Raw genomic sequence first — 56257 nt, forward strand, 5'->3', positions numbered from 1 at the left:
AGCAGACTGTGTGAAAACCTAGCAATCTGCTCTCCGGTTAAAGAAAATGCCCGCATCGCAAGATGCGGGCATTTTTCTTATGCGCTATATCCAAGGTGAAGATCGCTGTCAGGGGGCACTGTTTCCAGTGTCACTTGACGAACTTATTCCCGAAGACCATCTGGTTCGGGTGATTGAGGCTTACATTTCCCGCCTCGATCTGGCACTGCTGGGTTTCGACAAAGCCAAACCCAAGGCCACCGGGCGGCCCTCGTACGACCCCGCCGATCTGCTCAAACTCTACCTGTACGGCTATTTCCAGCGCATCCGGTCTTCACGGCGACTTGAGGCTGAGTGTCAGCGCAATGTCGAGGTCATGTGGCTGCTCGCTCGCTTGGCGCCTGACTTCAAGACCATTGCCGATTTTCGGCGCGACAACAGTGCCGCCTTTACTACTACTTGCCGCGCCTTTGTTCAATTTTGCCGGCGAGTCGGCCTGATTGCCGGTGATCTGGTCGCTATTGATGGCAGCAAGTTTCAGGCGGTGGCGTCGAATCGCAAGCACATGACGCCGAAAAAGCTCAAACACCAGGAAGCTGCTCTCGACAAGCGGATCGCTCGTTATTTGGCGCAGCTGGAGGAGTCGGACCGTAGCGAAGAGGGTGAGCCCATTGACCGCTCAGCTGTGCAAACAGCGCTTCATGAGTTGCAGGTAAAAAAGGCAAATAACCAGACCTGTCAGGTGCTGATGGAAGCTCAAGGTCTGGTTCAACACATCGTTGGTGAGTCCGAAGCCCAGAAAATGCGGACGCCTTCTGGCAAGTTCGTGGCTTACAACATCCAAAGCGCCGTGGATGCTGAGCATTGTCTGATTTTGCACCATGAGGTGACTCAGGATGGCGCAGACCGGCAGCAGCTTGAGCCGATGGCAAAAGCCGCCAAAGATGAGTTACAGCAACCGCAATTAAACGTTACTGCCGATGCCGGTTACTCTAATGGCGAACAGTTTCAGGCCTGTGAAGACGCAGGTATCACCGCTTTTGTGCCCCCTAATCGGTCGGTTAACAATCAAGGTGGTGCCACTGAGTTTTTCGGTCGTAAGAACTTCAAATACGAGGAGGAAAGCGATGCTTATCAATGCCCTGCCGGCAAGTGGCTAACGCTCAAGCAGTTGAATAAAGGTGACCGGATCTATCAGGCGACTGTCGCCGATTGCAGCGTTTGCCCATTAAAAAGCCGCTGTACCAAAGCAAGTCGCCGCTACTTAACCCGCCATACTCACGAAGCCGCCTTCGAGCGAATGGAGCAACGAATGCGGGCCCATCCCGAGATGATGGTCAGCCGGCGATCCATCGTCGAACACCCTTTCGGTAATCTCAAGCAATGGCTATTTGGAAATGGCCGGTTCTTGCTGCGTCAGTTGAAAGGCGCCAGAGCTGAAATGGCACTGGCGGTGCAGGCCTATAACTTGAAAAGAGCAATCAAGGTACTGGGAGCGCGTCAATTGATGGCATTGATGGACTGAAAAGTCCTTTTTTCCTGAGCTCCTCAGAAAAACAAATGCCCCGACAAGTCGGGGCATTTGTTTTTGCCTTGGCAGGCTGCGTTTTCACACAGTCTGCTTGAGGCGCCGCTTTTGTATCTGTTCACCACAGGTTTGCGGTTATTCAAACCTGAGTACTGATCCACGACACCAGCAGCGCCATCCCCATGCAGGCAAAACCGAAGATGTAGAAAAACCGGTTCATGCGTAAGGTCGCCCAGTCCAGCGTGGGCTCTACGTTGGGGCTGCTCTGGCGCTGCGCCTGCAAACTGGCCATCGCGCGCAGTTCGCGACGACGGGTGGCGTGCAGCAACCAGCCGCCCGGGAAGGCAAAGAGCAAGGCCAGCAGATTGATCAATTTGGCGGGATGGGCAGTAAACAGCGTCATCAAGTGCAGCGACATCACAAACCTCAAGTAAAACAGGTGGCAGGTGCCGGGCCGGCGACCGCGGCGCGGATTCTACCGAAAGCCTGCGCACCTGCCCTCTGTTTCCGACAAATAACGAAGCTTTTGATCAATGGCTGTCCTGAGTCACGGCTTCGTCATCTGTATCGGCGATCATGCGCGCCTCGAAACCGACAGGGACCACGTCATGCTCCACGCCGAAAACCAGGATCGTCTTTACCTCATCACCCCCAGCGAAGAACAACAAGCCCTCGTCGGCAGCCTCGCCTTCAACGTTCAGGATCGCCATTGGCTGGTGTATTGCGCCTTGGGCGGGCATCAGCATGCGGATTTGCCGGAGGCGGATTTGCTGACGGGTGTGAGCGTGCTGGACTTTTACTCCGAGGCCGCCTGACACCACCATTCCCACATTTGATCATGTGTGAATCTGACTCAATGCTCACAAAAAAGCCCGGGACCATCACCGGCACCGGGCTTTTTCACATCCAGCGAAGATTACTCGCCGAGAATCTGACCCACGGTCGGGTCCTTGAACAGGCGGGTCAACGCATCGCTCAGCACATCGCTGACCAGCTTGGTGTTGGTTTCCTGGTTCGGCGCCATACCGAAGCGCTGGTCCAGGGACGAACCATAACGGCCGCTGTAGCGACGGTTGGCGTTCTGTACATCGGAGCGGAACGTCGCGCCGATGGTGGCTTCGGTCACGTACATGCCTTCCTTGGGCGACTGGTACTTCAACTCCGTCAGGGTCACGGTCAGTTGCGGTGCGTTCATGGCGTTGTTCGTCGGGGTAAAGCCCAACAGCCGCACGGCGGCTTCAGCCTGGGCCTGCAGCTTCGGCAGGATCTGCGCGCTCTGCACGGTGATTGCGCTGGTTTCCGGATACAGGCCACCACGGGTGCCCAGCGTCGGCGACGGGCGACCGTCCACTACACGCACCACGACGGGCTGACCATGGCCGACCGGGGCCAGTTGAGTGGTCAGCTTGGGTTCCGGGCTCAGTTGTTGCGGGCTGTTGGCGCAGCCAACCAGAGTCAAACTGGTCACAGTGATCAAACCGAACAACAGGCGTTGCAACATGCTCTTCTCTCCAGAATCAGGCACAAACAGGCCGGCAGTATAGCGGTGCTCCGCTGCCGGGAACCAGCACCTGACAGTGATAACTGAAATGTCTGACCATCCTATTTGAGAGCGGTTTCCTGTCACCAAGATGTCACTACTCAGACACTTGCGCGTCATCACCCGTGCGCTATGTTGGCGTTAGTCACCTAATACGGTAATCATCATGCGCCATTTGATTTCGCTGTTCGCGCCACGCCCTCTGCATCGCTGCTTCGCCCTGCTCGACCGCAACGGCCACTGCCAGGCCTTCAAGCAGTGCAGTCTCCAGCCCATGGGCGATGGCTGGGTTGAAATCGAAGAGATCCGCCTGAACTGGCTGAATCAGCCGCTGCCTGCCGGCGCCCGGGTCGTTTCGCAGCAGCTACAGCCACGCTCGCGTGCACAGCAACTGATGACGACCTGACCAAACACCTAATAAAAGTCATTAAACACGACCATTTCCCTGCGTTTCTTAGATACAATCTCCCCCCGATTATAAGGACGTCTCCTGATCGGGCCTCGCAGCATCGTCAATGCGCTTGCATTGACACCCCGCACCGCCCACAGAGAGCCGCCCACACAGATCGAGTGAAGCTGGCGCGCTTGCTGTTTTGTTGAGCAAGACCTCCACTTTTCGCGAATCTGCAGAGCTGTCATTACGCTCGGTCACTGAGCTGTTTGCCCGTTTTGCCTGCCCTGTATCCCATGGCGGCAATCCATCCGGGCACGGTGCCAGGCTGGGACAGCCCTTTTTGAGGTTCACGTCTTCAAAAGAGCGTGAAAAAAACGGGTTTTCACAACTTCACAAGAGTGTGGCGAGCAAATGAATAGTTTTGCGTCTGAACATGCACCATTAGCGTCTACAACAGCCCAACGACACAGGACCGAGTATTCCTCGAACACCGGAGCCTGAAGCCTGTCCGCTACGGATTTGGTTGCACAAACGGATGTATCGACCATAAGTCGAATTGCCTCCCGCGCGCTGAAATGAGTTCATATGGCTCATAGGCCCGGCAGGTAGCGTCCGTCGAAGTTGCGATAAATTGCGAAGATTCGGACATGGCGATCCTGCCATGGGTACCTGGGGCAACACTGACACGCCCCGTCACTCCTGGCAGCCATGCCGACAATTTGGTGCTGCAGATTTTGGAGACGCGTTAAATGGCGCATAACGAAGCAGTCGACGTAGTACTGGTTGGGGCCGGCATCATGAGTGCCACCCTTGCAGTACTGCTCAAAGAGCTCGACCCCGCGATCAAGCTGGAAGTCGTCGAGCTGATGGATTCCGGTGCCGCGGAGAGTTCCAACCCGTGGAACAACGCCGGTACCGGTCACGCCGGGCTGTGTGAGCTCAACTACACGCCGCAGGCCGTCAATGGCGCCGTCGACATCAAGAAAGCCGTGCACATCAACACCCAGTTCGAGGTGTCGAAGCAGTTCTGGTCGTACCTGACCAAAAAAGGCACGTTCGGCTCGTGCAAATCGTTTATCAGCCCGGTGCCACACCTGAGTTTCGTGCAGGGCGACAGCGGCGTGTCCTTCCTCAAGGAACGCTTCAAGGTGCTGAGCAAGCACCACGCCTTCGCCGACATGGAATACACCGAAGACAAGGCCAAAATGGCCGAGTGGATGCCGCTGATGATGCCTGGCCGCGATCCTGGCGAAACCCTCGCCGCGACCCGCGTGATCAATGGCACCGACGTCAACTTCGGCGCCCTGACCAACCAGTTGCTCAAGCACCTGACCAGCGCACCCGATGCCCATGTCAAGTACTGCAAGCGCGTGACCGGCCTCAAGCGCAGCAACGGCGGCTGGACCGTCAGCATCAAGGACGTCAACAGCGGCAACACCCGTGAAGTCGATGCGAAGTTCGTCTTCCTCGGCGCGGGCGGTGCGGCACTCCCGCTGCTGCAGGCCTCGGGCATCGAAGAAAGCAAAGGCTTCGGCGGCTTCCCGATCAGCGGCCAGTGGCTGCGTTGCGACAACCCGGAAGTGGTCAAGCACCACCAGGCCAAGGTCTACAGCCAGGCTGCCGTGGGCTCGCCGCCAATGTCCGTGCCGCACCTGGACACCCGCGTGGTCGAAGGCAAGAAGTCCCTGCTGTTCGGACCATACGCCGGCTTCACCACCAAGTTCCTCAAGCACGGTTCTTTCATGGACCTGCCGATGTCGGTTCGTGCCGGCAATATCGGGCCGATGCTGTCTGTGGCAAAAAACAACATGGACCTGACCAAGTACCTGGTCAGCGAAGTGATGCAGTCGATGGAGCAGCGCCTGGAATCCCTGCGTCGCTTCTACCCTGAGGCGAAAGCCGAAGACTGGCGCCTGGAAGTGGCCGGCCAACGGGTACAGATCATCAAGAAAGACCCGAAAAAAGGCGGCATCCTGCAATTCGGTACCGAACTGGTCGCGGCCAAGGACGGTTCCCTGGCGGCACTGCTCGGCGCTTCGCCAGGTGCCTCGGTGACCGTTTCGATCATGCTTGAGCTGATCGAAAAATGCTTCCCGAGCAAAGCCAAGGGCGAATGGGCTACCAAACTGGCAGAGATCTTCCCGGCCCGGGAAAAGGTCCTGGAAACCGACGCTGCGCTGTATCGCAAGATAAACACGCAGAACAACGTTGCCCTGGAACTGGTTGAAGCCAGCAGCGAGACCGAAAGCTACGCTTGATTCGGCTCCATGAAAAACGCCCCACTCTCATCGAGAGCGGGGCGTTTTTTTATGGCCGGCGAAACCATGTTTGTGGCGAGGGATCAGCCGCGAGCCTTTTCGATCAGCTCGATGTAATCCGCCGCATTGCGCTGATCCTTGATCAGGGCAATGAAGTTATTGCCGTGCTCATCCTTGCCATTCACGTCGTAACCCGCTTCGACGAAGAACGTCAGAAAGCGCGCGAAATCGTCGATGCGCAGGCCACGGTAGGCCTTGACCAGTTTGTGCAGGGACGGAGAAGTCGCGTCGACCGGTTCAAAATCGAGGAACAACTTGATCTGCTCATCGCCGATCTCGTCACCAATCACTTGTTTTTTATCTTTACGCATTGCCGACTCCAGCTCGCAGACATTTCACGGGGCGGGCAGTTTACCCCCGCGCAGGCACAGGGCTCAACGCGGACGAGTGCTGCCGGTGTGCAGATCGGCCCAAACATGACCATTGGCGTAGCTGAGAAACTGGCAATACACCGTGTCATTGCGCAACAAGTCGATCACCACCCGGTATTGCGCCAGCGGGTAATAGAGGGTCAGGGTCTTGCTCGGCACATCGTAAACCGGCTTTTTCAGGCTTTTGCTTTCACCATCGAAGTTGACCAGTACCTGATTGATGGTGGCGCCCTTGTTCAGGGATTTACCCTTGAGACGAATCATTAATGGGGACGTGACCGGAATCGGCTGTTGATTGGATTGACGCTGAGCACCGACCACCACCGAATAATCGGTGACCTGCATCAGTTGCTGCTGTTCGGGGTCGGCATCGCGCAGAGCGAGATCGTCCGGCGGCAGGAATTGACTGTGCATGGGCGCCGGCGCGGCGGCCAGGGGCAGGCTGAGGGTCAGCAACAGGGCGGCGCAGCAGCGGATAAAAGGGCTCATGGCTGGCTCCGGAGGGCGGGTGTAGGAGCAAGCTCGCTCCTACAGGTTACAGATGGTGAAAATCAATCGAACTGCGCGCGCATCCAGGCCTGATACTCGGCAACACCGGGCTCGCCTTCGCGCGGCGCCCAATGCGCAAGCTCACCTTCACCAACCGGACGGTAAGGACCGGCCTTGCATTCGAACATCAGGCTGTCGGCCTCCAGCACCACCACACCGTGGAACACACCGGTTGGCAGGTCCACGCCAACACAGTCGCCACCGGCCTGCAGCACGGTCTTGCTCAGCACCGCACCGGTCTCGTCAAAGATCAACACGCCCAGCCGACCCTTGAGGACCAACAGGGTTTCGGCCTTGTTGTCGCCCAAATGCCGGTGAGGCGGGATATACGTGGACGGCTGCAACCCCACTGCCATGCGATGGCAAGCGTCTTCCATCTGATGGAAGTTGTGATGCTGGCGCCCGCGAGGATTGGCCGCGGCTTTCCCGGCCAGCTCGGCGAACAAGGTCTGATCCAGAAAGCGAGGCGTATCCATGTCTTACATTCCTTTAACGGCGAAAATCCCGTTGGCATTACGCCAGTAGCCTTTGTAGTCCATACCGTAACCGAAGATGTAGCGGTCGATGCACGGCAGGCCGACGAAATCGGCCTTGAGGTCCGGACGGGCCTTGCGGTCGTGGTCTTTGTCGATCAGCACGGCGGTGTGCACTTTGCGGGCACCGGCGTGTTTGCAGAAGTCGATGATCGCGCCCAGGGTGTGACCTTCATCGAGGATGTCGTCGATGATCAGCACGTCACGGTCGATGAAGGAAACTTCCGGCTTGGCTTTCCAGAACAGGTCGCCACCGCTGGTTTCGTTGCGATAGCGGGTGGCGTGCAGGTAGGACGCTTCCAGCGGGAAGTCCAGGTAGGTCAGCAGCTTGCCGGAGAAAATCAGCCCGCCGTTCATCACGCAGAACACCACCGGGTTGCTGTCGGCCATTTGTTCGTTGATTTGTGCACCGACGCGGGCGATGGCCGCCTCGACTTCAGCTTCGGTGTACAGGCAGTCAGCCTCTCGCATGATTTGACGGATATGCTCGAGATCAGCGGACATGGCGCTCTCCAGGGGGTTTGAGGGGGAGGGACGGATTCGGAAAAGCGGGCAAAGGTACGCATCAAGCGAGGCCAGATCAAGCGTTTGTGGACTAACGTACTGTATGTCTATAGGACAACACCCTCGGATAGATTAATCTAGGCCGGTTTTTTTGCCCGCCGCCGGAGCCTTTCCCCATGCCCATCCATGAGATCCGCCACCCGCTGATCCGTCATAAACTTGGCCTTATGCGCCGCGCAGACATCAGCACGAAGAATTTCCGTGAGCTCGCTCAGGAAGTCGGCGCCCTGCTGACCTATGAAGCCACCAAAGACCTGCCGCTGGAATCCTACGATATCGAAGGCTGGTGCGGCACTGTGTCGGTCGAGAAAATCGCCGGCAAGAAAATCACTGTAGTGCCGATCCTGCGTGCCGGTATCGGCATGCTCGAAGGCGTACTGAGCCTGATCCCGGGCGCCAAAGTCAGCGCCGTCGGCGTGGCTCGCAACGAGGAAACCCTCGAGGCCCACACCTACCTCGAGAAGCTGGTGCCGGAAATCGACGAACGCCTGGCCATGATCATCGACCCGATGCTCGCCACCGGCGGCTCGATGGTTGCCACCATCGACCTGCTGAAAAAGGCCGGCTGCCGCGACATCCGAGCCATGGTGCTGGTTGCCGCGCCGGAAGGCATCGCCGCCGTAGAGAAAGCTCACCCGGACGTGATCATCTACACCGCTTCCATTGATCAAAAACTGAACGAACACGGTTACATCATCCCAGGGCTGGGCGATGCCGGTGACAAGATCTTCGGCACCAAGCAGAAGGACGCGTGACCATGCAGCAAGAGTTCAACGATCCGCTCTGGCGCACGGTGCTGTCGGGTGCACAGATGCTGTTCGTGGCCTTCGGCGCCCTGGTGTTGATGCCGCTGATTACCGGTCTCGACCCGAACGTGGCGCTGTTCACGGCCGGCCTGGGGACGATCCTGTTCCAGATCGTCACCGGGCGTCAGGTGCCAGTGTTCCTGGCATCGAGCTTTGCCTTCATCACCCCGATCATTCTCGCCAAGGGCCAGTTCGGCCTGGCCGCGACCATGGGCGGCGTGATGGCGGCGGGTTTCGTCTACACCTTCCTCGGCCTCGCGGTGAAGATCAAAGGCACCGGGTTCATCGACCGCCTGCTGCCGCCTGTGGTGATCGGGCCGGTGATCATTTCGATCGGCCTGGCCATGGCGCCGATTGCCGCCAACATGGCCATGGGCAAGGCCGGCGACGGCAGCGAATTGATCCATTACCAGACGGCGATGCTGATTTCGATGCCCGCGTTGCTGACCACCCTGATCGTCGCGGTATTCGGCAAGGGCATCTTCCGCCTGGTGCCGATCATCTCCGGCGTGCTGGTGGGCTTTGGCATGGCATTCTACTTCGGCGTGGTCGATACCGCGAAGATTGCGGCGGCACCGTGGTTCGCCATCCCGCACTTCACCGCGCCGGAATTCAACTGGCAGGCGATTCTGTTCATCGTTCCGGTGGCCCTGGCCCCGGCCATCGAACACATCGGCGGCGTGATTGCCGTGGGTAGCGTGACCGGTCGCGATTACCTGAAGAAACCCGGCCTGCACCGCACTCTGCTCGGCGACGGCATTGCCACCACGGCGGCCGGTCTGTTCGGCGGCCCGCCCAACACCACCTACGCCGAAGTGACCGGCGCGGTGATGCTGACCAAGAACTACAACCCGAAAATCATGACCTGGGCGGCGATCTTCGCCATCAGCCTGGCGTTCATCGGCAAGTTCGGCGCACTGCTGCAAAGCATTCCGGTGCCGGTGATGGGCGGGATTCTGTGCCTGTTGTTCGGTTCGATTGCCGCGGTGGGGATGAACACGCTGATCCGCCACAAGATCGATCTGGGCGAGGCGCGCAATCTGGTGATTGTTTCGGTGACCCTGGTGTTCGGGATCGGCGGCGTGCTGATCGGCACCGGCACCGGGCCGGACGATTTCGGCCTCAAGGGCATCGCGCTGTGCGCGGTGGTGGCGATTGGCTTGAACCTGATCCTGCCGGGCAATGACAGCTGGAAGCACAAGAAGGCGAATGAGCCGCTGATCTAAGCAGGTTCGGATTCTTCGCTGACTGAAAGACCCTCTTCGCGAGCAAGCCCGCTCCCACATTTGGAATGCATTCCACCTGTGGGAGCGGGCTTGCTCGCGAAGCTTTTAAAGCGTCAACGGCGCTCGCTCGCACAACGCACTCAACGCCCGCGCCCAATGCGGATCATCGTTGAGGCACGGCACCAGCACCAACTCCTCTCCCCCCGCTGCGCGGAATTGTTCTTTGCCGCGATCACCGATCTCTTCCAGTGTCTCGATGCAATCGGCAACGAATGCCGGGCACATCACCAGAATCTTTTTCACCCCGCTTTTGGCCAATTCATCGAGGCGCACTTCGGTGTAGGGTTCGATCCATTTGGCGCGCCCCAGACGCGACTGGAACGACACCGACCACTTGCCCTCCGGCAACCCCATGCGCTTGGCAAACTCTGCCGCCGTGCGCAGGCATTGGCCGCGATAACAGGTAGCGACCACCTCCGGCGGCGCCCCGGCACAGCAATCACCGCCGCCCTCGAAGCTGTGTCCGGGGTTGAGTTTCTTCAGATGCCGTTCCGGCAAGCCGTGAAAGCTCATCAGCAAGTGATCGAAATCCTGCTCCAGATAGGGCTTGGTCGTGGCCATCAGCGCATCGAGGTATTCCGGTTGATCGTAGAACGGTTGCAGCACCGACAGCTGCACGTCGAGGTTTTTCTCGCGCACCACACGTTTGGCCTCTTCGATGACTGTGGTCGTGGTGCTGTCGGCGAACTGTGGATAAAGCGGTGCCAGCGTGATTCGCTTGTGCCCCGCGGCGGCCATGCGCATCAGTGTCGATTCAATCGACGGCTCGCCGTAGCGCATCGCCAGTTCGACCGGGCCGTGCTGCCATTGACGGGTCATGGCTTGTTGCAGGCGGCGGCTGAGCACCACCAGCGGCGAGCCCTCGTCCCACCAGATCGAGGCATAAGCATGGGCCGACTGCTCGGGACGCTTGATCAGGATCAGCGACACCAGCAGACGTCGAACCGGCCATGGCAGATCGATCACGTACGGGTCCATCAGAAATTGATTGAGGTAGCTGCGCACATCCGCCACCGAGGTGGAGGCAGGTGAGCCCAGGTTGACCAGAAGCAACGCGTGATCGGTCATGCAACGTCCTATTTCAAAGGCGACCGGACAGATCGTCCAGAGCCGCGCGCAAATCCGTGAACTTAAAAGTGAAACCAGCCTGTAACAAACGCACCGGAGTGGCGCGCTGGCCGCCCAGCAACAGCAAGGACAACTCACCCAGTCCCACCTTCAATGCGAAGGCCGGCATCGGCATGAAGGTCGGGCGACGCAGCACGCTGCCCAACGCCTTGGCAAACTCGAGGTTACGCACCGGTTTGGGCGCGCACGCATTATAGGGACCGCTGGCCTCGTTGCGATGCAGAAGAAAATCAATCAGGGCGATTTGATCGTCGATATGAATCCACGGCATCCACTGCCGGCCGTTGCCGATCGGCCCTCCCAGGCCCAGTTTGAACGGCAGTAACAGCCGCGACAAAAAGCCGCCTTCCGCCGACAGCACCAACCCGGTACGGATGAGGATGACGCGAATGCCCAGCGCTTCAGCCCGCTGTGCAGTCTCTTCCCAGGCGATGCATAACTGGCTGGCGAAATCTTCGCTGACCGGCCCCGAGTCCTCGGTCAGTTCGCGCTCGCCACCGTCGCCATACCAGCCGACAGCCGAACCGGAAATCAAGGCCCGTGGTTTCTGCTCGCGACTTTCGAGCCACGCCAGCAAGGTTTCGGTGAGGGTGATGCGGCTGCTCCACAACAAGGTTTTACGCTTGTGTGTCCAGGGCCGGTCGGCAATCGGCGCTCCGGCCAGATTCACGATCGCATCGATCTGCTCCTGCCCCAGATCCTCCAGCCGGGCAACTCCACGCACTTGGGCACCACATATTTTCGCGACTTTTTCAGGCTTGCGACTCCAGACTGTCAGGCGATGTCCCTGGCCCAACCAGTGCCGGCAGAGCTGACGTCCTATCAAACCAGTACCGCCGGTCAGCAATATGTGCATGACTTCTCCCTCGTGTGGCGTTTTACCTTGTCCATTAGTCTATTTTTATAAGCAGGGATCTTTGGTATCGAACAGGCGCTATGTTTAACAATAGGCCAAGCTGTCAGATCGAGAGCGCTAAAAGTTATACCAAAAAACAATATTGTACAGGTTTGAACCCCGGCGTAGTCTGTACAGAAAGGTAAACGAGGCCCCTATGACTGTACCTATCGCAATCATCGGCACCGGCATTGCCGGACTCTCCGCCGCCCAGGCCCTGACTGACCTCGGGCATGTGGTTCAACTGTTCGATAAAAGTCGCGGCAGCGGCGGGCGCATGTCGAGCAAGCGCAGCGATGCGGGTGCTCTGGACATGGGCACGCAGTATTTCACCGCGCGTGACCGGCGTTTTGTCAACGAAGTCCAGCGCTGGCAAGCCAAAGGTTGGGTCGCCGAGTGGACGCCGCAGCTGTACACCTACCATGGCGGCCAGCTCAACCTGTCGCCGGACGAGCAGACCCGCTGGGTCGGCACGCCGCGCATGAGCGCCATCACCCGCGCCCTGCTCGGTGACCTCGAAGTGCATTTCGCCTGCCGGATCACCGAGGTCTATCGCGGTGAAGAACACTGGCACCTGCAGGACGCCGAGGGCTTCACCCACGGACCGTTCAGCCACGTGGTCATCGCCACGCCGGCCCCACAGGCCACGGCTCTGCTGGCATCAGCGCCGAAACTCGCCGGGGCCGCCGCCGGGGTGAAAATGGACCCGACCTGGGCCATCGCCCTGGCCTTCGAAACGCCGCTGGAAACGCCCATGGAAGGCTGCTTCGTACAGGACAGCCCCCTCGACTGGCTGGCCCGCAACCGCAGCAAACCCGGGCGCGATAACACCCTCGACACCTGGGTGCTGCACGCCACCAGCGCCTGGAGCCGACAACACATCGACTTGTCCAAGGAAGCCGTGATCGAACAACTGCATGGCGCCTTCGCCGAACTGCTGCACGATTCCATGCCCGCGCCGAGCTTCAGCCTCGCCCACCGCTGGCTCTACGCCCGCCCCGCCAGCAGTCACGAATGGGGTACCCTGGCCGACGCCGACCTGGGGCTGTACGCCTGTGGCGACTGGTGCCTGTCCGGACGCGTCGAAGGGGCCTGGCTCAGCGGTCAGGAAGCCGCCCGCCGCTTGCATGAGCACCTGCAGTAAAGAGCATCGATCCGAGCAAATCGCTGCTGTCGCCATGGACAGCAGCCCGCCACAAAACTTATACACAACATTTGACTTGTACAACTTCGAACCTATGATGAAGTTATCTTGTACAGACTCGACCGCCTGCACAGGTTCAGATTCGAGGTGCTCCGATGTCCCATGCCCCCGCCAAACAGAAAATCGCCATCGACGCCTGCCTGCTGCACCCGGACTTGCCAGCGGAAGAAGACAGCCGGCTCAATGATCCGGTGCTACGGGAAAACTTCCTCACCCGCGCGTTCGCTTACAGCGCCTGGCAGCAGCTACGCCAGGAAGGCCTGACCCGGCGCGGTCTTACGGACTTTCACTCGCGCTACAAATACCTGCTGATGGCCCACAACCCGGTGCAATACAAAACCCTGGGCCACCTGCTGGGCAACATGGGCCATACCGATCCGCAGGAACTTGGTCCCCGCTATTTCAGTGAACTGATGGCGGCGCTGAAAAAGTGCGCCACCCGCCGGACCCATACCAACGTCCTGCAACACCTCAGTGGCTACTTGAAACAGGCCATCAGCCACGAAGACAAGCAGGAAGTGCAGCACGTGATCAACCAGTACCGCCTGGGCATCGTGCCGCTGGTGGTGCCGCTGACGCTGCTCAAGCATCACTTTCGCCAACACCCCGATCCGTACATCGCACAGCAGGTTTACCTGCAACCGCACCCGGAAAACCTCAGCCTGCGAAACGCCATCTGATGAAAAAAGCACTCGACACCAGCGCCCGCGAAGACCTCGGCGATGACTTTAAAAAGGCGTTGAACGAAGGCTGGTTGCCGATCCGTGAGGTGGCGCGGCAAACCGGGGTCAATGCCGTGACCTTGCGCGCCTGGGAGCGGCGCTACGGCCTGATCGTGCCGCTCCGCACGCCCAAGGGCCATCGGTTGTTCTCGGCCGACCATGTACAACGCATCCGGACCATCCTCACCTGGCTCAACCGTGGCGTTGCCGTCAGCCAGGTCAAGCCATTGCTCGACACGCCGCAAGCCTTCAGCGAGTCCGTCGACAACGATTGGCACGCCTTGCAGCAAACGTTGCTGCAGGCGGTCAGCGGATTGCAGGAACGCGCCCTGGATGACAGCGTCAATCAGGCGATGGCGTTGTATCCGCCGCGAACCCTGTGCGAGCACTTGCTGATGCCCTTGCTCGCCGCTCTGGAGCAACGCTGGCAAGGCCAGTTCGGGGCGCAGATGGAGCGGGGCTTTTTTTGTGCCTGGCTGCGCAGCAAGTTCGGCGCGCGCATCTACCATAACAATCGTCAGTTGCGCACCGCGCCGCTGCTGCTGGTCAACCACTCGGACCTGCCCGTGGAACCGCACCTGTGGCTCACGGCCTGGCTGATCAGCAGCGCGGACTGCCCGGTGGAGGTCTTCGACTGGCCGCTGCCTGTCGGCGAACTGGCATTGGCGTTCGAACTGCTGCAACCCCGTGGGGTTCTGCTGTACTCAAGCAAAGCCCTGAATCTGGCGCAGCTGCCGAAACTTTTCAAAGGCGTCAGTTGCCCAAAAATGATTGCCGGACCAACGGTATGCATCCACCACACCGAGTTGTCCGCAAGTACTGCCGAGATCGCTGATCTGTACCTGGCCGAAGATCCGTTGTCGGCACATCAGGCACTCGTTCAGCACGGGCTGATTTAAATGAATAGCGCGGATACCAAAATGCAATTGATCTGGCTGCGCAGTGACTTGCGCCTACATGACAACACCGCCCTCTCGGCCGCAGCGGCTCGCGGCCCCTGCGTGGCGGTGTATCTGCTGAGTCCGGAACAATGGCTGGAACACGACGATGCGCCCTGCAAAGTGGACTTCTGGTTGCGTAACCTGCGCGAGTTGAGCCGCGAACTGGGTCAACTGAACATTCCCCTGCTGATCCGCCAGGCATCGCGCTGGGATGACGCACCCAGCGTATTGCTGAACCTGTGCCGACAGTGGCAGGTCGACGCGCTGTATCTCAACGAAGAGTACGGCATCCACGAATCCCGTCGCGATGCAGCGGTCGCCCGGACGCTACAGGCCGAAGGCATCGAAGTTCGCCGCTACCTCGATCAATTGTTGTTCAAGCCAGGGAGCGTACTGACCCGCACCGGCACTTACTTTCAGGTCTTCAGCCAATTCCGCAAAGTCTGCTACGAACGACTGCACCACTCGCTGCCCAGCCTGGTCCGCGCGCCGCACAAACAAGCGCCGCTGAACATTGCCAGCGATCCGATCCCCTTGAGCGTCGACGGCTTCGCAACACCTGCTGACAACCTGCGCAACCTGTGGCCGGCGGGCGAAGCGGAAGCCCGGCATCGCCTCGACAGCTTTAGCGTTGCGCAGATCGAGCACTATCAAAGCGAACGGGATTTCCCGGCGAAGCCCGGCACCAGTCAGCTCTCGGCCTATCTCGCCGCCGGGGTGATTTCTCCACGCCAATGCCTGCACGCGGCCCTGCAAAGCAATCAGGGTGAGTTCGAAAGCGGCAAGACCGGCGCCGTCACCTGGATCAACGAACTGCTTTGGCGCGAGTTCTACAAACACATCCTGGTGGGCTACCCACGGGTTTCCCGGCACCGCGCGTTTCGCCCGGAAACCGAAGCGCTGGCCTGGCGCAACGCCCCCGAAGAACTGGCCGCCTGGCAACAGGCGCGCACCGGCTTGCCGATCATCGATGCCGCCATGCGCCAACTGCTGGCAACCGGCTGGATGCACAACCGCCTGCGCATGGTGGTGGCGATGTTCCTGAGCAAAAACCTGCTGATCGACTGGCGCGAAGGCGAACGCTTTTTCATGCGTCACCTGATCGATGGCGACCTGGCGGCGAACAATGGTGGCTGGCAGTGGAGTTCGTCCTCCGGCACCGACTCGGCGCCCTACTTCCGGATTTTCAACCCGCTGAGCCAGTCGGAAAAATTCGACCCCGAAGGCGTGTTCATCAAACAATGGCTGCCGGAACTGGCCGGGCTGAATAAAAAAGACGTGCACAACCCCGCCAATCTCGGCGGCCTTTTCGGTGTTGTGGATTACCCCTCACCGATCGTCGACTTGAGCACATCCCGTACGCGCGCGTTGACGGCATTCAAAAACCTGCCCTCGCTGCAATACGCCGCCGCTGGGTCATGAGTTACCGCCACCGGGATAACCTCGATGCCGGGGCTCTGTTTTATGAACATTTACCCGTATTGGGCCGGGCAATTGCCTGGCTGAAAAGGAGATTGGGATGAGTCGCACACCCGCACGACGTTACTGGCTGACCGGCGCCAGCAGCGGCATCGGTGCCGCCCTGGCCGAAGAAATCCTGAAAACCGGTGCGCACCTGGCCGTCAGTTCGCGCACCGTGGAACCACTGAAAGACTTGTCGCTACGTTATCCGGGACAGGTACTGGTGGTCGCCGGGGACCTGACCAACAGCCAGACCGTGCGCGAGATCGGCGAGCAGATTGCCGAGGACTGGGGCTCGCTGGACACCGTGATACTCAACGCAGGCACCAGCGAGTACGTGGATGCCAAGCAGTTCGATGCGTCGATTGTCGAGCATGTGGTGCGCACCAACCTGTTGGCCAGCAGCTATTGCATCGAAGCCGCCTTGCCCTTGCTGCGGGCCGGCACCGCACCGCATATGGTGGCCATGGCCAGTACGGTGACTTACCTGCCGCTGCCCAAGGCAGAAGCGTACGGCACCTCGAAGGCCGGGCTGCGTTATCTGCTCGAATCCCTGCGCATCGACCTGGCCCCGGAAGGCATAGAACTCACGGTGATCAGCCCCGGCTTTGTCGAAACGCCGCTGACGGAGAAAAACGACTTCTCCATGCCATTGAGCTGGCCGGTGGAAAAAGCCGCACGGCACATCTTCGAAAAACTCAGGGAACGCCCGCTGGAAATCGTTTTCCCGGCAGCGTTCATGGCTGCCCTCTGGCCGCTCTCCAAACGGCCGAATCGCGTGAAACTTGAGATCGGCAAACGCGTGTCGCGCAGCCAGCCACCGATCAAGGATCAATCCTGAAAGTCGCCAGCATCGGCGGCGGTATCCCGGACGTTCCGATACTTGAGCGTCCGTCAGACCTTTCACACAGCACACGGTGACTGCCTTACACTGCGCGCCATGAAAACCATCCCCCATACGCAAATCGCGGAACCCGCGGTCACATGCTCGACCTGCGCAGCCTGCTGCTGTCAGCTCGAAGTCATGCTGATCACCGATACGGGTGTGCCTGAACGATTCATCGATACCGATGACTGGGGCGGGGAAGTCATGTTGCGTCTGGACGACGGCTGGTGTGCCGCACTGGATCGCAACACGATGATGTGCACTATCTACGAAAAACGCCCGCTGATCTGCCGAGAGTTCGAGATGGGCGCACCGGAGTGCATTGACGAACGCCAGGGAATTTCGACAGCGTATCGCTGATTTCAGAATCACCTAGGAACAAATGTGGGAGCGGGCTTGCTCGCGAAGGCGGCGTGTCAGTCAACAGGGATGTTGAATGTTCCACCGCTTTCGCGAGCAAGCCCGCCCCCACATTGGTGTGTATTCAGCAGTTACAACGGCAACGTGTAATGCAGCGAGTAGCTTTCTACACCGTCGTTGGAACTGGCGAGGCCGGCGTTGGAATAGTGCGTCGCGCGGATCCCGACCTCATGACCGCCATTGAAGCGCAGGCCAAAACCGAACCGGTCTTCAAACTGGAAGGCACTGCCGATGTTGTTGTCTTCGAGTCGGGTATTGGAGAACACCGCCACGCCAATGCCTGCTTCAACGTACGGTTTGACGTTCTGACCGGCAAATTCGTAAACGAACACCGGAGAGAACGACAGGCTGTTATTGCTCGAGGTCTTGTCGCCTTCCCAATAGGTGTAGGCGCCGCTCCAGTAACCGGTCACGCGACCGACGTCACTCTGCCACCAACTCTGGTCCCAATCGAATTGCATGCCCAGTCGATACGTCATGGTCGAATCGCTGGTCTGACCAACCGCGAACTCCACACCTGCCGCCTGAGCGGTAAAAGTGTGCCCCATTAATGCGGCCGCAATCGCGGCCAAACAGAATAGTCGCTTCACGAGAAACTTCCTTTTCCGAACGATTTCGTATGATTTTTTTGTTGCCCAGCCCTGCAAAGCTATAGAAGTCAGCGATTAATCAGAAATTCACCCGACTTTTCGTATTCCCCCAGTCAATCTTCTACCTGTTGAAGCTTCGCACAACGCCACAGGTATTCCACAGTATCGGCAAGATATTTCTGAAATGAACCGGATCGGCGCTGGTCCAGAACTGTGCCTCACGAGCAGGCCCCTCGGCCAGCAGCTCGCCTTCGGCCAGCAGACGCTGAAGTTGCCGCGCGACGGCGGCGCCGGTGTCGATCAGGCTGATGTCCTCGGGGATCATCTGCCGCAGCATCGGCTTGAGAAAGGGGTAATGGGTGCAGCCGAGAATCAGGGTGTCGGCGCCGGCGGCCAGCAGTGGCTCGACATACCCGGCCAACAGCTGGCGCAACTCGGGGCTGCGCAGGTCGCCGTTTTCAATCAGCTCCACCAGCCCGGGACAGGGCTGGGTAATGACTTTCACGTCCGTGGCGAAGCGGTCGAGCAATGCGGCGAACTTGGCGCTCTGCAAGGTACCGGTGGTGGCCAGCACCCCCACCACGCCGGAACGGGTTGCGGCGGCGGCCGGTTTGACTGCCGGCTCCATGCCGACAATGGGCCATTCTGGATAGTCGCGACGCAAGTCGGCGACGCCGGCCACCGTCGCCGTGTTGCACGCCAGCACCAAGGCCTTGGCGCCCTGCTGTCGAAAGAATTCAGCCATCACGCTGCAACGCTGTTGGATAAACTGCGAGGTTTTCTCACCATAGGGAACATTCCCGCAGTCGGCGACGTACAGGAGAGACTCATTGGGCAGCAAACGCTGGATCTCGGCCAGTACCGAGAGCCCGCCGACACCGGAGTCGAACACGCCAATCGGCGCTTCACGCATGTTTCGACCCACAGACGCTGCAACCCGGATCGCGCTTGACCCGCAACTCACGGAAGCGTGTGCTCAAGGCATCGATCAGCAGCAGGCGCCCCACCAGCGGCTCACCGAATCCGGCCAGCAACTTCAACGCCTCCAGCGCTTGCAAACTGCCAACCAGCCCCACCAGCGGACCGACTACGCCAGCCTCGCTACAGGTCAATTCGGCTTCGCTGCCGTGCCCGTATAAACAGTGGTAGCACGGACTCTCCGGCCGACGCGGATCGAACACCGACAGTTGCCCTTCGAGGCGAATCGCCGCGCCGCTGACCAGCGGTTTGCCGGCGGTTACGCAAGCGGCGTTGACCGCTTCACGGGTGGAAAAATTGTCAGAACAATCGAGGACCAGATCCACCCCGGCCACCACGGCGGCCAGCGAATCCTCATCCAGCGCCGCACGATGAGCGATCAACTGGATCTCGGGATTGATCGCGCTCAGGCGCTTGATTGCCGAATCGACCTTGGACATGCCGACGCTGTCGGTGTCGTGAATGATCTGGCGTTGCAGGTTGGTCAGGTCGACCGTATCGAAGTCCGCCAAGTGCAATTCGCCAACACCAGCGGCCGCCAGATACAGCGCCACTGGCGCGCCAAGGCCGCCAAGACCGACGATCAATACGCGGCTTTCCTTGAGCCGCAATTGGCCGTCGATATCGATGTGTTGCAGCAGAATCTGCCGGCTGTAACGCAGCAATTCCTGATCATTCAGCACGGCAGGCGCCCCAGACTGATGCGTTGGTGACCGCCCAAATCGGTGCGGCTGTGGACTTCTTCAAAACCCCGGGTCAGCAGCAAATCGCGAACCGCCTCGGCCTGATCGTAGCCATGTTCGAGCATCAGCCAACCACCGGCATCCAGATGGTCCGGTGCCTGGGCGACGATCAGGCGCAGATCGTCGAGCCCATCCACACCGGCCACCAGGGCGCTGGCCGGTTCGAAGCGCACATCGCCCTCGACCAGATGCGGATCGGTCGCTGCGATGTAGGGCGGATTGCTGATGATCAGTTGAAAACGCTGACCTTCCAGGGCGCTAAACCAATGACTGCTCAGCACTCTGGCGTTGCCCAGGTGCAGGCGCTGGCGATTGCGTTCGGCCAAGGCCACGGCTTCCAGAACACGATCCACGGCGGTGACATTCCACGCCGGACGCTCACTGGCCAGGGCCAGGGCAATTGCGCCGCTGCCGGTGCCAAGGTCGAGTACCTTGGCCGGTGTGGCCGGCAACAACTCCAGCGCGGCTTCCACCAGCAGTTCGGTGTCGGGGCGCGGGATCAGCGTGTGCGGCGCCACTTCCAGGTCCAGCTTCCAGAAACCCTGCTGGCCGAGGATATAGGCCACCGGCTCACCACTGCGGCGGCGCTGCAAATATTCGGCAAACGTCAGCGCCGCTTCGCTCGGCACGATGCGCTCCGGCCAGGTGTGCAGGAAACTGCGGGACTTGCCCAAGGCCGCCGCCAGCAGCAATTCGGCATCCAGACGCGCCGTCGGCGAGTCGGGCAAATCAGCGGCGCGCAACAAACTGGCAATGATCGTCATTTACTCACCTATCGCTGCCAGTTGATCGGCCTGGTACTCGGCCAGCAACGGCTCGATCACCGCCTCGACGCCGCCGGCGAGGATCTCGTCGAGGGAATACAAGGTCAGGTTGACCCGGTGGTCGGTGACCCGGCCCTGGGCAAAATTGTAGGTGCGAATGCGCTCTGAGCGGTCGCCGGAGCCGACCAGCAACTTGCGCTCACTGGCGATGGCATTGGCCGCAGCGGAGGTCTGCTGATCGTTCAGCTTGGCCGACAACCAGGACATCGCCCGGGCGCGGTTCTTGTGCTGTGAACGTTCTTCCTGGCACTCGACCACGATGCCGGACGGCAAGTGCGTAATGCGGATCGCCGAGTCGGTCTTGTTGACGTGCTGGCCACCGGCACCGGAGGAGCGATAGGTATCGATGCGCAGGTCGGCCGGGTTGATCTCGATGGCTTCCTGTTCGTCCGGCTCGGGCAACACCGCCACGGTGCAGGCCGACGTGTGGATGCGGCCCTGGGATTCGGTCGCCGGCACCCGCTGCACGCGGTGCGCACCGGATTCGAATTTCAGCTTGCCGTAGACGTTGTCGCCCTCGACCCGGGCAATCACCTCTTTATAGCCACCGTGTTCACCCTCGTTTTCCGAGAGGATCTCCACCCGCCAGCCACGACGCTCGGCGTAACGCGAATACATGCGGAACAGGTCGCCGGAGAAAATCGCCGCCTCGTCGCCGCCGGTACCGGCACGGATCTCGAGGAACACGTTGCGCCCGTCGTTCGGGTCCTTGGGCAGCAGCATGCGCTGCAGGTCGGCTTCGAGCGTGACCAGGCGCTCCTTGGCCTCGCGGACTTCTTCCACGGCCATTTCACGCATGTCCGGGTCGCTGTCCTTGAGCAGTGCCTGGGCGCCTTCGAGGTCGTCCTGCACTTTCAGCAGTTCTTTATAGACGCCCACGATCGGTTCGACTTCCGCATACTCCTTGGAATAGGTGCGGAACTTGTTCTGATCGGAAATGACCTCGCCGTCGCCCAGCAGGGCGGTCAACTCTTCGAAACGGTCCTGGAGGATATCCAGCTTATTGAGCAGTGACGCTTTCATTGCGGTTTTTTATCCGAAAAGCTATCCGATGAGCCCTCACCGAGGGCAAAGAGTTCCTGGGCCATCGCCAGCGCATCCAGGCGACCTTCGGCAGAGAGCTTTTTCAACTGCACGCTCGGTGCATGCAACAGTTTGTTGGTCAGCCCGCGGGCCAGTTGCACCAGCACCTCTTCGGCACTGCTGCCATTGGCCAGCAGGCGCTGGGCCTTTTGCAATTCTTCGTCGCGTATGCGTTCGCTCTGTTGACGATAGGCCTTGAGCACGTCCACCGCCGCCAACTCGCGCAGGCGGACCATGAAATCTTCGGCACCGATCGAAACCATCTCTTCGGCGGCCTGGGCTGCGCCCTGGCGGCTCTTGAGGTTCTCGGCGACCACTTCGTGGAGATCATCGACGCTATAGAGGTAAACGTCGTCCAACTCGCCGACTTCTGGCTCGATGTCACGCGGAACGGCGATATCCACCATGAAGATCGGTTTGTGCTTGCGCAGTTTCAAGGCGCTTTCCACTGCACCCTTGCCGAGAATCGGCAATTGACTGGCGGTGGAACTGATGACGATATCGCTGCGCACCAGCTCTGCCGGAATATCCGACAGCAACACCGCATGGGCGCCGAACTGCTCGGCCAGAATGCTCGCGCGCTCCAGGGTACGGTTGGCGACCACAATGCGTTTCACACCCAGGTCATGCAGATGGCGGGCGACCAGGGTGATGGTCTCGCCGGCGCCGATCAACAAGGCCTGGCTGCGTTGCAGGTCGCTGAAAATCTGCTTGGCCAGGCTCACCGCGGCAAACGCCACCGACACCGGGTTCTCGCCGATGGCCGTGTCGGTGCGCACCTGCTTGGCCGCATTGAACGTGGCCTGGAACAAGCGCCCGAGCAATGGCCCGATGGTCCCGGCCTCGCGGGCCACGGCATAGGCCGACTTCATCTGGCCGAGAATCTGCGGTTCGCCCAACACCAGCGAGTCGAGCCCGGAAGCCACCCGCATCATGTGACGAACTGCCGCATCATCTTCATGCACATAGGCGCTTTCGCGCAGCTCGTCGTAGCTCAAATGATGATATTCGGCCAGCCAGTGCAGCACGATGTCCGCCGACAGGTGATCCTGTTCTATATAGAGTTCACTGCGATTGCAGGTGGAGAGGATCGCAGCTTCGCGGCTGTCGGTGAGTCGGCAGAGCTGCTGCAAGGCCTCAACCAGCTGCTCAGGGGTAAAAGCCACGCGCTCGCGGACGTCTACTGAAGCAGTCTTGTGGTTAATACCGAGTGCAAGGAAGGCCATTCAAAGTCGCTGATTGTGACGTGAAGCCGACAATTGTCCTACTTCGACGGAATCAGAACAACTACTCGATATCTATCGCGCCGGAAGGTGACGCCAACGTTGCGAGCAGTTCTCGTTTACACATAATTCCTGTAGGAGCTGGCTTGCCAGCGATGAGCTGACTGGCGCCGCTTCTTTCCTGTAAAAACGCGTCATCGTTAGCGACCATCGCAGGCAAGCCAGCTCCTACAGGGGCGGTGTTCATGCGAAAATGCCGGGCCGGTTATGTTTGGCCGAAAGCTTGTGTCATGATGATCCGACCGCAGGTTAGTCGTCCTCTTCCTATATGAATAGATCTTCCGCGTTGCTCCTCGCTTTTGTCTTCCTCAGCGGCTGCCAGGCCTTGGCACCCGTTTCACCGGACGGCACGTCACCGGTTGGAGACAGCACCCCGGCCCCTGAAAAGCCCAAGGTCTACAGCTCATTCAGCGAGGAAACCATCTTCAGCCTGTTGAGCGCCGAACTGGCTGGCCAGCGCAATCGTTTCGACATTGCCCTGGACAACTATGTGACCCAGGCCATCAATACCCAGGATCCGGGCATTTCCGAGCGGGCATTCCGTATCGCCGAATATCTGGGCGCCGATCAGGCAGCCCTGGACACCGCGCTGATCTGGGCCAAAAACGCCCCCAACGACCTCGAAGCGCAACGCGCCGCCGCCGTGCAACTGGCACGCGCCGGGCGTTATGACGACTCCATGGTCTATATGGAGAAAGTCCTGCAAGGCAAGGGCGACACCCATTTCGATTTCCTTGCGCTGTCCGCGGCCGACACCGACCAGGACACCCGCAACGGCTTGATGAAAAGCTTCGACCGTTTGTTGCAACGCCATCCGGACAACGGCCAGCTGATTTTCGGCAAGGCCTTGCTGATGCAACAGGATGGCGATGCCAAAGGCGCGTTGAAGCTGCTGGAAGACAATCCGCCTGAAAACGGCGAAATCGCGCCGATCCTGCTGCGCGCGCGGCTGTTGCAAACCCTGAATCGCGGTGACGAAGCCTTGCCGCTGCTGCAAAAAAGCATCAAGAAATACCCGGACGACAAGCGCCTGCGCCTGACTTACGCACGCATGCTGGTTGAACAGGACCGCATGGACGACGCCAAGGCCGAGTTCTCGAGCCTGGTTCAGCAATACCCGGAAGACGACGAACTGCGTTACTCGCTGGCACTGGTCTGCCTGGAAGCCAAGGCCTGGAACGAGGCCAAGGGTTATCTTGAAGACCTGATCGCCCGGGAAAGCCACGTCGACTCGGCACACCTGAACCTCGGCCGCATCGCCGAAGAACAAAACGACCCGCAAGGCGCATTGATCGAGTACGCCAAGGTTGGCCCGGGCAACGACTTCCTGCCGGCGCAATTGCGACAGGCCGACATCCTGATAGACAACGGCCGGACCGCCGAAGCGCAAAGAAAGCTGGCGGCAGAGCGCGACGAGCAGCCGGATTACGCGATCCAGTTGTACCTGATCGAAGCCGAAACCCTGTCCGCCAACAATCAGGGCGACAAGGCCTGGAATGTTCTGCAACAAGCCTTGCAGCAATATCCGGACGATTTGAACCTGCTCTACACCCGCGCCATGCAGGCGGAAAAACGCAATGACCTGGCGCAGATGGAAAAAGACCTGCGCACGATCATCAAGCGCGACCCGGACAATGCCATGGCGTTGAACGCCCTCGGCTACACCCTGTCCGACCGCACCACGCGCTACGCCGAAGCCAAGGCCCTGATCGAACAGGCGCACCAGATCAGTCCGGAAGACCCGGCGGTACTCGACAGCCTTGGCTGGGTGAATTACCGCATGGGCAATCTCGACGAAGCCGAGCGCCTGCTGCGCCAGGCCCTGGAACGCTTCCCCGATCAGGAAGTCGCCGCTCACCTGGGCGAAGTCCTGTGGGCCAATGGCAAGCAGCGTGAAGCCAAACAAGTCTGGGGCAAGTTCCTCAAGGAACAACCCGACAGCCCGGCCCTGCGGGGCACCATCAAACGCCTGACCGGATCAGAGACTCTTTAAGATTATGTTTTTGCGCCATTTCATCGTTTTCAGTTTCATCGCCCTGCTCGCCGGTTGTGCGGGCCTGGGTCCCCGCGAATCGGTCGAGGGGCACGGCAACCCTGCCCAATGGCGCGAGCACAAAGAACAACTGACCAGCCTCGATGGCTGGCAGATCGACGGCAAGATCGGCATCCGTGCCCCGAAAGACTCGGGCAGCGGCACGCTGTTCTGGTTGCAGCGCCAGGATTACTACGACATTCGCCTGTCCGGACCTCTGGGCCGCGGCGCGGCTCGCCTGACCGGACGTCCGGGCAAGGTGTCGCTGGAAGTCGCCAACCAGGGACGTTACGACGCACCGAATCCGGAAGTGCTGCTCGAAGAACAGCTGGGCTGGAAGCTGCCGGTGTCCAACCTGGCCTGGTGGGTGCGCGGGCTCCCGGCTCCGGACAGTAAAAGTCGCCTGACGCTGGATGGCGACAGTCGTTTGGCCAGTCTCGAACAGGACGGTTGGCAGGTCGAATACACCGAATACACCCAACTGAACGGTTACTGGCTGCCCGAACGGATCAAACTGCATGGCACCGACCTGGATGTCACGCTGGTGATCAAGACTTGGCAACCGCGCAAATTGGGGCAGTGAAATGCCAGCCAATCGCCTGACTTTACCCTCGCCGGCCAAACTCAATTTGATGCTGCACATTCTGGGTCGCCGCGAAGACGGCTACCACGAACTGCAAACGATGTTTCAGTTTCTCGATTACGGCGACGAAATCACCTATGCCCTGCGCGATGATGGTGTCATTCAACTGCACACCGAATTCCCAGGCGTCCCCCACGACAGCAACCTGATCGTCAAGGCCGCCAGAAAACTTCAGGAGCAATCCGCTTGCTCGCTGGGCGTCGACATCTGGATCGAAAAAATCCTGCCCATGGGCGGCGGCATTGGTGGCGGCAGCTCGAATGCCGCAACGACTTTGCTCGGTCTTAATCATCTGTGGCAATTGGGCTGGGATGAAGATCGCCTGGCTGGGCTGGGGTTGACGCTGGGCGCCGACGTCCCGGTTTTCGTACGTGGCCACGCGGCTTTTGCCGAGGGCGTGGGGGAGAAACTGACCCCTGTAGACCCGGAAGAACCGTGGTATCTGGTGCTGGTGCCGCAAGTCTCTGTAAGTACGGCAGAAATTTTTTCAGATCCGTTGTTGACACGTAACACTCCTCCCATTAAAGTGCGCCCCGTTCCCAAGGGAAACAGTCGAAATGACTGCTTGCCGGTGGTAACAAGGCGTTATCCAGAGGTACGTAACGCTTTGAATTTGTTAGGTAAATTTACCGAAGCAAAACTCACCGGAACTGGAAGTTGTGTGTTTGGGGGCTTCCCAAGCAAAGCTGAAGCTGATAAAGTCTCGGCCCTTCTTACAGAGACCCTTACAGGGTTTGTAGCAAAAGGAAGCAACGTTTCGATGTTGCATCGCAAGCTGCAAAGTCTGCTCTAAAGGAACCGATTACCGGGTAATCGTTGCAACAAATACAGGGGCGTCGCCAAGCGGTAAGGCAGCAGGTTTTGATCCTGCCATGCGTTGGTTCGAATCCAGCCGCCCCTGCCATTTTCCTATACTCATCCAGGTTACCCTCAGCCTTCAGGTACTGCGCGTGTCCAAGATGATGGTCTTTACGGGGAACGCTAACCCCGATCTGGCTCGGCGTGTCGTACGTCAGCTGCATATCCCTCTCGGTGACATCTCTGTCGGTAAATTTTCCGACGGCGAAATTACAGCCGAGATCAATGAAAACGTCCGCGGTAAAGACGTCTTCATTATTCAGCCGACTTGCGCTCCGACCAACGATAACCTGATGGAACTGGTAGTGATGGCTGATGCCTTCCGCCGCTCCTCGGCTACTCGTATCACTGCTGTTATTCCTTACTTTGGTTATGCCCGTCAGGATCGCCGTCCGCGTTCCGCACGTGTGGCTATCAGCGCGAAAGTCGTGGCTGACATGCTTACCGTAGTCGGCATCGACCGTGTTCTCACGGTTGATCTGCATGCTGACCAAATCCAGGGTTTCTTCGATATTCCGGTAGATAACATCTACGGCTCCCCGGTTCTGGTGGATGACATCGAAGATCAGCGCTTCGAAAACCTGATGATCGTGTCCCCGGACATTGGCGGCGTCGTGCGTGCACGTGCCGTTGCCAAATCCCTGGGCGTGGATCTCGGGATCATCGACAAACGCCGTGAGAAAGCCAATCACTCTGAAGTGATGCATATCATCGGTGATGTCGAAGGGCGTACCTGTATTCTGGTCGATGACATGGTCGATACCGCCGGCACCCTGTGCCACGCGGCCAAGGCCCTGAAAGAGCATGGCGCTGCCAAGGTTTTCGCCTACTGCACACACCCTGTGCTGTCCGGTCGGGCGATCGAAAACATCGAAAATTCCATGCTGGACGAACTGGTGGTGACTAACACCATCCCGTTGTCCGCTGCTGCACAAGCCTGCTCGCGTATCCGTCAACTGGATATCGCGCCGGTAGTTGCCGAGGCGGTTCGCCGCATCAGCAATGAAGAATCGATCAGCGCGATGTTCCGCTAAGGGCCCTGCCCTTCTCGAAATGTCTCGTTGACGAAAAGCGCCCCGCCCCGGCATTCCTGTCGGGGCGGGGCTTTTTTGCCCATATCGCCTTTAGCGCTGGTCGCAAACGCTGGGGCGAATGTGGTTATTTTGGAGATACAACATGAACGATTTTACCCTGAATGCTGAAGTGCGTTCCGACCTGGGGAAAGGTGCGAGCCGCCGCCTGCGTCGTCTCGCAAGCCTGGTTCCAGCTGTAGTTTACGGTGGCGAAAAAGCCCCTGAATCCATCAGCATGCTGGCCAAAGAAGTTGCCAAACTGCTCGAAAACGAAGCGGCTTACAGCCACATCATCGAGCTGAACGTTGGTGGCACCAAGCAGAACGTCGTGATCAAAGCCCTGCAGCGTCACCCGGCCAAAGGCCACGTGATGCACGCTGACTTCGTACGCGTAGTAGCTGGCCAGAAACTGACCGCTATCGTTCCAGTGCACTTCATCAACGAAGAAGCACCGACCAAGAAAGGCGGCGAAATCTCGCACGTTGTTGCCGAGATCGAAGTTACCTGCCTGCCGAAAGATCTGCCTGAGTTCATCGAAGTCGACCTGACTAACGCTGAAATCGGTTCGATCATTCACCTGTCGGACCTCAAGGCTCCTAAAGGCGTTGAGTTCGTGGCCCTGGCACACGGCGATGACAAGGCTGTTGCCAACGTCCACGCTCCACGTGTTGCTCCAGAAGCTGCAGAAGGCGCTGCAGAGTAATTTTACTCTGTACGCCGGAGTGACCGGAAACATCGCGGACTAGAGCATAGCGAGAAAGCGGGCGAGAACGCGGAGTTTACATCATGGTAAATGAGCAATTTTCGTCCACTTTCGCCGCTCTCCCTGATTGCAGCGATGTTATCCACCACTCCAAGGAAGGGCCCCTATCGTGACTGCCATCAAACTGATCGTTGGCCTGGGAAATCCAGGCGCTGAATACGAACAGACCCGGCATAACGCAGGGGCCCTTTTTGTTGAGCGCATCGCGAACGCACAAGGCGTGAACCTTGTGGCGGACCGCAAATATTTCGGCCTGACCGGGCGCTATTCGCATCAGGGTCAGGATGTTCGTCTGCTGATTCCCACCACGTACATGAACCGCAGCGGCCAGGCCGTGGCGGCACTCGCCGGTTTCTTCCGCATCAAGCCTGAAGAAATCCTCGTGGCGCACGACGAACTCGACCTGCCTCCGGGCGTTGCCAAGCTCAAGCAAGGCGGCGGCCATGGCGGTCACAACGGGTTGCGCGACATCATTGCGCAACTGGGCAATCAGAATACCTTTCATCGCTTGCGGCTTGGCATTGGCCACCCGGGCGTTGCCAGTATGGTTTCAAATTTCGTCCTGGGTCGTGCGCCACGCGCCGAACAGGAAAAACTCGATGCCAGCATCGACTTTGCCCTCGGCGTGCTGCCGGATATCCTCGCCGGGGAATGGAACCGCGCGATGAAAAACCTGCACAGCCAGAAGGCCTGACTCTTATCCGAGGGGAAACACCATGGGATTCAATTGCGGCATCGTCGGCCTGCCTAACGTCGGCAAGTCCACCCTGTTCAACGCCCTGACCAAATCCGGGATCGCGGCCGAAAACTTCCCCTTCTGCACCATCGAGCCCAACAGCGGTATCGTGCCGATGCCGGATCCGCGCCTGGATGCCCTGGCGGCCATCGTCAATCCAAAGCGCATCCTGCCGACCACCATGGAATTCGTCGACATCGCAGGCTTGGTCGCTGGCGCGTCGAAAGGTGAAGGCCTGGGCAACAAGTTTTTGGCCAACATCCGTGAAACCGATGCCATCGCCCACGTGGTCCGCTGCTTCGAAGACGAGAACGTGATTCACGTCTCCAACAGCGTCGACCCGAAACGCGACATCGAAATCATCGAACTGGAACTGATCTTCGCCGACCTCGACAGCTGCGAGAAGCAACTGCAGAAAGTCGCGCGCAACGCCAAGGGCGGTGACAAGGACGCAGTGGTCCAGAAAGGCCTGCTGGAGCAACTGATCGCCCACTTCACCGAAGGCAAGCCAGCGCGCAGCCTGATGAAGAACATGGGTGCCGACGAGAAAGCGGTGATCAAGGGCTTCCACCTGCTGACCACCAAACCGGTCATGTACATCGCCAACGTCGCTGAAGACGGTTTCGAGAACAACCCGCACCTGGACGTGGTACGCGCCATTGCAGAAGAAGAAGGCGCCGTGGTTGTTCCGGTGTGCAACAAGATCGAAGCGGAAATCGCCGAGCTCGATGACGGCGAAGAGAAAGACATGTTCCTCGAAGCCCTGGGCCTCGAAGAGCCTGGCCTGAACCGCGTGATCCGCGCCGGCTACGAAATGCTGCACCTGCAGACCTACTTCACCGCCGGTGTCGAAGAAGTCCGCGCCTGGACCGTCCGCGTCGGTGCCACCGCACCACAAGCCGCCGGCGTGATCCACACCGACTTCGAAAAGGGCTTCATCCGCGCCGAAGTGATCGCCTACAACGACTTCATCCAGTACAAGGGCGAAGCCGGTACCAAGGAAGCCGGTAAATGGCGCCTGGAAGGCAAGGACTACATCGTCAAAGACGGCGACGTGATGCACTTCCGCTTCAACGTGTAAGCCTCACGCCCAAGAAAAAGCCGCGTTTGATACGCGGCTTTTTTGTGCCTGAAACATTCATCCGCCCCACCACCGAACAACTGTGGGAGCGGGCTTGCTCGCGAAAGCGGTGTTTCAGGCGAAATAGATGTCGACTGACACGCCCTCTTCGCGAGCAAGCCCGCTCCCACAGGGGGATTTGTGTCGGCTCAGGCCTTTTTGGTACGCGGCAGGAAGATCGCCAACACCCCGAACAGCGGCAGGAACGAACACAGGTAGTACACGTACTCGATTCCGTGAATGTCCGCCAGATGGCCCAGCAACGCCGCGCCAATCCCGCCGAAGCCGAACATCAAGCCGAAGAACACCCCGGCGATCATCCCGACATTGCCCGGCACCAATTCCTGGGCGTACACCACGATGGCCGAGAACGCCGAGGCGAGGATGAAGCCGATGACCACGCTGAGGATGCTGGTCCAGAACAGGTCGACATGGGGCAGCAGCAATGTGAACGGTGCAACGCCGAGGATCGAGAACCAGATCACCGCCTTGCGCCCGATCTTGTCGCCGATCGGCCCGCCGAAGAATGTCCCCGCCGCGACCGCGCCCAGAAACAGGAACAGGTGCAACTGCGAACTGGCCACCGACAGGTCGAACTTCTCGATCAGGTAGAAGGTGAAGTAGCTGGTGAGGCTCGACATGTAGAAATACTTGGAGAACACCAGCAACCCGAGTACCACCAGCGCGCTGGTCACTCGGCCCTTGGACAGGCCGTGAGTCGCCGCCTGACCTTGCTTGAGCTTGAACAGGTTCAAGTGGTTGGCGTACCAGCGGCTGATCCGGTAGAGCACGAACAACGCAAACACCGCGAACAGGCCGAACCAGGCCACATGCCCTTGACCGTAGGGAATGATGATCGCCGCCGCCAGCAACGGGCCGAACGCCGAGCCTGCGTTACCGCCGACCTGGAAGGTCGATTGCGCCAGCCCGAAGCGCCCGCCCGAAGCCAGGCGCGCCACGCGGGACGCTTCCGGGTGGAAGGTCGATGAACCGATGCCGATCAGCCCCGCCGCCAACAGGATTAGCGGGAAACTGGCGACCACCGACATCATCAGAATGCCGACCAGGGTGCAGACCGTACCCGCCGGCAACAACCACGGCTTGGGATGGCGGTCGGTGTAGTAACCGACCCACGGTTGCAGCAGCGAGGCCGTCAACTGGAACGTCAGGGTGATCAGGCCGACCTGAGTGAAGGTCAGGCCATAGTTGGCCTTGAGCATCGGATAGATCGACGGCAGCACCGACTGGATCAGGTCGTTGATCAAGTGCGCCAGCGCTACGGCGCCGATGATGCGCATCACCAGGGGACTGCTTTGAGGCGTAGCGGACGCCGGCACTGAGCCGGACTGGGCGTTGCTGATAGCCATGGGAATTTCCAGACAACAGGAGGTACAAACGAGCAGGTGCGTCAATGTGCCATTTTTCAGTGCGGCAACGCCATCCCCTTAGCCTGCTAACGACTTCGTTTTTTCATCGCCACATCCTTGATGGCGCAAAGCCATGGTCTGAATCTTGCCTTCCTTGCCTGCTTGAACGCGGCTTCCTTACAAAGGAGACCGACAATGGGAAGTTTCGCTACAGAGTCGGCCTACAGAGCGGACAAGGGTGAACTTTCGAGGCCTTTTTAGAGGGCACGAGTCGGAGGTGCGACAACCTCCGACGCACGCCAATGGGGCGTGGTGTCCAGAGGAGTCATGGGGCATGCAGGCTTTTTTATCACCGGGGATCAGGTTGCTGGGGCGTTTTGGCTTCGCACGTAAATTCCAACTGTTGTTCCTACTGTTTATCCTGCCGCTGGCCGGCAGCCTGTGGATGATCGGCCAGGACTATCGCGACAAGCTCAGCCTGATCTCCGGCGAACGCGCAGGGGTGCGGCAATTGCTTGCGCTCGATGCGCTGGATGACCTGCTCGCCGCCCAGCGTGATCGCGCCGCCCGGTGGCGCGCCACGGAAACCAATCGCCAGCCAACGCCGGCCACCCTCGCCGCGATGGCCGCCTTCGATGCGGTTCAGCCCGCCGTCAGCCAGGCCACTGCCGAGTTGGGCAATGCCCTGCAAAAAGAAAGTGCCGAGGGTGAAACCCTGACGCGTTACCAGGCCCTGCAAACCGCCCTCGATGGCCTCGATTCAAAAAGCCTGAGCAATGTCGGCTGGTGGCCCGATGGCTACGATCGCTTCACCAACGCCTTGAGCGCCTTGCAAGCCTTGCGCGAGCAGATCGCCATGGACAACCGCCTGACGCTGGCACCGTGGCTGGAGACTTATTTGCTGACGCAGATCTCCACCCAGCATGCGCCAGACCTGATCGAACGGGTCGGTCGGCTCGCGGCGGTGGGTCAGGCCTCGGTGGTGTCCGGACAGTTCACCCTGCAAAGCCGCCTGCAACTGCGCGACCTGCGCAGCCGCATCGGCGATGCGCGCGAGCAGCTGGTGAAAACCGCAGGCCTGCTCGAAGCGCGCTTGCCCAGCGCCCTGCAAACCTGGGCCGGGCAATACCATGACAGCCTCAAGCGTCTCGATGCAGGCCTGAAGGTGCTGGATGACGGCGTGTTCGGCGGCAGCATCAACCTCAAGCCGGAGGACTTCGAACGCAGTCTCGATGCCCTGCTCTCCGACCTCGCCTCGTTGCGCCAGCAGTCGCTGGTGTCGCTGGATCAACGCCTGGATTACTACCACGACTCGGCGATCCGCCAGTTCATTGTGGTGGCCGCCGTATTGGGCTGCCTGCTGTTGGCCGCACTGTATCTGTTCATCTGTTTGCAGGCCTCGATCCGCCGCAGCGCCAGCGGCATCACGGTACTGGCCGAGGCCTTGCGCGATGGCAATCTGAGCCTGCAAGTGCCGGTTCAGGGCCGGGACGAACTGGCGGTCATCAGCACCGCGCTGAACGTCGCCGTGGTGCAACTGCGCACCAGCCTGCAAGGGGTGGATCATGAAACCCTGCAACTGAGCAACGCGGTACAAACCCTCAACCATCATTCCAGCGACGCCCTGGGCGAAGTCGAAGCCCAGCAGTTGCAGATCAGCCAGATTGCCGCTGCGGCGACGCAACTGGCCGCCACCTCCAAAGGGGTGGCCCACAGTTGCGAACAGGCGTCCGGCAGCGCCCAGCACACCCGGCGCATTGCCGCCGACAGCAGCCGCGACAGCCAGCGCACCACCGCGAGCATCCAGCAACTCAATCAACGTCTGAACGACACTGCTGCGGCGCTGGGCCGGGTAAGCGAGCAGGGGCAGCAGATTCAACTGGTGGTCGACACCATTCGCGGCGTCGCCGAGCAAACCAACCTGTTGGCACTCAACGCCGCCATTGAGGCGGCTCGGGCGGGCGAGCAGGGGCGTGGCTTCGCGGTGGTGGCCGATGAAGTGCGCAGCTTGTCCCAACGCACGCAATCGTCGACCGCACAGATTGCCGGCACGGTCGACAGCTTGCGCAACACGGTGAATGAGGCCGTCAGCCTGATGCAAGCCGCATGCAGTCAGGCAGAGAGCGATGCACAAGCGGTCACCGGCCTCGGTGAACGGCTCGGGGAAATCGCCAGCGCAGTGCAGAGCGTCACCGATACCCTGGCGCAAATTGCCACGGCGGTAGAGGAACAGGCCAGTACCGCCGACGAGGTCAGCGGCAATATCCAGCAGGTCGATCAAGCGGCGGTGCGCTTGCTCGAAGGTGCTCGCGCGGTGAATCAGGCAGCGGACACCCTGAGCCACGGCAGCAAGGCCTTAAGCGACAACACCGGGCGCTTCCGCTTGAGTTGAGTCCGCCAGGACTTCTCAGGCGCGGATCACCGCCTCCGGGAAGTCCTGCTCCAGTTCGCTCTTGAGCCAGTCGATAAACCACGCCACGTCCGCCGAAAGCTCGGCGGTCGGCGTCAGCACCCGATAGCTTTCCAGCTTCACTTGCGCGTCCACCACCCGCACCAGCTTGCCGCGATGGAGTTCTTCGCGCACCAGCACTTCGTTGGCCAGTGCAATGCCCTGCCCGCTCTCGGCCACCGACAATGCGTGGTCGTTGTTGACGTAGAGCATGTCCGAATTGAGGTGGATGTCGAGGTCGTTGGCGGCGAACCACAGGTTCCACCACTCGCCGTCGTCGACGTGGATCAGGTTGTGCTTCACCAGGTCCGCGGGGCTGTCGATGGGCTCGACGCTGGCCAGATAATCGGGGGAACAGATCGGAAACACTCGAGGACAAATCAGGCTGGTGCGCGAGTGGGCATATTGGCCGTCCACCCCGTAGACGATGCCCAGGTCAGCGCTTTTGCCATCCACTTCGGTGAAGGTCGAATTGGGTTCGATGGCGAACTTCAAGCCCGGGCGCAGATGACGCATGGCCTCGATGCGCGGCATCAGCCAGCGCTTGGCGAACCCCGGCACCACCATGATGCGTAGCCAGCGCTCGGCATGCTTGGGCTGCGCCTCTTTTCCGGCCTCGATGATCAGCTGCAAGGCGGCGGTGATCTTGCGGTGGTACTTCTCCCCCGCCGTCGTCAGGTTGACCCCGCGAGAGGTGCGCTCGAACAGTTGGATGCCCAGCCAGTCTTCCAGCAACTTCACGTGACGGCCGATGGCAGGCTGAGTCACGTGCAGGGCTTTGGAGGCTTCGACATAGCTGCCCAACCGGGCCGCGGCATCAAAGGCACGCACCGCGTTGAGCGGCGGCAAACGGTGGTCAGGCATGGTTTCCGGGCGCCTTCTGCTGTTAAATTTTTTAACAGCCCCTATGTTAAAATTGAAGTTTCGCCCCCGCAACCCCTCGCTGATAATCGATCCACAGCAGAACAAAAAAACAGCTGGTTACAACACCCGAACGCAATCTCGATCCTGCCCAGAAAAATAATATCCATGGCCCGACGGCACAGCTGTTTTCAGCACGTGCACAGGCGATGGGGGAATCGGAGGTAACGCATGAATGCCCTGCATTCGCTGCAAACGCTGGCGGTGTCCATCCGCTCAGTGCGCAAAGTCTACGGTGATCCAAAGACTGGCCCGGTGGCGCTGAAAAGCATCGACCTGGACATTCGCGACAACGAGTTCTTTACCCTTCTCGGCCCTTCGGGCTGCGGCAAAACCACGCTCCTGCGGATGATCGCCGGGTTCGAATTCCCTACCGAAGGCGAGATTCTGCTCTACGGCGAAAACATCGCCGACCGCCCGCCCTTCCAGCGTCCGGTCAACACGGTGTTTCAGCATTACGCGTTGTTCCCGCACATGACCATCGCCGAGAACCTGGCGTTTGGTCTTGAATCCCACCCGATGGGCAAAGTCCTGAACAAAACGCAAATGGCCGAACGGGTGCGCGAGATGCTCGCCCTGGTGCAGATGGAGCGCTTTGCCAACCGCAAGCCAGCGCAGCTGTCCGGCGGTCAGCAACAGCGCGTCGCCCTCGCTCGCGCATTGGCGCCGCATCCCAAAGTCTTGCTGCTCGACGAACCGCTCTCGGCGCTGGACCTCAAGCTGCGCCAGGCCATGCGCGAAGAGCTGAAAACCATTCAGGCGCGCACCGGCATCACCTTCATCTTCGTCACCCATGACCAGGAAGAAGCCCTGACCATGTCCGACCGCATCGCCGTGTTGTCCGAAGGCGAAGTGCAGCAGGTCGGTCGGCCGGAGGACATCTACGAACGCCCGCGCAATCGCTTCGTGGCGGACTTCATCGGTGAAACCAACTTCATCGAAGGCACGGTCACCCGCGTCGAAGACGGCCTGGCGTGGTTCGCCGGCCCGGCCGGTCATCCGCTGCCTGCGCAGCCGTGCAGCGATGTGCAAGTCGGTGCCAACGTCGCATTGTCCGTGCGCCCCGAGCGTTTGCATCTGGTGCCAGCCACCACTGAGAACGCTCTGCCGTGCCGGATCGAGGCGCAGATCTACCTCGGCACCGACCTGCAATACCAGATCAGCCTGAGCGACGGTTCGCGCCTCACCGTGCGCACCCCCAACTGCGTCGACCAGGGCAAACGCTTCGCCGTCGGCAGCCAGGCCGGTCTGTTGTTCGACCAGGGCAGCGCCAGCGTCCTGCACGATTGAGCACGAGGAATTGCCATGCACGCTTTACCGATTGCCAACACGCTGGAACGTCGGCGGGCCTTCCAGAGCTTTCTCGGGGTCAGCCCGGCGCTGATCGCCATCGGCCTGTTTCTGATCGTGCCGATCCTGATCGTCATCGGTTACTCGCTGATGGAGGCCAACCCCTACGGCGGGGTGAACAAAGTATTCAGCAGTGAAGCCTACACCTCGCTGCTGTTCGAGCGGCAACTGGACGACAGCCTGGCCTTCGCCGACTCCTACCTGATCATCGCCCTGCGCTCCATCGGCATCGCCGGGCTGACCACGCTCATTACCCTGTTGATCGGTTTTCCGGTGGCAGTGTGGCTGGCCATGCAACCAGCCCATCGCCGTGGTCTGCTGATTTTCCTGATCACCGTGCCGTTCTGGGCCAACCTGCTGATCCGCACCTATGCGTGGATTCTGCTGCTGCGCAACACCGGGGTGATCAACAACAGCCTGATGGGCCTCGGGGTCATCGACCAGCCGTTGCAACTGCTCTACACCGACGGCGCAGTGCTGCTGGGGCTGGTTTACACCTACGCGCCCTTTGTCGTGCTGCCGATCTACGCCACCCTGGAAAAAATGGACACCCGCCTGCTCGAGGCCGCTCAGGACCTCTACGCCGGACGCGTTCGAACCTTGCGCAAGGTGGTGTTACCGATCGCCAAGCCGGGGATTCTCGCCGGCGCCATCCTCACTTTCGTGCCTTGCCTGGGCGCAATGATCGCCCCGGAACTGCTCGGCGGCGGCACGCGGATGATGCTCGGCAACCTGATTTTCCGCCAGTTCAGCGATGCACGTAACTGGCCATTCGGCGCGGCCCTGTCGCTGGTGCTGATGGCGGCGGTGATGTTGGTACTGACGGTGTATGCCCTGCGTGCCGAGCGCCAGCGCATCGCCAAAGGAGGTGCGTGATGATCGGCCTGTTCAAACGCAACACGCTGGGCGTACAGGACTTCCCCGGTTTCGGCGGATTCAGTTTCCTGTTCTACCTGTACCTCTACGCGCCGATCGTGGTGCTGGTGGTGTTCTCGTTCAACGCCAACCAGTCGGCCACAGTGTGGACCGGTTTCAGCCTCGACTGGTATCGCGCGGCCTTCGCCAACCAGGCCCTGCGCCAGGCGGCCGGCAACAGCCTGTTGATTGCGGTCTGCGCCAGCATGGTCGCCACGGCCATTGCGACCCTCGCCGCCCTCGGCACTTCACGGGGTGCGAAGTTCAAGGGCCTGCAACTGTCCATGGGCGCGATCATGTTGCCTCTGGTGCTGCCGGAAATCGTGGTCGGCGTCGCCACCCTCGCGCTGTTCTCCACCATCGGCCTGTCCCTGGGCTACGGCAACCTGATCATCGCGCACACGGTGTTCTGTATCCCGTTCGCCTTTCTGCCAATACGGGCACGCCTGAACGACATGGACCTGTCCCTGGAACAGGCCTCGGCCGACCTGTATGCCGGCCCATGGCGGACCTTCCGCAAGGTCACCCTGCCGCTGCTGATGCCGGGGATTTTCTCCGGGCTGATGCTGGCCTTCATCGTGTCGCTGGATAACTTCGTGATCTCGATGATGGTCTCCCAGGCCGGCACCACCACCTTGCCGATCTTCATCTTCGGCCTGTTGCGCATGGGCGTGACACCGGACGTCAACGCCGTCTCGACCCTGATCCTGGGCGTCTCGGTGCTGTTCGTCACGCTCTCTTATCTGCTGGGCAAAAAGAAAACCTGAACCTTCTACGTACTGTGGGGAAATAGCATGAGCAAGTTGATTGCAAGCATCGGCACTTCGTTGTTCCTGACTTTACCGCTGACCATGGTCGGCAGCGTTCAGGCCGCGGAAAAACTCAACGTGGTGAGTTGGAGTGGCTACTTTTCGCCGGAGATTCTCGCCAAATTCCAGAAGCAGACCGGCATCGAAGTCACAGTCGATTCCTACGATTCCAACGAAACCCTGCTGGCCAAATTGAAACAGGGCGGTGCCGGTTATGACGTGGCGATCCCCTCGCACCAGTTCGTGCCGATCCTGATCAAGGAAAAACTGCTGGAGCGTTTCGACCCGGTCAACGAGCCCTACTATGCCGGCGTCGTCGACAACCTGAAAAAACCCACCTGGGATCCGGAAGGCGCCTATTCCGTGCCGTTCATCTGGGGCACCACCAGCGTGGTACTCAACACCGAGCGCTACAAGGGCCCCACCGACAGCCTCAAGGTGCTTTACGAACCACCAGCCGAGCTGCAAGGGCGGATCAACATGTTCGACTCGGTCAGCGACGTGGTGGACATGGCCAGCCTGTACCTGAACATTCCGCTGTGCAGTGAGGACCCTAAGCAGATGCAGCAGATTCTGACCCTGCTCAAGGCGCAGAAACCCTTCGTCAAGACCTACAGCTCCAAGGCCGGCTCGATCCGCGAAAACCTCGCCTCGGGTGAAATCGACATGTCGACCTTCTGGGGCGGCTCGTCGATGCGCGCCCGGGAGATGAATCCGAGCTTGAAGTACCTGTACCCGAAAGAGGGTGTGCTGGCCTGGGTCGATAACATGGTCATCCCGACCGGTAGCAAGAATCCAGCAAACGCCAAGGCCTTCATCGCGTTCCTCAGCCAGCCTGAAAACGCGGCGATGACCCAGAACTTCCTCAAGCACCAGAGCCCGATCAAGGGTGTGGAGCCGTTCCTCGATGCGGGCCTCAAGGACGCGCCGGAGCTGCACATTCCCGAAGGCACCCAGGTGGTGTTCAGCAAGACCTGCGGCGAAGGCGCGATCCGCCTGGCCGATCGTCTCTGGACCAACCTGATGCGTTGATCTCTACCGCCCCGACGCATTGGCGGGGCGTTTTTCCAGCCGTCTGAAAGGCCGCTTGCAATGAACTCTAATAACATCAGCGAACTGGTCCTGTTGCAGGCCCACGAGCTCGCCGAACGCATCCGCCTGCGCCAGGTTTCCTGCCGGGAAGTGATGCAGACTTATCTTGCCCATATCGAACGCTTCAACCCGCTGGTCAATGCGCTGGTGAGCCTGCAAGCGCCAGAAGACCTGCTGGCCCAGGCCGATATCCGCGACGCCGAACTGGCGAAAGGCCAATACCGTGGCTGGATGCACGGCCTGCCCCACGCCATCAAGGACTTGTCCCTGACCCGTGGCATCCGCACCACGCTGGGTTCGCCGCTGTACAAGGACTTCATCCCCGAGCGCGACGGCATCATGGTCGAGCGGATCAAGGCCGCGGGCGCGATCATCATCGGCAAGAGCAACACCCCGGAATTCGGCCTCGGCTCGCAAAGCTATAACCCGCTGTTCGGCGCGACCGGTTGCGCCTACGACCCGAGCAAGACCGCCGGCGGCAGCAGCGGCGGCGCGGCGGCAGCGCTGGCGATGCACCTGGTGCCGGTGGCCGACGGCAGCGACATGATGGGCTCGCTGCGCAACCCGGCGGCCTTCAACAACATCTTCGGTTTCCGTCCGTCCCAGGGCCGCGTGCCCTTCGATGACAGTGCCGACCTGTTTATCGACCAACTCGGCTACGAAGGCCCCATGGCTCGCAGCGTGCGCGATGCAGCGTTGCTGTTGTCGGTGCAGGCCGGGGCCGATGCGCGGGCGCCACTGTCCATTGCCGAGCCCGGTAGCGCCTTTGCCGCACCGCTGGATCGAGACTTCAAAGACGTGCGTCTGGGCTGGCTCGGCGACTTCAACGGCTACCTGCCGATGGAGCAAGGCATCCTCTCGCTGTGCGAGAAGGCCTTTGCCGACTTCGAAAGCCTGGGTTGCCACATTGAGCCCGTTCAGTCCGAATTCGCGCCAGAGAAGCTATGGAGCAGCTGGCGGACGTTGCGCCACTGGATGGTCGCCGGCTCGTTGGGTGCGACCTATGCCGACCCGCAAAAACGTGCGCTGTTGAAACCGGAAGCCTGCTGGGAAGTGGAAAACGGCCTGAAACTCTCGGCCACCGACGTGTTTGCCGCCTCGGTGACGCGCAGCGACTGGTATCGGGCGATCTCCAGGCTATTCGAAAAATACGACTACCTGCTGCTGCCCAGCGCCCAGGTGTTCCCGTTCGATAAAACCCGACCGTGGCCTGCCTCCATCGAAGGCGTGACCATGGACACTTATCACCGCTGGATGGAGGTGGTGATTCCCGGCACCTTGTCCGGCTGCCCGGTGGCTAACGTGCAAGTGGGCTTCAACCAGAATGGTCTGCCCATGGGCCTGCAAATCATCGGCAGACACCAGGCCGACTTCGCTGTCCTGCAACTGGCGCACGCGTACGAACAGGCCAGCCGCTGGTTCCAGCGCTGCCCTTCGCCACTGCTCAGAGGATAGATTTTGATAAACGGTTGAAAGCGCAGAGAAATATTTTAGATTTATGCTTGACGCATCCCCGTTACCGGTGAATAATGCGCGCCACTTGGCTACATAGCTCAGTTGGTTAGAGCATAGCATTCATAATGCTGGGGTCCGGGGTTCAAGTCCCTGTGTAGCCACCAAGTACCTGTTTACAGATGTCTCCATGAGTCTCTAAACAACCTCAAGAAGCCCGCCTAGTGCGGGCTTTCTTGTGTCTGGGGCATTTGTTTTGTCGCACCATGTACCCGGAACAGCCCTTGCCTTCGTGTCTGCCTGCTTGCATGTTTCAGGTCGCGGCTACCGCTGCTGCCCAATTCGCACAAGGTTTTGCGGCAACCGGACAAGGCCTGCCGCCTTTATGACGAACAAGGCCTCTGCCTGGAAGCGCATCCCCATGGCGGCTCATGATAAATCCTGGGTTAGCCGAGGTACCGGCAGGCCCGCTGCCTTGTGGCGCAATAATGCATCAAAGCGCGACTGGATTAACCCGCGACGCGGTGCTCATCTTGCGCCAACTGCCAGTCATACTGTCGCCATTGATGCTGGTCCGAGACCTGTTTCAACGCTGGCGCGGGGTTGACGACACACGCATGCTGGACCACATGTAAAAGCGGCAAATCATTCACCGAGTCACTGTAGCCATAGCTGCCTTGCAAGCTGTTGCCACGGTGCTTCAGCCACGCCTGCAAGCGCTCCACCTTGCCTTCCCGAAAACTGAGTATCCCTTTAGTCGCGCCGGTAAAACTGTCGCCTTCCTGTTCAAGCTCGATGGCGATCACCTCGTCCACGCCCAGCATGGTCGCGACACGGCGCACGATAAAGTCAGCCGTCGCGGAGATGATCAATAGCTGGTTTCCCTGTTGGCGATGCCACTCGATTTGCCGACGTCCGGCTGGATATATGCGGGGAGCAACGATGCTGGAAACAAAGTCATCTGCCCATCGCTCCACTTCGCTGACGGCCACTCCAGACAACGGTTGGAGCGTAAAGTCCATGTACTGCGCCATGGAGAGTTCGCCCAGATGATAGGCTTGCATCATCGCCTGCTCGGTGACCAGCATGTCGGCTGCGGCCACACCATGCTGCACCAGATAGCGCAGCCAGAGACTGGAGCTATCGCAATCGATAAGGGTCTCGTCCATATCAAAAATAGCCAAAACCGTCATGCGACCTCCTGCAGTTCTTCACGATTGAACAGCAGATCGAGCGGCGCGCCTGCCGGCAGCAAAGACCCTGAGCTGCGATTGAGCATATCGACCATCAACGAGCAGCCTTGCGCATCGACGTGGTAACGAATGACGTTGCCGAGCAGCTGATGGTGACGGACCGTGGCGCGGCACGGTGCACCCAGATGTGAGCCATAGCTGCGGCCGGCTTGCGCCACATGGATCGCTTCTGGCCGGATTGCCAGTTGTCCTTGTATGCGCAGGCCAAGCAGTTGTTCCGCCTGACGGGCATCCAGCAGGTTGTAGCTGCCCATGAAGCGCGCGACAAACCCATTGGCGGGACGGGTGTAGATTGTCTCGGCGCTCCCTTCCTGCACGATGCGACCGCCATCCATGACAATGATGCGGTCGGACAACATCAGCGCTTCTTCCTGATCGTGGGTCACGAAAATAGTCGTCAGTTTCAGCTGCGACTGAATCCGCCTGATCTCCTCCTGCAGGTTCTTGCGGATGCGCGCATCCAGTGCCGACAGTGGTTCATCCAGCAACAGGATGCGTGGCCGCACCACCAATGCCCTCGCCAGGGCGACACGCTGACGCTGGCCGCCGGAGAGCTGACTCACGAATTTGTTTTCGTGCCCCTGCAATTCAACCAGGCGCACCGCTTCGGTCACGCGCTGGAAGGTTTCATCGACACAGACGCCCTGCATTTTCAGGCCGAAGGCAATATTGCCCATCACCGTCAGATTCGGAAACAACGCATAGCTCTGGAAGACCATGCCGATACCACGTTTTTGCGGAGCAACATGGGTAATGTTATTTCCCGCCACCTGGATCTGACCGCTATCGACATCAGTCAAACCGGCGATGCAGCGCAATAAGGTCGACTTGCCGCAGCCACTGGGGCCAAGCAGGGTCACCAGTTCGCCTTCTTTGATATTGAAATGGATGTCGTCAAACACGCGGGTCTTGCCCGAGCCCTTGCCGTAGTATTTTGACAAGTTGGATACTTCAAGATAATTCATCGCACAGTCCTATCGACTCAAGCGGGTGGCAATCCAGGTCACGCCCAGCGTAAATATGAAATAGCTCATCACCACGGCACTCATGAAATGGCCGCTGGTGGAGCGCACGGAATAGAGATAGACGTTCAAGGTTTCGTAACGGCTGCCCACCAATATGTTGGCGAACACGAACTCGCCCAGCAGGAAGGAGAACGAGAGAAACAAAGCGGCCATCAGGCCCTTGCGGATATTCGGCAAGATCACCCGCAAAAAAGCGGCGGGAGTGCTTGCCCCTAGCAGGTGCGCCGCATCCATCAGGTCACGCACGTTCAGCCCTTGCAGACCGTTGGCGAGTGCCCGGTACATGAACGGCAGGACAATCGTGAAATAGCACCCGATCAATACCCACGGCGTACCGATCAGTGGAAGCGGGCCATCGGCATAAATCTGTAACAAGCCCACAGACGAGACCACAGGCGGCACCGCGAACTGGATCAGGATCAGGATGTTCATCCAACGATCCAGATTCGGGAAATAATGGAACACGACAAATGCGGCAGGCACGATGACCACTGTGCTGAAGACCAATGTGCCCAGTGCAATCAACAGGGAGTGGCTAAATGCACTCAAGAACCGCGGCTCTTGCCACAACTTGAGGTACCAGTCGAACGTCAGCCCGTCGGGCAATATGGTTGCCCCCCAGTGCTGGGAAAATGAATACACCAGGGTCGCCAGAACAGGGACACTGAGCAGGGCCATCACGCCATACAGCACGAACTGGTGATAACGGTTAGTGTGCATGGTAGCTTCTCTTCATCAAGAGCTGGTTGACCATCGCCACGAGCACCAGCATCGCCACCAGAAGCACGGACAGTGCTGCCGCCAGATTCGGTTCCAGGGAAATGTCCCCGGCGACCAGGCTGGAAATGCGGATGGTGACCAGGTTGTAGTTGGAGGTCATCAGTGCATACGCACTGGCATACGCCCCCATGGCATTAGCCAACAACAATATGAAAGTGCCGAGTACCGCCGGCAGCAACACCGGCAACGCAACCAGGCGCCAGTAACTGGCACGGCTGGCACCCAGCAAAGAGGCTGCCTCTTGCCAATCATCTTGCAGCGCATCAAAGGCTGGATAGAGCAACAACACCGCTAGCGGTATTTGGAAATAGCTGTAAATCAGCGTCAGACCGGTCTGCGTGTATAGATTGAAATCAGCCAGCAAACCCCATCGCCGCAAGAGCAAGGTCACGGCGCCATTAGTTCCCATCACGATAATGAAGGCGAATGCCAATGACACCCCACTTAGATTGCTGGCCATATTGGTGAATGCCACCGTCATATCACGTAGCGCGCAATCCACCCGCTTCAATGAAGCGGCGACCACCAGCGCGATGGCTAATCCGATCAAGCTGGAGCAGACGGAAACCCAAAGGCTGTTACCAAAGGCCTGCCGGTAAAACGGGGAATGCAGGATTTCACTGAAATTCGCCAGCGACCATGCGCCATCAACCTGCACACTGTTGATCAGCAGCCAGGCTGTCGGTGCCAGTGAAAACAGCGCCAACACACATAACAAAGGCAATAGAACCAGCGCCGCCCGCCAGTGGCGAAAGCGTGGGTAATGCCGGGTGTCGAGAGTCACTGGTATTGCCAGTGGATTCGATGCAGAAGTCATACAGCTAGCCATTCCGTGTTACATGGTTTTTGATAAACGAGCGCGAAATATGGCCGGCGCAAACCTTAGTGCGACCATTACCCTGCTCTCTGCTCTAATGCTCACTTCTAAAAACCGTAGCGAACGACCCAAGTCGCGCAGCAGGTTTTTAGAAGCGAACTAACGCGGTGGAGTTACTTGTTATAAATCATGACTTGTTCTTGCCACTGCCGCGGTATGGCCTTGGTGGTTGTCTCCCAAGCCGCGAAATCCTGGATCGGTTTGGCGTTGCGATACTGTTCAGCCGACAGCATCTTGTCCTTTACATCCTGTGGCAGGACGACGTTGTTGCGAATCGGACGCGCATAACCACGCGCCAGGTTAATCTGGCCTGCATCGCTGAAGATGTATTCACGCGCCAGCTTGGCGGCGTTCGGATGCTGTGCGTATTTGTTGATGAGGGTTGAATAACCGGCACTCACACTACCGTCAGTTGGAATGGATACCGTGAACTGGGATGGATCGATCTTGTCGCGATAGCTCAATGACGTGAAGTCCCATAACAGGGCAACTTCCACTTCACCTTTTTCCATGTTGGCGATATTCGCATCGGTCATGGAGAGCCGCCCTTGTTTAGCCAACTCTGCAAATAACTGATACGCAGGCTGCAAGTTCTTTTCGTTGCCGCCATTGGCAATCGCCGCCGCCAGCAGAGCGCTATTGGCTTGCGCCGAGACGCCCACTTCGCCAACCGTCACCTTGTAGTTGCCTTTGAGCAAATCGCCCCAGTTCTTAGGCGGATTTTTGACCAGCTTGTTGTTGCTGATGAAGGAAATGGTCCCGCTGTAAGCCACCATCCAATGACCGTCTGCGTCCTTGGCCCAAGCCGGAATTTCGTCCCAGGTGGTCGGCTTGTAGGCCTGGGTAACGCCCTTCCTGACGGCAATCGGGCCAAAAGATTGGCCAACGTCACCGATATCGCCTGATGCGTTCGATTTTTCAGCTTCGAATTTTGCGATTTCCTGCCCCGAACTCATGTCGGTGTCCTGATGTACCAGGCCATATGTTTGCGTGATCTGAGCCCAGGTATCTTTCCAGTTTGCCCAGTTATCCGGCATACCCAAACTATTGACCGCGCCTTCTTTTTTGGCTGCGGCGACTAAAGCATCCAGCTCCGACTGCGCGTACGCACTGGAAACTGCAATCGACAAGGCACCTGCAAGCAAACTCGTAATCAGTATTTTTTTCATGGGATAGCCGTGTGGTATAGACCAGATTTGGGCGGAAACTGGATGCTACCCATAAGAAATGACCGAAATGTGACACTTGAGACGCTCCGACTCAGCCCCCTGATGCAATTGAATAGGCGTTAAGCACTTGGCCGGGATAGAACAGAGCTGTCGTTGCGCCAGGGATTGTCTGTCGATGCCACGCTCATTCACGCGCCCGGCACGACCAGAAACAACGAAGGTAATCGGCACCAGAGCGCAGGCGCGGACGACGGTCTGAGCACCCGCTCCGGGTGATCAATCGTCAGAGGGATAGTGGGCGAGGTGTGCCCGAAGAGAGACAGTTGAGTCTCGTAAAGGTAATGAAATGATGAACTGGGATAATATCAGCGCTCAAAAATCATCCAGACCATCACCGTGACAGAAAAAATAACCACTCAAGCTGCCACCATCTATCACGCCCTGGCAACGCAAATCATCAATGGCACTCTGGCGTCCGGTAGCAAGCTCCCTCCCGAACGAGAGCTCAGCGACCTGTTTTCCACAACCCGCATCACGCTCAGAGAAGCCCTGCAAAGAATGGAAGCGGAAGGATCGATCTATCGGGAAAGCAGGCGCGGCTGGTTTGTTACCCCACCCCGACTGGTGTACAACCCCTTCACAAATTCGCTGTTCCACCAGATGGTCGAAAGTCAGGGGCGCAAGGCACTCACACAGGTCATTTCCACCAGTACGGAATTGGCGAGCCCGGAGTTATGCCTGAAGTTGGCGGTGCTGCCGTTAAGCATGCTGCACTGTATACGTCGTCTACGCTCAGTCGATGGGCGCCCCGTGATGTTTGTAGAACATTATCTGAAACCAGAGTTTTTCCCGGACATATTGAAACTGGACCTGACTCAGTCGCTGACATTGATTTACCGAAAACACTATGACATCCATTGCGGCCGCGCCACTTTTGATATTTACCCGACCGCGGCGCAGGCCAGCGTGGCGAACTATCTCAATCTGCCAGAAGGCAGTCCGCTGTTAATGATAATTCGCGTCAACTATGATCAGCATGGACAGATTCTTGATTGCGATCGCGAGTTCTGGCGTCATGACGCAGTCCGGATTTCCATGGATAGCCAAACACTGCATCCAGACAAAGTAGCTTGACCCTCGAAAACCTTACCCGCTGGAAACCATACAGCTTCCCCTTGAACCTTATGCCGTCGGCAATGCAGACAACGCCCGCTCCCAGATCTGCCAGGTGCGCAGCCAGACCATCGCCTGCCAATCGCTGTCGGCGGGATAGAACTGCTCAAGCAGATTCAGCTTGATCCCGCGCCCTGTTGCGTCATTCGGGTTGCCGTGCAGATGCAGCCAGTGGTCATCGCGCAGATGACGGTGAACGTCCGGCCCCGGGTAAGTCCCGCACTCGATGACAAACGGCATCAGCCGCGCCTGCGGCAGCGCATTGACCAGCGCTTGCGAGGTGTAGCCGGTGGCCGTTGCCGCCACGCCGGTTTCGCTGACGGTGTCGGCACCGGTTTGCAGGCTGTAGAGCCACGGACCGTAAATCGCCTGCGCATCTGGCAGCGCCGGATAGGCGGACTCGGTGATGGTCAACAACATCGGATGACCGTACTCGCCAGCACCCGTGTGCAAGTCGAAACACATGGCGACCTCGGCATGGGCCAAGTGCTTTTGCACGATCTTGTGCAGCGTGCGGTTCGACCAGCTCGGCGCCAGCCCGCCGAAAAACAGGCCGTCGGGATGAGCATGCTGACCGCCCTCGACAATCGACATCACCGCCGACCAGCCGTGCAGGCAAATCTGCTCGTCGAGCAAGGCATCGGCACGATCGCGCTCCGGACCGTGCAACTGCGGGCAGGCATAGATTTCATGCAGGGCGTTGTAGGCCTGGTTGTCTGGCAGCGGGCGTTGAAAGTTCAGATGATTGCGGTTCAGGTCGATGTTGTCTTCGTTGACCCGGCGCAACCACGCCATACCCCAAGGGTTGATGGCATGGATCATGACCACGGCGACATCCGTTGGCAGGGAACGCTTGCCCAACTCCTGCAGCCATTTGATCTGGCAGCCCGAGCCGTAGAAGCCTTCGACCCCGTGAGTGCCGCTCAACGCGATCAGCAGCCGCTTGGCGCCCGGATCACCCAGCACCGCCACATCGGTACTCAGGGGCTCGCCGAACGGTCCTTTGAGCGGGTGTGGATATTCCGTCAGCGTTGCGCCTGCCGTGGTCGCTGCGGCCAGGAACTGTTCACGCTGGGTGCTATAGCTGGGCTGGGTGGGGAACTCGGTTTGCATGTTTGCCTCTTGTTGATCTTCTGGCCTGTTTGTTGGCAACGACCCTACAGAAAATCCTGCCATTGATGAAGGACAAAAACATCGGAGCCGCAGGACCCGGTTTGCTTCCCTCCCGGTCGGCCGATAAAGTCCATTGATCGTAGATCCAACGGACGGAGTACCCCACGTGTTCTCAACCTTCCCTTTGCGCCGCTATCGCCTGCCAGCCCTGGTTCTGCTCGCCAGTGCCTTGACCCTGGGCGCGTGCAATAACGCTTCAGTCCCGACCCTGCCGCGCGCACCGGAAAGCGCTTCCGGTTTTCGCACCGACCTGCGCACCCAACACGCCGAAAAATACATGGCCGCGGCGGCCAACCCGCTGGCAGCCGAAGCCGGACGGGAAATGCTGCGCCGGGGCGGCTCGGCCATCGATGCCGCGATTGCGATGCAAGCGGTGTTGACGCTGGTCGAGCCACAGTCTTCGGGCATCGGTGGTGGCGCATTGATCGTACTCTGGGATGGCAAAACCGTGCGCACTTACGACGGCCGTGAAACCGCCCCGGCCGGCGCCACCGAGAAGCTTTTCCTGCAAGCCAACGGACAACCGATGGGGTTCACCCAGGCGCAGATTGGCGGTCGCTCGGTGGGCACGCCCGGCGTGCTGCGCGCTCTGGAACTGGCCCATCAAAAACACGGACGCCTGCCCTGGACGCAGCTGTTTGAACCGGCCATCCGGCTCGCCGAGCAAGGCTTCGCCATTTCGCCACGCCTGCACCAGTTGATCGCCGCGGATTCGTCCATGCCGCGTTCAGCAGAGATGATGGCTTACTTTCGCAATGCCGATGGCAGCCCAAAAGCCGCCGGCACAAACTTGAAGAACCCGGCACTGGCCGCCGTGTTCAAACGCATCGCCCATGAAGGCCCGGATGCCCTGTACAAAGGCCCGGTCGCCGAGGAAATCGCGGCCAAGGTGCAGGGTCACGTCAACCCTGGCAGCCTGTCCCTGACCGACCTCGCCAACTACCAGGCCAAGGAGCGCGCGCCGCTGTGCACCGACTACAAGCGCTGGCAAGTCTGCGGCATGCCGCCGCCATCGTCGGGGGGAATCGCCGTGGCGCAGATCCTCGGCACGCTGCAAGCCCTGGAGACTCGCGATAAACGTCTGGCGCTGGCACCGCTGAAACCGGTCAAGACCACGGCCCCGGCCGGCATCGAGCCCGACCCGCAAGCCGTGCACCTGATCTCTGAAGCCGAACGCCTGGCCTACGCCGACCGCGCTCAGTACGTCGCCGACACAGACTTCGTCCCCGTGCCGGTCAAGGGTCTGGTCGACCCGACCTACCTCGCCAGCCGCGCCGCCCTGATTGGAGAACGCAGCATGGGCACGGCCAAACCAGGCACTCCGCCGGGCATTCAGGTGGCCTATGCGCCGGACCGTTCGCCGCTGCGGATTTCAACCTCGCAAGTGGTGGCCGTCGATGATGCAGGCGGCGCCGTGTCGATGACCACCACCATCGAGTCGGCGTTCGGCTCGCACATCATGGTTCAGGGTTTCATGCTCAACAACGAGATGACCGACTTCTCGTTCATCCCCGAGGAAAACGGGCAAAAAGTCGCCAACCGCGTCGAACCCGGCAAACGCCCGCGCTCCTCCATGGCCCCGACCCTGATCTTCGACCGCCAGAGCGGCGAATTCCTTGCTACCGTCGGTTCCCCCGGCGGCTCGCAAATTATCGAATACGTGGCCAAATCCACCATCGGCCTGCTCGACTGGAACCTCGATGCGCAAGCCGCAATCAACCTGCCCAACTTCGGCAGCCGCAACGGCCCGACCGAACTGGAGCTCGGACAGTTCAGCCCGACGCTGATTCAGGCGCTGAAAGACAAAGGGCACAGCGTGAGCGAGATCGACATGACCAGCGGCACCCAGGCGATTGTTCGGGTCAAGGACGCCCAAGGCAAAGCGTCGCTGACAGGCGGGGCCGATCCGCGGCGTGAGGGGCAAGCGCTGGGGGATTGAGACGTACGCAGGGATGAGAAAGGGCTTACTGGTGGGTAGGCCCTTTTTATTGGTAAAGAGTCCAGGTCGCCTCGATCCCGCTGCTTTTTCCTACCCACAAGTATTTGCGTCCTGGTTAGAGTTTCCACGCCATGCACATAAAATTTGTCGGCACTCACAAGCAGTACGACACGGTCGACGCTGATAACGCCGAAATGGTGTAACCCATGAACATTCACCCGATTCACACCGAAGAGGATTACCGCGCCGCTCTCAAGAGCGTCTCTGCACTGTTTGAGAATGAACCAGAGATTGGCACTCCCGAGGGAGATTACTTTGACATCATGATTACGCTGATCGAGTCGTTTGAGTCGAAGCACTTCCCGGTCGACTTACCCAATCCTATCGATGCGATCAAGTTCAGAATGGAGCAGTCCGGGTTGTCCGCCGCCGATCTTGCACCCGCCATCGGCTGCACAAATCGTGTTTATGAAGTACTCAATGGCAAGCGAGCGTTGACGCTTCCGATGATCTGGAAACTGCACGAGCTGTTCGGGATACCCGCCCAGAGCCTGATCAAACCGGTCAAGCACGTTTGATCAGGGGCAGCTCTTGCAATCATACCCACCGATAATACGGACGATGCAGAACTCCGCTTATCGACTGATCTTCAACCCCTGTCGAACCTGGTGCTTTTCCAGCCCCAGCTCGATCAGTCGCGTCACCAGCTCGCTGTAGGTCATGCCGGTGGCCTGCCACAGTTTCGGGTACATGCTAATGCGGGTGAAGCCGGGCAGCGAGTTGATTTCGTTGATCAGCACTTCGCCGCTGTCGGTCAGGAACACATCGACGCGGGCCAGGCCGGAGCAGCCCAGTACCTGAAATGCCTCGACGGCCAGGGCGCGAATGCGCTCGCTGACCTCGACGCTGATATTGGCTGGCACTACCACTTCAGCGGCCTTGTCGTCGATGTATTTGCTGTCGTAGGAATAGAACCCGCTGCGCACCACGATCTCGCCGCAGCCACTGGCGATGGCGTCTTCATTGCCGAGCACCGCGCATTCAATCTCGCGGCCGCTGACGGCAGATTCGATCAACACTTTGGTATCGAAACTCAAGGCCAGCTCCACCGCTGCGCGGTACTCAGCCTCGTCGGTGACTTTGCTCACGCCCACGGAAGAGCCCTGGTTCGCCGGTTTGACGAACAGCTGCAAACCCAACTTGCCCCGCACCTCGGCAAACCCGGTGCGCGCCGCCGTGGCGCGGGTCAATGTCACGAACGGCGTCACGGCCAGGCCGGCATCGCGCAGCAGGCGCTTGCTGATGTCCTTGTCCATGCACACAGCCGAGCCGAGCACATCGGAGCCGACAAACGGCAGATCGGCCATGCGCAGCAAGCCTTGCAGGCAACCGTCTTCTCCGAGGGTGCCGTGGACAATCGGGAAGATCACATCGACGTGACCGAGCATTTCCTGGCTGGAAGTTTCCACCAGTTGCTGACTGGCTTTGCCCGGCACCACGGCCAGTTCGCGATTGGACTGATTGAGGGCGATCAGCGCCGGGTTTTCCTGGTTCAGCAAAAAGTTGGAAGGGTCGTTGAGGTGCCAGTGGCCTTGTTTGTCGATGCCGATCAGCACCGGCTCGAAGCGTGAACGATCCAGCGCATCGACAATGTTTTTCGCCGACTGCAACGACACCTCATGCTCGGCCGAACGGCCTCCGAAAATGATCCCCACGCGCAGCTTGCTCATGACCTGGCCTCATCCTGACAAATAAAAAACAACCTGTAGCGAATGCGCCCCACAGTGCAGTATTTGCCCTTGGTTTTCTAGCGGACAAGCCGCCTTCCGATCAGAAGACAGCGAACCGCTGGCTGGGTTACCGTGTTGCGCATCAAGCTCAAGACGATCATCACCATGACCAAGCGTCCGCCTCGCAATGACTGGTTCCTTCGCGCGCCCGATGTCGGCGGGCTGCAGCGTTTCGAGGCGTTTTTTGCCGGCCATGGCTACGACCTTCACCGCCACGATACCTATGCCATTGGCCACACCCTGGCCGGGGTGCAGAGCTTTCAGTATCGCGGCGGATGGCGTCACAGCCTGCCGGGCGCAACGATCGTGCTGCACCCGGACGAAGCCCACGATGGCGAGGCCGGCACCGAGTCCGGTTTCCAGTACCGGATGATGTACATCGAACCGGCGCTGATCCAGCAGATGCTCGGCGGGCAAGCGCTGCCATTCATCAAGACCGGGCTGTCGAACGATCCCCGCCTGTTCGCCGCCACGGGCGCGTTGCTGCGCAGCCTGGATTGCCCGCTCGACCCGCTGGAAGAACAGGACGCGCTGTTCGATCTGGCGCAGGCCATGAGCACGGCTTCCGGCGCGCCGGGCAAACGCTCGGGTTTCGATTACGTGGCCGCGCAGCGTGCGCGGGAATACATCCACGGTACCCTGGATCGCACCGTGACCCTGGATGAACTGGCGCAACACAGTGGTCGGGATCGCTGGAGCCTGTCCCGGGATTTTCGCCTGTTGTTCGGCACCAGCCCCTACCGCTACTTGACCATGCGCCGCTTGGACATGGTCCGTGCGCTGTTGATTCAGGGTCAGAGCCTGGTCAGTGCCTCGCTGATCGCAGGCTTCACCGACCAGAGCCACATGACGCGGCAATTCGGCAAAACCTACGGCCTGTCACCGGCCCGCTGGATCAACATGCAGCGCCGTTGAGCCACGCACAATCGTACAAGAAGCGCATGGAGTCGCTGGCTATCGTGGGTTCACCAACCACCGCGAGAGCTGTTTCATGAACGCTTACGAAAGCCTGAACTTCGCTGAAAAAATCAGCTGGATCGATTCCCACTGGTCGCCCCGGGTCATCGCCGAAATGAACGACTACCAGTTCAAGGTGGTGAAGCTGCTGGGGGACTTTATCTGGCACGACCACCTCGATACCGACGAAACCTTCATCGTGCTCGAAGGCCGGTTGCGCATCGACTTTCGCGATGGCCACGTGCTGGTGAACGCCGGGGAAATGTACGTGGTGCCCAAGGGCGTCGAGCACAAACCCTGTGCCGAGCAGGAGGTGAAACTCCTGCTGATCGAACCCAAGGGCGTGCTCAATACCGGCAGTGAAGGTGGCGAACGCACGGCCGAGAATGATCTGTGGATATGAGCCCGGACCGGCTCAAACCTGCAAGTGCTTGCCATCCACCGGATCGCCGATCTTCAGGAAATGCCCGCCCGCCACGTGGTGCAAGGTGCGCAGCGCATCATGCCCCTCGAAGTGCCAGCGACCTTCGCTGAACACGCGCTCGTCGGCTTGGGCTGCGATCACTTCGGCCAGGAACAGATCGTACTGTTGATGGTTGTTCGGCTCAGGCAACAGACGACATTCCAGCCAGGCCACGCAGCCTTCTAGCATCGGTGCATCGACCGACTCGCCGGTGAAGGTCTGCAAGTCGTAGGTCTCAAACTTGTCGCGCCCCTGGCCCCGGGTCAATTCCAGGCCGGAGGTCGAACCGACGGTCTGCACAATGTCGGCTTGGGTGGCGCAAGGCACGTTCAGCACAAAGGTGCCCGAGGCTTCCAGCAGCTGGCGAGTCCAGGTGGACTTGTCCAGCACCACGGCAATTTTCGGTGGTTCGAAATCTAGTGGCATGGCCCAGGCTGCCGCCATGATATTACGCTGACCACCGTGGGCTGCACTGACCAGCACGGTCGGGCCATGATTGAGCAGACGATAGGCCTTGGACAAGGGAACCGGACGGCGGTGGGAAACGCTCATGGAAGTCTGCTCCAGGGGGAAAAGAGCCGATTGTAACGACATCCCAAATGAAAATATCGCAGCCTGCGGTCGCTCCTTCAAAGTGGTCCATCACCCGAGCAGGTACCATTCAACCGCTTGTTCGTGTCGTGTGATCCTGTCGGAAAAGGGCCAAGTGCGCATCTGGTAGCGCTGGACCAGTTGTGTCGGCAAGATCTCGCCCTGTTCGAAATACCGAGCGACGCTCCTGTCTACTGAGTGATGGCGGGGAAGCCAGCCCACCTTCCAGTATCCACTCACCGGACAGGCTTGGCCGCTATGGCAGTTCGGTGCCGACAAATGAGATTGGCTGAATGCAGGCGATCCCGGTAGACCCTGCCCCGTGGCCGGGTCGAGAAGCTTGGCTTTGGCCAGTTGGTTGATCAGCTCTTCGCTGGGTTTTTCAGGGGGGACATTGGCCAGGCGTTCTTCGAGCCATTGGAGCTTACCGTCCCAGGATGGCAACGGCGCGGGTGGCAGCGGGACGATTTCGGCGACCAGCAGCAGACATGTCAGCAACAAGACCCGGCGCATCAGTCGAGGTCCGACATGTCGGATTCGCCGAAATAGAACTCGATGATGGGAGCTATGGGCGAGGCCTGGGCTTTTTGGCCCCGTTTGTTCCGTTTAATGATCTTTTGCCAAATATTGAAGGCCCATTCCGAATTATCCTGCGCTCCCTTTTTAGTGGAAAAATTTGAGACAACCGACCCGGAAAATTTAAAAAACATCCATCCTACCCACAGAACAATAAAGCCACTTTATTCTCACTCGACGTAGTCCTTCAGTCAGCTTTTGCCCGCTCTATTTCAGCTTTAATTCCAGCCCAGACACCCTTACAAACCAACCGAATAAACCACCGTTGAACCGGGGCAACCGCCTTACTCGCGACACCTCTACTGAGTCTCTTCTTTATCAACAACTCGATATCGCGTAAAAGCTGATCCTCATTGAAGAACCAGCAGACCGGAGGCACTGGTGCCAGCAGATTGTAAATACACACGGGCGCAACTCTTTCAAAAAACGCGTACTCGACATCCGACAAAGGGTAATTTTTTGCGATACTCGCGATATATCTGTAGTCAATCTCACTATCAACAAACGCACCCGACAAAGCCAACCAAAGTTTTTCGTTCAGTTGATCTGCCACCTTGTAAACTCCTCTAGTTCATCATCAAGGGAGTCTGCGATTTCCGAAGCCACCCAGCCAGACGCAGCCCCGCCTGCCAGCATTAAACCGATTGCGCAGAACGGCGCGCCAGGTCCACAGATCGTAGATACAGCCATGCTTGCCAATACTCCTCCCGCCAATCCACCGCCTATGGTAATACCCTGCTTAATAGCTTCCTTGGGTTTATTATCTGCATTGGCAATTACATAAGTCGCATGGGCGATAGTCACAACAATCAAAACCTTCCCTGATACCTTTAGCACTTTATTTACAGTGTTAAACTTTATATTCGGCCTTGCCGAAGACTCAACGATTTCATAGTACACTGAATTTTTTTGCGCCTGACTCAGATCTATAAATTTTTTACCAAACTTCTCCTCAGTCTTCCGGTTCAATATCTCCTCCAAGGCAGGAGCAACGAATTTCTTCTTCTCCGCAATAGCCAACCCATGGACCGATGTATTGGCACGAATCTCCGCCATTATTTTATTTCGCGCCTCGTAGCAAAACTCCGCTGCTTCCTTCACCGAGATACTTCCAGACCTTACTTGGTTTAAAACCTCCACCTTGACTCTTCTGACATTTCGATTGTAGTTTTCGCGCTGCCGCGCATCATTTAAAAAATCGTTAGAAAACTTCAGAGCAACCCCTTCAAAGCTTTCAACAGCCTTATTTAATACATCGTCATCAATGGGATGGCTTTTTTGAGCCAAGTAATTACGATAAAAATTATCCATAACAGTTACTCCACCAACATTCGCAGTAATTTCTCGGCACCACTGGAATCACGCCCCTCTCGATTCAGATCCTCGACTTCAAATTTGATACAAACCTCTCCAACAAACGAATAAAAATTCGCTTTATTTTCACTATCAAACTCACTTAGAAGCACTGTTCCATCATCCATCGTGGCACTGCACTTCAAACCTTGATAATTCATATCAGATGGTGCAGTAAAACTGATCCATTTCTCGGACGCTGGAAACTCAATTTTCAGCCCACCCGGCAATAAGGTATGAGCGCTCATGGTCCGCCCTTCCTTGTCGGTTACGCCGTTAAACACTTCGCCCTGTTCAGTGGTGATCCGGTAGCGGGTAAACGCCAGCGGTGCCTGGCTCTCATCTCTCAGAACGTATTCCCCGGAGTAACCTCCAGGTAAGGGTGTTGCCGGCGTATCCAGCCTGGCGCTGCCAAACTTTTGCACATGCTTGGCCCGTTGATAGATATTGCCGGGGGCGCCCTGATCGAGGTCGCCGTCTTTCAAGCGGACAAAGACCCCTCCGCATTCCAATATCAGCTCTTTCTCAGCGC

The 56257-nt window shown here is 59.1% G+C and carries 56 protein-coding genes, 2 tRNA genes and 3 pseudogenes (1 of these 61 cut by a window edge); 33 read left to right on the forward strand and 28 right to left on the reverse strand.

Annotated elements, in window-relative coordinates; genetic code table 11:
• Nucleotides 1–79: 79 nt before the first annotated feature.
• Nucleotides 80–1504 (forward strand): IS1182 family transposase, encoded by a 1425-nt coding sequence (locus tag AC1DVE_RS25250; RefSeq protein ID WP_477784287.1) that lies wholly within the window; start codon nt 80–82, stop codon nt 1502–1504.
• Between the two features lie 142 nt (nt 1505–1646).
• On the opposite strand, the gene AC1DVE_RS25255 is transcribed toward AC1DVE_RS25250, so the two are convergent.
• Entirely contained in the window at nt 1647–1925 is a 279-nt protein-coding gene (locus tag AC1DVE_RS25255) for a hypothetical protein (protein WP_007979321.1), read from the reverse strand.
• A gap of 190 nt (nt 1926–2115) precedes the next feature.
• On the opposite strand from AC1DVE_RS25255, the gene AC1DVE_RS25260 reads away from it, so the two are divergent.
• Entirely contained in the window at nt 2116–2322 is a 207-nt protein-coding gene (locus AC1DVE_RS25260; RefSeq protein ID WP_116264400.1) for a hypothetical protein, read from the forward strand.
• A 101-nt stretch (nt 2323–2423) separates the two neighbouring features.
• Here AC1DVE_RS25260 and AC1DVE_RS25265 read toward each other — a convergent pair whose 3' ends face one another.
• Nucleotides 2424–3008 carry a YajG family lipoprotein gene (locus tag AC1DVE_RS25265; protein WP_046041886.1) on the reverse strand — a complete coding sequence of 195 codons (585 nt, stop codon included), beginning with the start codon at nt 3006–3008 and terminating at the stop codon, nt 2424–2426.
• 205 nt (nt 3009–3213) lie between these two features.
• Here AC1DVE_RS25265 and AC1DVE_RS25270 point away from each other — a divergent pair, with 205 nt between their 5' ends.
• Together AC1DVE_RS25270 and mqo are read left to right on the forward strand one after the other, a co-directional pair.
• Nucleotides 3214–3453 carry a hypothetical protein gene (locus tag AC1DVE_RS25270; RefSeq protein WP_223454755.1) on the forward strand — a complete coding sequence of 80 codons (240 nt, stop codon included), beginning with the start codon at nt 3214–3216 and terminating at the stop codon, nt 3451–3453.
• A gap of 737 nt (nt 3454–4190) precedes the next feature.
• On the forward strand, nt 4191–5699 hold the full coding sequence (mqo, locus tag AC1DVE_RS25275; RefSeq protein ID WP_223454753.1) for a malate dehydrogenase (quinone): 1509 nt from the start codon (nt 4191–4193) through the stop codon (nt 5697–5699).
• An 83-nt stretch (nt 5700–5782) separates the two neighbouring features.
• Here the strand turns inward: mqo and AC1DVE_RS25280 are convergent, their stop codons facing one another.
• From AC1DVE_RS25280 to AC1DVE_RS25295, 4 genes are all read right to left on the reverse strand, one after another.
• Entirely contained in the window at nt 5783–6070 is a 288-nt protein-coding gene (locus AC1DVE_RS25280) for a PA4642 family protein (RefSeq protein WP_223454751.1), read from the reverse strand.
• A 63-nt stretch (nt 6071–6133) separates the two neighbouring features.
• Nucleotides 6134–6619: a hypothetical protein gene (locus AC1DVE_RS25285; RefSeq protein WP_223454749.1), complete on the reverse strand. Its 486-nt coding sequence runs from the start codon at nt 6617–6619 to the stop codon at nt 6134–6136.
• Between the two features lie 62 nt (nt 6620–6681).
• The gene (locus AC1DVE_RS25290) at nt 6682–7155 is read right to left on the reverse strand and encodes a WbuC family cupin fold metalloprotein (protein ID WP_223454748.1); all 474 of its coding nucleotides are present in this window, start codon (nt 7153–7155) and stop codon (nt 6682–6684) included.
• Nucleotides 7156–7158: 3 nt separating this feature from the next.
• The gene (locus tag AC1DVE_RS25295; RefSeq protein ID WP_223454746.1) at nt 7159–7716 is read right to left on the reverse strand and encodes a hypoxanthine-guanine phosphoribosyltransferase; all 558 of its coding nucleotides are present in this window, start codon (nt 7714–7716) and stop codon (nt 7159–7161) included.
• 176 nt (nt 7717–7892) lie between these two features.
• Between AC1DVE_RS25295 and upp the strand changes: the two genes are divergently transcribed.
• Nucleotides 7893–8531 (forward strand): uracil phosphoribosyltransferase, encoded by a 639-nt coding sequence (gene upp, locus AC1DVE_RS25300; protein WP_046041879.1) that lies wholly within the window; start codon nt 7893–7895, stop codon nt 8529–8531.
• A gap of 2 nt (nt 8532–8533) precedes the next feature.
• A complete protein-coding gene (locus AC1DVE_RS25305; RefSeq protein ID WP_150728001.1) occupies nt 8534–9808 on the forward strand; it encodes a uracil-xanthine permease family protein in 1275 nt (424 codons plus the stop codon).
• A gap of 105 nt (nt 9809–9913) precedes the next feature.
• Here the strand turns inward: AC1DVE_RS25305 and hemH are convergent, their stop codons facing one another.
• On the reverse strand, nt 9914–10936 hold the full coding sequence (gene hemH / locus AC1DVE_RS25310) for a ferrochelatase (RefSeq protein ID WP_223454744.1): 1023 nt from the start codon (nt 10934–10936) through the stop codon (nt 9914–9916).
• 13 nt (nt 10937–10949) lie between these two features.
• Nucleotides 10950–11852: a TIGR01777 family oxidoreductase gene (locus tag AC1DVE_RS25315; RefSeq protein WP_223454742.1), complete on the reverse strand. Its 903-nt coding sequence runs from the start codon at nt 11850–11852 to the stop codon at nt 10950–10952.
• Nucleotides 11853–12048: 196 nt separating this feature from the next.
• Here AC1DVE_RS25315 and AC1DVE_RS25320 point away from each other — a divergent pair, with 196 nt between their 5' ends.
• The 7 genes and pseudogenes from AC1DVE_RS25320 (at nt 12049) to AC1DVE_RS25350 (ending at nt 17465) form a co-directional block, all read left to right on the forward strand.
• A complete protein-coding gene (locus tag AC1DVE_RS25320; RefSeq protein ID WP_046041875.1) occupies nt 12049–13035 on the forward strand; it encodes an NAD(P)/FAD-dependent oxidoreductase in 987 nt (328 codons plus the stop codon).
• Nucleotides 13036–13232: 197 nt separating this feature from the next.
• Nucleotides 13233–13775, forward strand: a pseudogene (locus tag AC1DVE_RS25325) (YbgA family protein); the annotation flags it as partial.
• Entirely contained in the window at nt 13775–14716 is a 942-nt protein-coding gene (locus AC1DVE_RS25330) for a MerR family transcriptional regulator (RefSeq protein ID WP_223533239.1), read from the forward strand. The pseudogene AC1DVE_RS25325 and the gene AC1DVE_RS25330, both read left to right, overlap by 1 nt.
• 21 nt (nt 14717–14737) lie before the next feature.
• A complete protein-coding gene (phrB, locus tag AC1DVE_RS25335; RefSeq protein ID WP_223533240.1) occupies nt 14738–16180 on the forward strand; it encodes a deoxyribodipyrimidine photo-lyase in 1443 nt (480 codons plus the stop codon).
• 2 nt (nt 16181–16182) lie between these two features.
• Nucleotides 16183–16281 (forward strand): annotated as a pseudogene (locus AC1DVE_RS25340) (transcriptional regulator); the annotation flags it as partial.
• Nucleotides 16278–17060: an SDR family NAD(P)-dependent oxidoreductase gene (locus AC1DVE_RS25345; RefSeq protein WP_223454736.1), complete on the forward strand. Its 783-nt coding sequence runs from the start codon at nt 16278–16280 to the stop codon at nt 17058–17060. The pseudogene AC1DVE_RS25340 and the gene AC1DVE_RS25345, both read left to right, overlap by 4 nt.
• A 99-nt stretch (nt 17061–17159) precedes the next feature.
• Nucleotides 17160–17465, forward strand: coding sequence for a YkgJ family cysteine cluster protein (locus tag AC1DVE_RS25350; RefSeq protein ID WP_007981864.1), 306 nt, complete (start codon nt 17160–17162; stop codon nt 17463–17465).
• A 131-nt stretch (nt 17466–17596) separates the two neighbouring features.
• Here AC1DVE_RS25350 and AC1DVE_RS25355 read toward each other — a convergent pair whose 3' ends face one another.
• The 6 genes from AC1DVE_RS25355 to hemA all read right to left on the reverse strand — a co-directional run bounded on the left by AC1DVE_RS25355 (nt 17597) and on the right by hemA (nt 22969).
• Nucleotides 17597–18115, reverse strand: coding sequence for an acyloxyacyl hydrolase (locus tag AC1DVE_RS25355; RefSeq protein ID WP_223454734.1), 519 nt, complete (start codon nt 18113–18115; stop codon nt 17597–17599).
• A 121-nt stretch (nt 18116–18236) separates the two neighbouring features.
• Nucleotides 18237–19028 (reverse strand): glutamate racemase, encoded by a 792-nt coding sequence (gene murI / locus AC1DVE_RS25360; RefSeq protein ID WP_477784283.1) that lies wholly within the window; start codon nt 19026–19028, stop codon nt 18237–18239.
• Entirely contained in the window at nt 19021–19776 is a 756-nt protein-coding gene (locus AC1DVE_RS25365; protein WP_223454730.1) for a molybdopterin-synthase adenylyltransferase MoeB, read from the reverse strand. Before AC1DVE_RS25365 ends, murI begins: the two co-directional genes overlap by 8 nt.
• The gene (prmC, locus tag AC1DVE_RS25370; protein ID WP_223454728.1) at nt 19770–20600 is read right to left on the reverse strand and encodes a peptide chain release factor N(5)-glutamine methyltransferase; all 831 of its coding nucleotides are present in this window, start codon (nt 20598–20600) and stop codon (nt 19770–19772) included. Before prmC ends, AC1DVE_RS25365 begins: the two co-directional genes overlap by 7 nt.
• Nucleotides 20601–21683 carry a peptide chain release factor 1 gene (prfA, locus tag AC1DVE_RS25375; protein WP_090457658.1) on the reverse strand — a complete coding sequence of 361 codons (1083 nt, stop codon included), beginning with the start codon at nt 21681–21683 and terminating at the stop codon, nt 20601–20603.
• Entirely contained in the window at nt 21680–22969 is a 1290-nt protein-coding gene (hemA, locus tag AC1DVE_RS25380; RefSeq protein ID WP_223454726.1) for a glutamyl-tRNA reductase, read from the reverse strand. Before hemA ends, prfA begins: the two co-directional genes overlap by 4 nt.
• A 325-nt stretch (nt 22970–23294) precedes the next feature.
• On the opposite strand from hemA, the gene AC1DVE_RS25385 reads away from it, so the two are divergent.
• The 8 genes from AC1DVE_RS25385 (at nt 23295) to ychF (ending at nt 30212) form a co-directional block, all read left to right on the forward strand.
• Nucleotides 23295–25019, forward strand: a complete 1725-nt coding sequence (locus tag AC1DVE_RS25385; RefSeq protein ID WP_223454725.1) for a tetratricopeptide repeat protein — start codon at nt 23295–23297, stop codon at nt 25017–25019.
• 4 nt (nt 25020–25023) lie between these two features.
• The gene (lolB, locus tag AC1DVE_RS25390) at nt 25024–25641 is read left to right on the forward strand and encodes a lipoprotein insertase outer membrane protein LolB (protein ID WP_223454723.1); all 618 of its coding nucleotides are present in this window, start codon (nt 25024–25026) and stop codon (nt 25639–25641) included.
• Between the two features lies 1 nt (nt 25642).
• The gene (gene ispE, locus AC1DVE_RS25395; protein ID WP_223533242.1) at nt 25643–26494 is read left to right on the forward strand and encodes a 4-(cytidine 5'-diphospho)-2-C-methyl-D-erythritol kinase; all 852 of its coding nucleotides are present in this window, start codon (nt 25643–25645) and stop codon (nt 26492–26494) included.
• A gap of 36 nt (nt 26495–26530) precedes the next feature.
• A tRNA-Gln gene (locus AC1DVE_RS25400) sits at nt 26531–26605 on the forward strand.
• A 46-nt stretch (nt 26606–26651) separates the two neighbouring features.
• The gene (locus AC1DVE_RS25405; RefSeq protein ID WP_003208392.1) at nt 26652–27593 is read left to right on the forward strand and encodes a ribose-phosphate pyrophosphokinase; all 942 of its coding nucleotides are present in this window, start codon (nt 26652–26654) and stop codon (nt 27591–27593) included.
• A 142-nt stretch (nt 27594–27735) separates the two neighbouring features.
• A complete protein-coding gene (locus tag AC1DVE_RS25410; RefSeq protein ID WP_223454719.1) occupies nt 27736–28335 on the forward strand; it encodes a 50S ribosomal protein L25/general stress protein Ctc in 600 nt (199 codons plus the stop codon).
• Between the two features lie 169 nt (nt 28336–28504).
• Nucleotides 28505–29089: an aminoacyl-tRNA hydrolase gene (gene pth, locus AC1DVE_RS25415; RefSeq protein ID WP_046030136.1), complete on the forward strand. Its 585-nt coding sequence runs from the start codon at nt 28505–28507 to the stop codon at nt 29087–29089.
• Between the two features lie 22 nt (nt 29090–29111).
• Nucleotides 29112–30212 carry a redox-regulated ATPase YchF gene (ychF, locus tag AC1DVE_RS25420; RefSeq protein WP_150728018.1) on the forward strand — a complete coding sequence of 367 codons (1101 nt, stop codon included), beginning with the start codon at nt 29112–29114 and terminating at the stop codon, nt 30210–30212.
• Between the two features lie 188 nt (nt 30213–30400).
• On the opposite strand, the gene AC1DVE_RS25425 is transcribed toward ychF, so the two are convergent.
• Entirely contained in the window at nt 30401–31618 is a 1218-nt protein-coding gene (locus tag AC1DVE_RS25425) for an MFS transporter (protein ID WP_056726279.1), read from the reverse strand.
• A 334-nt stretch (nt 31619–31952) separates the two neighbouring features.
• On the opposite strand from AC1DVE_RS25425, the gene AC1DVE_RS25430 reads away from it, so the two are divergent.
• The gene (locus tag AC1DVE_RS25430) at nt 31953–34010 is read left to right on the forward strand and encodes a methyl-accepting chemotaxis protein (protein ID WP_477784284.1); all 2058 of its coding nucleotides are present in this window, start codon (nt 31953–31955) and stop codon (nt 34008–34010) included.
• Between the two features lie 15 nt (nt 34011–34025).
• Here the strand turns inward: AC1DVE_RS25430 and AC1DVE_RS25435 are convergent, their stop codons facing one another.
• On the reverse strand, nt 34026–34931 hold the full coding sequence (locus AC1DVE_RS25435; RefSeq protein ID WP_223533245.1) for a LysR substrate-binding domain-containing protein: 906 nt from the start codon (nt 34929–34931) through the stop codon (nt 34026–34028).
• Between the two features lie 228 nt (nt 34932–35159).
• Here AC1DVE_RS25435 and AC1DVE_RS25440 point away from each other — a divergent pair, with 228 nt between their 5' ends.
• From AC1DVE_RS25440 to AC1DVE_RS25465, 6 genes are all read left to right on the forward strand, one after another.
• Entirely contained in the window at nt 35160–36278 is a 1119-nt protein-coding gene (locus tag AC1DVE_RS25440; RefSeq protein ID WP_223454714.1) for an ABC transporter ATP-binding protein, read from the forward strand.
• Nucleotides 36279–36293: 15 nt separating this feature from the next.
• Nucleotides 36294–37214 (forward strand): ABC transporter permease, encoded by a 921-nt coding sequence (locus tag AC1DVE_RS25445; RefSeq protein ID WP_223454712.1) that lies wholly within the window; start codon nt 36294–36296, stop codon nt 37212–37214.
• Entirely contained in the window at nt 37214–38020 is an 807-nt protein-coding gene (locus AC1DVE_RS25450; RefSeq protein ID WP_178120847.1) for an ABC transporter permease, read from the forward strand. Before AC1DVE_RS25445 ends, AC1DVE_RS25450 begins: the two co-directional genes overlap by 1 nt.
• 27 nt (nt 38021–38047) lie before the next feature.
• On the forward strand, nt 38048–39094 hold the full coding sequence (locus AC1DVE_RS25455; protein ID WP_223533247.1) for an ABC transporter substrate-binding protein: 1047 nt from the start codon (nt 38048–38050) through the stop codon (nt 39092–39094).
• Nucleotides 39095–39154: 60 nt separating this feature from the next.
• Complete coding sequence (locus AC1DVE_RS25460; protein ID WP_223536432.1) at nt 39155–40609, forward strand: amidase; 1455 nt, start codon at nt 39155–39157, stop codon at nt 40607–40609.
• 87 nt (nt 40610–40696) lie between these two features.
• Nucleotides 40697–40773, forward strand: a tRNA-Met gene (locus tag AC1DVE_RS25465).
• Nucleotides 40774–41115: 342 nt separating this feature from the next.
• Here AC1DVE_RS25465 and AC1DVE_RS25470 read toward each other — a convergent pair.
• The 5 genes from AC1DVE_RS25470 to AC1DVE_RS25490 form a co-directional block, all read right to left on the reverse strand.
• Nucleotides 41116–41799 (reverse strand): HAD family hydrolase, encoded by a 684-nt coding sequence (locus AC1DVE_RS25470; RefSeq protein ID WP_223454706.1) that lies wholly within the window; start codon nt 41797–41799, stop codon nt 41116–41118.
• Nucleotides 41796–42824, reverse strand: a complete 1029-nt coding sequence (locus tag AC1DVE_RS25475; RefSeq protein ID WP_223533248.1) for an ABC transporter ATP-binding protein — start codon at nt 42822–42824, stop codon at nt 41796–41798. Before AC1DVE_RS25475 ends, AC1DVE_RS25470 begins: the two co-directional genes overlap by 4 nt.
• Nucleotides 42825–42833: 9 nt before the next feature.
• Nucleotides 42834–43604 (reverse strand): ABC transporter permease, encoded by a 771-nt coding sequence (locus AC1DVE_RS25480; protein ID WP_223442545.1) that lies wholly within the window; start codon nt 43602–43604, stop codon nt 42834–42836.
• The gene (locus AC1DVE_RS25485) at nt 43594–44481 is read right to left on the reverse strand and encodes an ABC transporter permease (protein WP_223454702.1); all 888 of its coding nucleotides are present in this window, start codon (nt 44479–44481) and stop codon (nt 43594–43596) included. The genes AC1DVE_RS25480 and AC1DVE_RS25485 overlap by 11 nt, the downstream gene beginning before the upstream one ends.
• Nucleotides 44482–44654: 173 nt before the next feature.
• On the reverse strand, nt 44655–45710 hold the full coding sequence (locus AC1DVE_RS25490) for an ABC transporter substrate-binding protein (protein WP_223454700.1): 1056 nt from the start codon (nt 45708–45710) through the stop codon (nt 44655–44657).
• Between the two features lie 396 nt (nt 45711–46106).
• Here AC1DVE_RS25490 and AC1DVE_RS25495 point away from each other — a divergent pair, with 396 nt between their 5' ends.
• The gene (locus AC1DVE_RS25495; RefSeq protein ID WP_223454699.1) at nt 46107–46844 is read left to right on the forward strand and encodes a UTRA domain-containing protein; all 738 of its coding nucleotides are present in this window, start codon (nt 46107–46109) and stop codon (nt 46842–46844) included.
• Nucleotides 46845–46892: 48 nt separating this feature from the next.
• Here AC1DVE_RS25495 and AC1DVE_RS25500 read toward each other — a convergent pair whose 3' ends face one another.
• Entirely contained in the window at nt 46893–47996 is a 1104-nt protein-coding gene (locus AC1DVE_RS25500) for a DUF2817 domain-containing protein (protein ID WP_223454697.1), read from the reverse strand.
• A gap of 166 nt (nt 47997–48162) precedes the next feature.
• On the opposite strand from AC1DVE_RS25500, the gene ggt reads away from it, so the two are divergent.
• Both ggt and AC1DVE_RS25510 read left to right on the forward strand, forming a co-directional pair.
• Complete coding sequence (gene ggt / locus AC1DVE_RS25505) at nt 48163–49995, forward strand: gamma-glutamyltransferase (RefSeq protein WP_477784285.1); 1833 nt, start codon at nt 48163–48165, stop codon at nt 49993–49995.
• Nucleotides 49996–50201: 206 nt separating this feature from the next.
• Complete coding sequence (locus AC1DVE_RS25510) at nt 50202–50573, forward strand: helix-turn-helix domain-containing protein (RefSeq protein WP_223454693.1); 372 nt, start codon at nt 50202–50204, stop codon at nt 50571–50573.
• 57 nt (nt 50574–50630) lie between these two features.
• Here the strand turns inward: AC1DVE_RS25510 and ddlA are convergent, their stop codons facing one another.
• The gene (gene ddlA, locus AC1DVE_RS25515; protein ID WP_223454692.1) at nt 50631–51725 is read right to left on the reverse strand and encodes a D-alanine--D-alanine ligase; all 1095 of its coding nucleotides are present in this window, start codon (nt 51723–51725) and stop codon (nt 50631–50633) included.
• A 165-nt stretch (nt 51726–51890) separates the two neighbouring features.
• Here ddlA and AC1DVE_RS25520 point away from each other — a divergent pair, with 165 nt between their 5' ends.
• Nucleotides 51891–52700, forward strand: a complete 810-nt coding sequence (locus AC1DVE_RS25520; protein ID WP_223454777.1) for an AraC family transcriptional regulator — start codon at nt 51891–51893, stop codon at nt 52698–52700.
• A 76-nt stretch (nt 52701–52776) separates the two neighbouring features.
• The gene (locus AC1DVE_RS25525; RefSeq protein WP_223454690.1) at nt 52777–53145 is read left to right on the forward strand and encodes a cupin domain-containing protein; all 369 of its coding nucleotides are present in this window, start codon (nt 52777–52779) and stop codon (nt 53143–53145) included.
• A 12-nt stretch (nt 53146–53157) separates the two neighbouring features.
• On the opposite strand, the gene AC1DVE_RS25530 is transcribed toward AC1DVE_RS25525, so the two are convergent.
• The 5 genes and pseudogenes from AC1DVE_RS25530 to AC1DVE_RS25550 form a co-directional block, all read right to left on the reverse strand.
• Complete coding sequence (locus tag AC1DVE_RS25530; protein WP_223533250.1) at nt 53158–53757, reverse strand: flavin reductase family protein; 600 nt, start codon at nt 53755–53757, stop codon at nt 53158–53160.
• A gap of 90 nt (nt 53758–53847) precedes the next feature.
• A pseudogene (locus AC1DVE_RS25535) lies at nt 53848–54273 on the reverse strand (DUF6396 domain-containing protein); the annotation flags it as partial.
• A 286-nt stretch (nt 54274–54559) separates the two neighbouring features.
• Complete coding sequence (locus tag AC1DVE_RS25540) at nt 54560–54925, reverse strand: DUF7079 family protein (protein ID WP_223454687.1); 366 nt, start codon at nt 54923–54925, stop codon at nt 54560–54562.
• Nucleotides 54910–55683, reverse strand: a complete 774-nt coding sequence (locus AC1DVE_RS25545) for a hypothetical protein (RefSeq protein WP_223533251.1) — start codon at nt 55681–55683, stop codon at nt 54910–54912. The genes AC1DVE_RS25540 and AC1DVE_RS25545 overlap by 16 nt, the downstream gene beginning before the upstream one ends.
• Nucleotides 55684–55688: 5 nt before the next feature.
• Nucleotides 55689–56257, reverse strand: part of the annotated coding region (locus AC1DVE_RS25550) for a DUF2345 domain-containing protein (RefSeq protein ID WP_477784286.1) (this coding region is incomplete at its 5' end). Its footprint extends 1814 nt past the window's final position; 569 of its 2383 annotated nt are in view.

This window comes from Pseudomonas sp. P4_B4, assembly GCF_056402255.1.

Bases quoted from the DNA above. Each gene is read 5' to 3' on its own strand.
- AC1DVE_RS25480 (WP_223442545.1), bottom strand. From the start codon at position 43,604: ATGCACACTAACCGTTATCACCAGTTCGTGCTGTATGGCGTGATGGCC.
- ddlA (WP_223454692.1), bottom strand. From the start codon at position 51,725: ATGAGCAAGCTGCGCGTGGGGATCATTTTCGGAGGCCGTTCGGCCGAG.
- AC1DVE_RS25350 (WP_007981864.1), top strand. From the start codon at position 17,160: ATGAAAACCATCCCCCATACGCAAATCGCGGAACCCGCGGTCACATGC.
- AC1DVE_RS25425 (WP_056726279.1), bottom strand. From the start codon at position 31,618: ATGGCTATCAGCAACGCCCAGTCCGGCTCAGTGCCGGCGTCCGCTACG.
- phrB (WP_223533240.1), top strand. From the start codon at position 14,738: ATGCAATTGATCTGGCTGCGCAGTGACTTGCGCCTACATGACAACACC.
- AC1DVE_RS25525 (WP_223454690.1), top strand. From the start codon at position 52,777: ATGAACGCTTACGAAAGCCTGAACTTCGCTGAAAAAATCAGCTGGATC.
- AC1DVE_RS25315 (WP_223454742.1), bottom strand. From the start codon at position 11,852: ATGCACATATTGCTGACCGGCGGTACTGGTTTGATAGGACGTCAGCTC.
- prmC (WP_223454728.1), bottom strand. From the start codon at position 20,600: ATGACGATCATTGCCAGTTTGTTGCGCGCCGCTGATTTGCCCGACTCG.
- AC1DVE_RS25485 (WP_223454702.1), bottom strand. From the start codon at position 44,481: ATGACTTCTGCATCGAATCCACTGGCAATACCAGTGACTCTCGACACC.
- lolB (WP_223454723.1), top strand. From the start codon at position 25,024: ATGTTTTTGCGCCATTTCATCGTTTTCAGTTTCATCGCCCTGCTCGCC.
- AC1DVE_RS25475 (WP_223533248.1), bottom strand. From the start codon at position 42,824: ATGAATTATCTTGAAGTATCCAACTTGTCAAAATACTACGGCAAGGGC.
- AC1DVE_RS25255 (WP_007979321.1), bottom strand. From the start codon at position 1,925: ATGTCGCTGCACTTGATGACGCTGTTTACTGCCCATCCCGCCAAATTG.
- AC1DVE_RS25345 (WP_223454736.1), top strand. From the start codon at position 16,278: ATGAGTCGCACACCCGCACGACGTTACTGGCTGACCGGCGCCAGCAGC.
- AC1DVE_RS25305 (WP_150728001.1), top strand. From the start codon at position 8,534: ATGCAGCAAGAGTTCAACGATCCGCTCTGGCGCACGGTGCTGTCGGGT.
- AC1DVE_RS25445 (WP_223454712.1), top strand. From the start codon at position 36,294: ATGCACGCTTTACCGATTGCCAACACGCTGGAACGTCGGCGGGCCTTC.
- upp (WP_046041879.1), top strand. From the start codon at position 7,893: ATGCCCATCCATGAGATCCGCCACCCGCTGATCCGTCATAAACTTGGC.
- AC1DVE_RS25460 (WP_223536432.1), top strand. From the start codon at position 39,155: ATGAACTCTAATAACATCAGCGAACTGGTCCTGTTGCAGGCCCACGAG.
- AC1DVE_RS25295 (WP_223454746.1), bottom strand. From the start codon at position 7,716: ATGTCCGCTGATCTCGAGCATATCCGTCAAATCATGCGAGAGGCTGAC.
- AC1DVE_RS25250 (WP_477784287.1), top strand. From the start codon at position 80: ATGCGCTATATCCAAGGTGAAGATCGCTGTCAGGGGGCACTGTTTCCA.
- ychF (WP_150728018.1), top strand. From the start codon at position 29,112: ATGGGATTCAATTGCGGCATCGTCGGCCTGCCTAACGTCGGCAAGTCC.
- AC1DVE_RS25385 (WP_223454725.1), top strand. From the start codon at position 23,295: ATGAATAGATCTTCCGCGTTGCTCCTCGCTTTTGTCTTCCTCAGCGGC.
- AC1DVE_RS25530 (WP_223533250.1), bottom strand. From the start codon at position 53,757: ATGAGCGTTTCCCACCGCCGTCCGGTTCCCTTGTCCAAGGCCTATCGT.
- mqo (WP_223454753.1), top strand. From the start codon at position 4,191: ATGGCGCATAACGAAGCAGTCGACGTAGTACTGGTTGGGGCCGGCATC.
- AC1DVE_RS25470 (WP_223454706.1), bottom strand. From the start codon at position 41,799: ATGACGGTTTTGGCTATTTTTGATATGGACGAGACCCTTATCGATTGC.
- AC1DVE_RS25285 (WP_223454749.1), bottom strand. From the start codon at position 6,619: ATGAGCCCTTTTATCCGCTGCTGCGCCGCCCTGTTGCTGACCCTCAGC.
- prfA (WP_090457658.1), bottom strand. From the start codon at position 21,683: ATGAAAGCGTCACTGCTCAATAAGCTGGATATCCTCCAGGACCGTTTC.
- AC1DVE_RS25435 (WP_223533245.1), bottom strand. From the start codon at position 34,931: ATGCCTGACCACCGTTTGCCGCCGCTCAACGCGGTGCGTGCCTTTGAT.
- AC1DVE_RS25450 (WP_178120847.1), top strand. From the start codon at position 37,214: ATGATCGGCCTGTTCAAACGCAACACGCTGGGCGTACAGGACTTCCCC.
- AC1DVE_RS25490 (WP_223454700.1), bottom strand. From the start codon at position 45,710: ATGAAAAAAATACTGATTACGAGTTTGCTTGCAGGTGCCTTGTCGATT.
- AC1DVE_RS25410 (WP_223454719.1), top strand. From the start codon at position 27,736: ATGAACGATTTTACCCTGAATGCTGAAGTGCGTTCCGACCTGGGGAAA.
- AC1DVE_RS25545 (WP_223533251.1), bottom strand. From the start codon at position 55,683: ATGGATAATTTTTATCGTAATTACTTGGCTCAAAAAAGCCATCCCATT.
- AC1DVE_RS25280 (WP_223454751.1), bottom strand. From the start codon at position 6,070: ATGCGTAAAGATAAAAAACAAGTGATTGGTGACGAGATCGGCGATGAG.
- AC1DVE_RS25455 (WP_223533247.1), top strand. From the start codon at position 38,048: ATGAGCAAGTTGATTGCAAGCATCGGCACTTCGTTGTTCCTGACTTTA.
- AC1DVE_RS25265 (WP_046041886.1), bottom strand. From the start codon at position 3,008: ATGTTGCAACGCCTGTTGTTCGGTTTGATCACTGTGACCAGTTTGACT.
- AC1DVE_RS25290 (WP_223454748.1), bottom strand. From the start codon at position 7,155: ATGGATACGCCTCGCTTTCTGGATCAGACCTTGTTCGCCGAGCTGGCC.
- AC1DVE_RS25440 (WP_223454714.1), top strand. From the start codon at position 35,160: ATGAATGCCCTGCATTCGCTGCAAACGCTGGCGGTGTCCATCCGCTCA.
- AC1DVE_RS25500 (WP_223454697.1), bottom strand. From the start codon at position 47,996: ATGCAAACCGAGTTCCCCACCCAGCCCAGCTATAGCACCCAGCGTGAA.
- murI (WP_477784283.1), bottom strand. From the start codon at position 19,028: ATGCGTGAAGCGCCGATTGGCGTGTTCGACTCCGGTGTCGGCGGGCTC.
- AC1DVE_RS25430 (WP_477784284.1), top strand. From the start codon at position 31,953: ATGCAGGCTTTTTTATCACCGGGGATCAGGTTGCTGGGGCGTTTTGGC.
- AC1DVE_RS25330 (WP_223533239.1), top strand. From the start codon at position 13,775: ATGAAAAAAGCACTCGACACCAGCGCCCGCGAAGACCTCGGCGATGAC.
- hemA (WP_223454726.1), bottom strand. From the start codon at position 22,969: ATGGCCTTCCTTGCACTCGGTATTAACCACAAGACTGCTTCAGTAGAC.
- AC1DVE_RS25320 (WP_046041875.1), top strand. From the start codon at position 12,049: ATGACTGTACCTATCGCAATCATCGGCACCGGCATTGCCGGACTCTCC.
- hemH (WP_223454744.1), bottom strand. From the start codon at position 10,936: ATGACCGATCACGCGTTGCTTCTGGTCAACCTGGGCTCACCTGCCTCC.
- AC1DVE_RS25520 (WP_223454777.1), top strand. From the start codon at position 51,891: ATGACCAAGCGTCCGCCTCGCAATGACTGGTTCCTTCGCGCGCCCGAT.
- ispE (WP_223533242.1), top strand. From the start codon at position 25,643: ATGCCAGCCAATCGCCTGACTTTACCCTCGCCGGCCAAACTCAATTTG.
- AC1DVE_RS25260 (WP_116264400.1), top strand. From the start codon at position 2,116: ATGCTCCACGCCGAAAACCAGGATCGTCTTTACCTCATCACCCCCAGC.
- AC1DVE_RS25270 (WP_223454755.1), top strand. From the start codon at position 3,214: ATGCGCCATTTGATTTCGCTGTTCGCGCCACGCCCTCTGCATCGCTGC.
- AC1DVE_RS25510 (WP_223454693.1), top strand. From the start codon at position 50,202: ATGAACATTCACCCGATTCACACCGAAGAGGATTACCGCGCCGCTCTC.